Raw genomic sequence first — 57,671 nt, 5'->3', positions numbered from 1 at the left:
GCATGGGCGTGGTGGTAGCGCCCGGCGTGGAGATTGGAGAGGGCAGCTTCCTCTCGCAGAACGTCAGCGTGGAGCCGGAGCCCGGAGTGCCGGGAGCGCCCCGGATTGGCCGCAACGTCTACGTCGGCGTGGGCGCGCAGATAGTGGGCCCGGTGACAGTGGGTGACGGGGCGGTGATTGGGGCGGGCGCGGTGGTGACTGCGGACGTGGCGCCCGGAGCGGTGGTGGCGGGCATTCCCGCGCGGGAGCTGAAGCGGAAGGTGGTGTGACGGGCCTGAGGCGTCCGTTCAATCGACGGAACCGGTAAGCGTCAAGGGAGTTGTCGCGTGAGAGCGTTCAGCCGGTGCGCGTCATCTCCTGCACGGCCGGGGTGAGGTTCGGAGAGGGGCCGAGGCGCACGGGGCCCACCGGAGCCCAACCGCACTCGCGGGGTGAGGAGTCCAACACTCATCCCTCTATGAAGATCAGACCCCGCCGATCACGTCAACCGAGCCCCGGGTTAGGTTCCTTCGACTAGTGCGAGTAATTCCTCGGGCTCCAAGCCCTGCCACTCATACCGGAGGCGCTGTTCGTCCGCTTGCTGCACTGCGAGCTTCAGTCCAGACTCCTCCGGCAGGCACTCCGAGATCCTCCGGACTGCGGAGACCGCAGCCTGGGTTCCTCGCTGTTTCAGATTGCCTAGCAGCGCTTGACGTAGCCCTGTGATCTGGAAGGCCTGCACGTTCCTGTTATCTGCGGGAGGGAAGCGCCTCTTGAGCCAGACATAAAGCTCCGCGATGGAGTTCTCGTCGAGCTCTTCCGCCAGTTGCAGTTGCTGTTCCCGCTGCACCCTATAGACCTCGGAGCGCATGAGGAGTTGCACCCCGAACGCCGGATCTGCCTGCATCAAGGGCCAGAGGTGTGGCCAGGCGGCCCGCAGGGACGTGTTGAGCAGCGAACTGCCAGCTTCGAGTCTCTTCTCTCGCGCCGCTTCATCGACCGCAGCACTCGAGGCCCACTGCAGCGCCTGGCCGAACGCCTTCGGGCTTCGGGGCACAAGCTCGTTCAGCAGCACTCCCAGAGCCGATGGCTCCATTGGCACGCCAGCGCACAGCCAGTCCACCAGTGCATCCACAAGGCGCTGGTCCCACAGACGCGCCAACTTCTCGAGGAGAGTGTCGACGCTCAAATTCTTGCTGGCTTTGTCCAGCCACATCAGCACAGCCGAGATGAACGCCTCGGGGGCCCTGACATAGGCGTGCGCAACGAGGGTATCTTGGACTGCCTTTTCTTTCGCATCCTGCTCCCAGGGCCAATCGACGACGAGTGGCCCCCATCGAGTCCATTGCTCCGTCGGCCAGCTAGCGAGTACCTCTGACTTCTTTGCCAGCAACAGGCAAAGCGCCCGGTAACCGGCAGTGGCCCAACGGTGGGACTCCCCAGTACCGAACCACTCGACTGTGCGGGGCTCTCCGTCCTGCAGGTAGCGCTCTGCGGCGGAGATGCAGCGGGCTCGGAGGTTCTCATCGAGAGCTTCCCAGCCCGGCAGTACTGTGAGGTTCGCCTTCAATTCATCGTCAGTCTGCCACCCGCGTTCCCTGACCCGGCTCCGAGCCAACTCCAGGCTGATGCGGTACCAGGCAATCATGTCGCCAGCCTCGAACCTTTCGAGCAGGTGCCTTACGCGGTCCTGGCTCGGAGGCTGATGCGCTTGTTCATCGCCGCGCTTTTGATTCCAGCTCTCGCGCTGCTTCTGCCGGGCTCGCAGGCTGGCGGCTTGGGGAGACCCAAGCTCGACCGCGTCCAGGCACCACGAGAACTGTCGTGAGAGAGAGGGAACTCGCTGCCGTACCTCCAGGATGAGGTCGACATGTTCCAGGTTGTCCAATGAGAATGCGCTCTCGATCAGCTTCAACCAGCGTTCGTGAAGCTGAGGATCCGCGATCTGCTCCAGTTGCTCGGTCAGCCAGCGAAGGTCGTCATTGGGGATGAACGGCTCCTTGTCGATCAACCAAAGTCCCGGGCGTTCAAGCTGGCCTACCAACTCCTGCACCAGCATTCGCCGCTTGTCGGGCTCAGCCAGTAGTGGGGCAGGCGTTCGCCTGCCATACGGTGCGTCCCCGAACAAAGACCTATGCTGCTTTAACCGGCTCAGGACCGAAACACCGAACTCCGGCAACACGCCCGGCGCATCAAGATGTTCCCAGGCCTTGCGGAAAATAGCCTCGACCAGTGGATCGAAATAGCGACTACTTCCCCGGCTCCTCCCCCAGCGCAGTGCCACTGGCAGGTCCTCGGATTTGAGATGTTCCGTTACGTCTCTGTAAAGAAAACCAGCATAGGCTCCGAAATGATGCGTATTTTTCGGTGCCGAGAGGAGTTCGAAGAGCTCTTCGGCGGAGAGGTACCCGGGCCACATCACATGCAGGACCCTCGCCGCCAGGTCCTTCTCGGGATCACCTTCGGTACGCAGCAGAGGCCTGAGGCTCTCGAAAACCTCTTGATTGCCCATGGCACTCATCGCTTCGACACTTGCGCACCGGATCTCCAGGCTTTCTGATTCATCCAACGCCATCTGAAGCAGGTCTCCCAACAACGAAGATTCTCCGCATTCTCCAGCGATGTTGATCGCAATTACGCGAGCCAGAAAGCTCTTGCTCCGATTCTTGATGATGGAGGTCAGCTGTAAGCCGAGAGAAGGGTGCTTCAAGACGTCATATCTGTGCCGTAGCACAGCTTCGAAATCAGCGACCTCCTGCCTGTTGAGCTGCTCCAGCAACGACTCGACCAGCCTTGCCTTCAAGGCCGTGTCGATGGTGGTTACGGAACTACGGAGTAGGAACTCGGGGGCGATGGGGATGAGTTCCTGGAAGAACTCAGGGCTCATTCCTGCAAGCCAGCTCACCATTTCCTGAAGCGAGGGGATGATACGGAGCTTCCCGCTTGTGTCCGGCCGTAGGAGAAGCTCCTTGAGCTTGGCTGTGGTCACCCGCCGGGTGACCAGGAATCGAGCCGCGAGGAACTCAGGGAAGGTCCAATGGCTCCAGGTTACGAGCCGCTCGCCCGTTCCTCCGGTGAACAGCCCCGTCTGGAGGGTCTCCCGGATATGCTCAGGCATGACCGGGACTGGCTTCCCTCCAATCTTCTCATGGCCGTAGCTCAGTGCACCGAGAGTGGCGGACTCTTCCGGGGCACGACTCTCATCTTTTCCCAGGTACATGGACGGACGCTTGCAAAGCAGGGTCACCGCCGCGATCCGCTCCGCCAGCCGCAGGCGATGCGTTGACGGAAGCTTGCCATCGGCCTTCGATGCGGCTCGGTCCAGGCTGACCTCTTCGCAAAGACGCAAGCATCCCTTTTCATAGAGTGCGCGCAGGCTATCTGGCAGCCGCCGATCGTCTTTGAACGCAGAAATCAGTAGCTCGAGCGTGATTGGTTTGATGGCCAGCGGAACGGCGTCCCGCTGCGTGACTGCCTTCAAAAGCGCCTCGGGGTCGAGACCCTCGATCCGAGCGGCCTCGGCGACATCGACCCGCCGCAACGGTGCTATTTCGTAGGCCCCAAAGTGTTCTTTGCCCCAAAGCTCCGGCAGTTCATGACTCAGCAACTCGGGCCATTCCGCCGTACGGCACGCGAGCCGCAGCCGCAGCCGCTTCACGGGGCAACGTCCGAGTTCCGTCAGCAGGTTCCGGGCAATAGCTTGTATATGAATCAGGCATTCATCCAGGCTGTCCAGGAACAAATTCAGAGTGCCTTCGGAGTTCCGCCACGCCAGGAACTCCGCGGACTGGAAGAGGTGCTTGTCGAGCAGGGCTTCGGAAGTGCATTCCTTCAAGTCCACTAGCAGGTTCTGTGACGATTCGTCGTCACTCCCCTGGAACAACCCGGAATCAATCAACTTCAGGGCCGTGCTCTTTCCCGTGCCGGGCTCGCCCAGGAGCACAAGGCAGGGCAACTTGGAGATGGATTCGAACGGAACGATATTCGGGTTCCAGCCCGTCCAGTCGTCACTCTCCGGATCCGGGAGGAAGCCGTTGAACGAGAGTCGAATCGTTTCCCCCCGCGGGAGCCAGAAGCGCTTCCCCCTGTGGCGAATGTCTGACATCGGAGTGCGCCTACGAGAGGACAGCCCGAGCGCCCCCGCCACCGAGTCGAGCTGCGTAATCGGGTCATCGTCATGGGGCACTTCCTGGAACTGGGAGAGGAAGTCCGCGCCCGCGAAGGCTCCGGGTTCGCCCAGTCGGAGGGGGAGGATCCGGAGCGGACCTGACGCCGCATAGCGCTTCCGCGCCAGCTCGATCTCCTTCAGCACCCACTCCGATGTGACTGACGCAGCCGAGAGCAGCACCAAGAAGTGCGTGCTCTGCTCCATCAGTCCTTGAACAAGGTGCGGCTCCCATTCCGCCCCCACGGGGATGCTACGGGGAGCAATCCAGACCTTGGCACCGCGCTCACGAAGGCCCAGCTCGAGACTGCGGGCAAGGGCTGCGTCGCGCGGATCGCGTGTCGTATGCGAGATGAAGACCGACGGAGTCGAAGCCATGTTTACCGGAGCCTGGAGGAGCACTTCAGGCAAAAGATACCCCACGACGCAAGGAGTGGGAGCCCTGCTGGACAGGCTCGGGGCACTTCCGGTCAGATACCCTGGTCCCTCTGACCGAGGGGGAGATCAACGCGCGGGCTGCCGCGTGTTGCGCAGGTATGAGGGCGCACGCGTGAAGCCGATGCGGCGAGACGTCTCACCGAGAAGCAGGCCAGGAGGACCGGAGCGCTTCGGAGCCAGCCCAAGAGGAGCGGTCTATCTGTCTCACTCTTCGATGTGCCGCCAGTGGAGCCGACGACCTGAACGCCAATCATCGAACGTGACGTACTCATCGCCTTCTCGATTGACCCAGAGCCGACGCTCGGTTGCCCCCCTCAACCGAGCCTCATCCACCACGGGATAGAGCTGAAGGAACTCAAGTCGCATGAACCGACTGCTCGTCGCGTCCTCTCTCAGATAGGGGAGGATTCCGACCTTGCCGTGGTGCCCGTCTGCGTAGCCCAGCTCCCACGGAATCCAGAAGGACTCGTCCGTGTGCTCGGAGGTAGCCAGCAGGAGGCAATCGCGGTTCCGGATTCGCAGGCGAAGACGCTCCGCCGTCCTGCCGGAAACCGATAGCCGGCTCAGCTCCGCATCATCTTCGACCCAATCGACGTAGACCTTGTAGCCGAACGACTCGAGCCTGCGCTTGATGCGCAGGATGGCCTCCTGGTCGCTGTAGCTATGAGAGAGGAAGATGTCGAAAGCCTCGTCCTCCGGAGCTTGCGCTTCCTTGATGAGGAGGTCCGCGCAAACGTCTGACGCGAGCTTTATCCCGTGCTTCCGAAGAGCGTGCTCATTGCCAAGGGCGCGCGCCTCGGACAGCCGCAGCGGCAGCCGCGTCACGTTCAGGGGGCTGAAAGCGGGAAGGCGCATCGGTAGATCCCGGGATGGCGGCTCAGCGACGCGTCCCGGTGTTCCTGGGCCATTGTCCCTCGAGCCACGCGTAGGCCCTGTCGAGCTCCGCGCTGATGCTGCCGAAGTCCCAGTAGATGACCGGGATGCCGCGCATGCAGTCCGGAATGCGACCTGGCGAGTCCCGGCGGATCTGCATCCCGAAGATGGGGAGACTCAGCTTCCGGGCGCACTCCACCTCCCAGATGGCACCAGGCGCCAGGTACGTTTCCTCGCCGATGAGCAGGACCAGCAACTCGCTGTTCTGGATCAACCGGCGGACGTGCTTCTTCCAGGTCGCATCATCGAGATCCTGCCGGAGGGAGTTGTCCTCGAACGTCCACGGCGTCGCGGAAAAGAGGCTCTGACGGACGAGGAAGTCCCGGGCCCACATGTCCTCGGAGGCAAAGCTGACGAACGCACGCAACATTCGGCACCTCCATGCCGCCCGGCAGGTCTGGGCGGTTGTGTTGGATGCCGAGCCTTCTAGGGAAACCACCTCAGCGTGTCCAGCACGAGCCCCGCGGCCCCTGCTGCTCAGTCCTTCTTCGGCATGAGCTTTGGGGTGAGGGACTGGAGCTGCGAGCTGAGGCCGAGGAGCGCCTCGAAGGACGAGCGCGGTGCGTCATGGAGGGGCCTACCGCCTGGGGCCGCGGTGCCGCCCTCCGGATTTCTTCTCCGTCCCAGGCCGGGTCATGCGCCGGAACCTCTCCTCGATTTCAGCCCGAAGCCCGTGGAGCTCACCCGCCTCGTGCTCCGCCGCGTAGCCGCAGTGCGAGAGGATATGACAGGCGCGCCGTACGTCCGCGTACCAGGGCCTCCGCCCCAGTCCGGTCACGTACTGGCGAAAGGCGCTCTTCTCCTCGGGGCGGCTCGCGGTGGCATACCAGTGGCCCAGCGCGATGTTGGCCTCCCGGTCCAGCTCCTCTCCCAGCTCATGGCCGAGTTCCAGCTCGCCGGGGCGGAACCACTGCCGCTGCTCCAACAGGGTGTAGCCCGCCAGCTTCCCGCTCATCACGAGCCAGATGCAGAACCGGTTGAGGAGCCACTCGAGGAAGAAGTACCGCGTCCAGGTCCGCTTCACCCGCCGGGGCCTGTAGTGCATCACCGTGGACTCGCGTGACGACTGGAGGTACCCGAGCAGGATGCCCACGACCTGCCCGGAGTCGCGGCCGGAAAGCCTCACCAGGGTAGCCACCACCGCGTCCGCCAGGCTCTCCGTGAGCCCGGGGTGCCGGGCGTCCAGCACCTCGCAGCCGGACAGGTGGCGGAGCGCGGCGAGCACCTTGCGGACCTCCAGCTCCCGGCCCAGCAGGCACTCGACGATGTAGCGGTAGTAGGCCGTCAGCCCCGCTGCGCCGATAGAAGGCAGAAGGGGATTCAGTGCCTCCAGCCGCCGGGGCATGTCAAGCACGTCAGGGCCGGCCTCGCACATGAAGTACATGAAGGCGAACAGCTCCCGGACACTTCCACTGTGTCCGGGCACAATCCTGCTCTCCCGTGCCAGCCGGGCCTGCACGGCCGTGGCCGCCCTGGGCGCGGCGAACCAGGCTGCGGCGCGGAACTCGGGCGCGGCATCGAAGTGCCACAGCGACTCCATCAGCCCCCGCCGCGTTGCTTCCAATGGCTGCGCGTGGCGGGACAGCAGGAGCAGCAGGAAGCCGAACGTCCCTTCCCGCACGTCCTCCGCATGGAGCTGGTCGAACCAGCCGCGCACGAAGCGCAGTGCCTCCTCTTCCCCGCTCCCGGCGAGCTCCGGGCTGAGCCGGAGCTGCCGGGCCAGCTGCAGCTCCCAGAAGGTCTCCGTCCGCAGGCGGAGCCTGTTCACCGGGAGGCCCGGCGGGTCTCCGCTGGCCGCCGTGGACTCCTCGAGGAGGTTGGCCTGGATGAGTACCTCCAGGGTGTGCTTCACCAGGGCCGGGTCCGCCAGCGAGTGCATGTCCCTGGCCGCTTCGGCGATGCGCCTCTCCAGCAGCGGGCGCACGAGTTCCAGCCTGCCGGCCAGGGCCATGACGCTCGCGGTCAGGTGCACCGCGCCCTCCAGCAGCTCCCGCGCCGGCACGTCCGGGGCGATGCAGCGCTTCCGCTCCTCCAGCAGCCGCTCCAGGCTGGACTGGTAGCGGCTCCAGAATGCCTCGACGAACTCGATGAAGCTGACGTTGAGCAGGTCCTTGAGTTGCAGGTCCGGCAGGCTCAGCGCCGTCCAGGCGATGAAGGGCTCGTGCAGGAGTGGGGGGACCTGCTGGACGCGGCCCTCGCGAATCTCGTCCAGGAACCAGAGCTGCTCCCGCGTGGCGCCGCGTCTGTCCGACAGCAGGTGGCTGTGGAGTATCTGCAAGCCCACTCGCTCCCGCGTGTTGAGTTCGTCCAGGCTCAGCCAGCCGCCCACGTGGGGAAGCGCTTCCTGGAAGAATGAGGTCCGCACACTCCACGCGTCATGAGAGAGCCAGGCGTCCGCCCTGGACGTAGAGGCTGCCAGCCGCGACATGAAGCCGTACTGCCACCAGTCCTGGGCGAGCGGCCCTGTGATGAGCTTCTCCAGGTGGGAGCTCTGGATGGCGAGGAGCCAGTCCACGCGGCGCAGACGGGTGTGGTCCTTGATGAGGTTCAGCAGCGCGTCCAGGAGGCCCGGCTGCTCGCGCATCCAGGTGTGCAGGTCATCGATGGCGATGACCAGCCTGCGCATGGGGGGCGGGGGCGGAGAGCCCTCCGGCTCGTACTCGCCCGCCAGGAAGCGATCCACCTCGTCCAGGTCCCTCCAGGCCACCCCGGTGTGCGCCCGGAGGGCGTCCATGATGGAGGGTAGCAGCCGCTCGATGGAGCCTCCCGGGCCCACAGGCACTACGAGCGGCGCCTCCTCCCACGAGGCCAGCCTGGCCAGCGCGGCCTCGATGAAGTGCGTCTTGCCCGCGCCCTGCTTGCCAGCGACGAGGAAGCACCGGCCATAGGTGGGCGACTCCACCTGCCTCTGAAGCCCCTGCAGCTCCCTGCGCAGCTGCTTCGCTGCCTGGAGCTTCTCCTTCACGCCCTTGCTGGCCGCACGCGGACGGGCCGGGCCCAGGGCCCGCTCCTTCGACTCGATGAGCTGGTGGAGCTGCCCCAACTCCTGGCGGGAGACGAGCAGGGCCAGGCGTTCCCGTATCTCATTGCAGTTGCGGCGCAGGTCCACCGCCAGGCATCGCTCCGCCAGGGCCCTCAGGCCCAGGGTGGAAGCGGCCTGCTGGATGGAGCGGAGCTGGTGGCCCACCACCTCATGCCAGCCCTCGGCCTGGAGGAAGCCACTCCAGTGGAACATCAGCGGGTGCCAGGAATTGCCCACGCCCTCCTCCTCCCGTCGCTGCCAGTCGGCGAGGTGCTTCCAGATTTCCCGCAGCTGCGGGCTCTCCCTCCGCGTCGGTCCCGTCCAGTGGCGGACCCAGGCCTCCCGCACCTCGGCGTGGGTGACGCCCAGGGGCGCGCCGGACTCGAGCCTGCGGATGTCACGGAGAACCTGGCTCCTCAGTTCGGCCCATGCCTCGGGGCCGGAGCCGTGCTTCGAAAAGTCCATCCTCACCAGGTGCCGGTCAATCTTCTCTCGGAAGCGGCGCTGCGCCTGCTGCTTCTCCTCGGGCTCGGGGGGCGGGGCGCCAGCGTCTTCCCCAAGGAAGTAGCAGAGGCGGCGCTTGCGGCCCCGGGTGGCAGTGTCGAACTCGTATTCGGTGAAGGACTCGCTTCCGCCCGGGCGGAGGCTGCCGTAACGGGAGCCGTAGATGCCCACCAGGACGTCGCACCCCTCCACGGAGAAGTGGACGGCGGGCCCCGGAGCGGCGGCCAGGGCGCCATCCCTGTCCATCATCAGCGGCTGGTGGCCGAGGTCCCGGAGCTCGCGGGTCAACTCCTGCCGCAGGGCCGTTAGCGCAGCGGACTCCCACGTGGAGCTGATGAATATCTTGAAAGACTGAGGCATGGCCCCCCCTAATCAAGGTCAGCACGGGAAGGATACCACCGGTCACATGAGCCGCCTGGCGGAATGAGCATTCCTTCCATCCATCGGCGCCGGGGACTGGCGACGCGAGCGAATCAGGCGGCCCGAGACTGCGCCAGGAGCCGGTGGATAGCCTCTTCCAACTCGCGGCGTACCTGCCTCGTCAGGGCCCGGCGGAAGATGGGCAGTGTGTAGAGGAGCGGAACGAGCCAGAGCAGCCCTCCGCCGATGGCGGCAAGCCGGTGCTCCCATGAGGACCATCCAACCTGGGCCAGAGCGGGTGACGAGAGGCTCACCTCGGCGGCTGGATTCATCCACGCGCGCATTCCACCGCTCAGGAAGGCAGCTGCCTCCGGCAGGAACAGGGTGAAGGCCATCACGGTCAGCAGGAATGAGGCGCTGAGGACAACCTTGGGGAGTGCCGCACGCAGGCTGCGCTCGTAGGTGAGAATCCTGGCTCCGCCGAGGGCGTCCTGAAGCCCCGGCATGTCCCTGTCCAGGCCGGCGGATTCCGAGCCTGCCTCCTGGATGAAGAGGGTCTTCGAGAGGGCCTTCTGGCGGATGATGATTCCCAGCTCGTCATCGATGGCTGGCGAGACGTCGCTGACGTCGATGAGGACTACCCGCGCGCGCGACACAAGCTCCTCGACCTGGGCCTTCCACTGCGCATCTCCGCTCAGGAAGCAGGGAAGGCTGGCCAGGGGGCTTCGGAGCTTGAGGCCGCTGAGGCCCAGCAGGACCGGGTCCCAATCACTCGCCTGGCTCGCCGGTGGCGTCAGGGCCACCACCGGGATTCCGGGTGGCACGCTCCGCAGCACGGAGCCGAGCACCACCCGGTCCGCGAACGAGGAAAAGCGCCGCAGGAAGACCACAGACGGGCGCTCGCGAAGGAATGCGGGGCGTACATGCAGCCCGAGGAACAGCAGCATCGACAGGAGCCCCGTGCCCGCCATGCCGAGCAACGGGATGAAACCCACACCCAGGACATCGCCCTGGAGGACATAACCGGAAGCGAGGCCTCCATAGAAGAGCGCGAAGTACAGGAAGCCCAGCCCCGCAGCGGCAATGCACCCTCTTCGCGGACGCCCGTCGATACGGACAGGAAACGCTCTGAGCAGCATGCGCAGCGGAGGGAGGGCGGCGTAGAAGCATAAGAGGGGAATCACTCCCAACGCCAAGACGGCCCGGACCGGCCAGCGCTCCAGCAGCCCGTACGCGTGCAATGCCCTCGTGAAGAAAGAGCTGACAATTAGCGCCGCCCAGGCAGAGTAGACCCACACCAGCCCCACCGGGAACGGCGCTACGAAGGCCGCGGCTCTCATGAGGTGTCCCCCTCTCGTGCCGGCCTCATGGCCGCTGTGAAGCGATACCGGCTACGCGCCGCCGGTTGCCGCGGCAATTCTATCCGCCACCTCCTCCTGGAGGAAGTGGACCGCCTGCGCCTCCGTGACGCGGGCTTGTGGGCACCGTGAAGGCGTGGGGCTCAACACCGCGCCTGCTGGGGTGGCCCCGCGCAGCAGCCTGACCCCATCCAGTCGCGGCGTCCGCGCCTTCTTCCGTTCCGTCTTCACCGCTGCCTCATGCGGAAGGCTCGCCTCTTGCCGCTTCGGCTACGCCCCACTGCCCCCCCTGGGGAGCACACCACGTCCCAAGCCTCGAAGAGGAGCGCTTCTCACACCTCGTCCGTGCCCCCTCCCCTCTCACTCAGCCAGGGCCGACGACCTGTGATGCCGAAGAGCAAATGTTCTATTGGGTCCGGCTCTGACTTACGGAGGTCGACCCCATGTATGCCGTCCAAGAAGGGAGGCTGCTGCGCGACCCCGTCATAACCCTCAAGGATGACGGGAATGATGGGACACTTTCTTTCGACATGCTGCTGAAGGAATGATGCCTGCTCCATGTTCTGCCATGGGCCGAACCCGTGATTTCCGATGCACACAAGGACGGAGCGCGCTGATTTGAGCTGCTGAGCCAACTGGTTCTGCCAGGAGAAGCCAGGGCGAAGTTCCTGTTCGTCGAGCCAGACGGACAGCCCCTGGGAGCGAAGCATTGCCGCCAGGTTACGTACCGCCGGTTTGTCCCTGCTGTTGTGACAGAGGAACGTGTCGAAGGTAGGCAGCGGGGCGCTGGCCCCCAGTTCCCGGGAGAATGCCTGCGCAAGGGTCAACAGGGCAGAGACCTCCTGCTGGTGTTCCTCCACGTCCCGCAGGCGTGAGTCTCGCGCGGCGGCACCCGCATGGAACTCCGCAATCTCCCTCTGGATCGTCTGGATGAAGCTCTTCGAGTACAGCTCGAGCTGTTCTTGCGCCTTCCCTACAGTCCGCCCCGTGGCGACCCGGATGACTCGACGGGCCGTCGTCACCGACACCTCGGTCATGTCGTCGATACTCTTATCCCAGAGTTCCTGCATGGCTCGCGCGGAGATTGCATGGACCTCGCGGACTCTTTGGCGCACGACCTCGCGGTACGAGTATTCGTCCTTTCCGCACAAGCCCCCGCGTTTGGAGACGTATCGCTGTGAGGTCTTGTATTTCTGGATCTGGTATCCCTTACGGATGAATGAATCGACACGCTGCTCCAGTTCCTCCTGAAACTCATCGAGCGAGAGCATGGGCAGGTCGATGGGCACGGGAACGAGTGAGATGTCGAAGGCGTCTCCCACCTTTTGCTCGATGCGCCGGGCCAGAGGCTCGATCTTCCGCTGGAGCCTTTGCAGGAGCTCGCGCTGTTTCTCATGCGCCTCCAGCTTGAGTTCATCTTGGAAGAGGTTGAATTGAAGCCGTATGAAATGGAGGAGCCGTTCGGTAACCTCCAGGGCCTTTTGCCGTGCGGCCTCGGGATCGGTGGCCACCCCGAGGACCAGCGCTCGCACATCCTGGAGGAGTTGCTTGAACCGCTTGGGAAGGTTGAGCCCGGCGCCCCTGTCCGCCGCCTCGTCGAATGCGGTCTGGATTATCGGCCGGATCGTCTCTTTGAAGTTGTCGAACCGCGCCCGGACCCACCTCTCAAGGGTCTTCTCGAACTGCTTCGCTTCATTACGGGCGCCTTGAAGATCGGCCGAGATCTCGGCCAGGTCTCCTTTCAGGCCTTCGAGTCGGCGAGTCAGGTCGGTGTGACTCTTCTTGAGCGCGGCAGAAGCCGTTCGCAAGATGTTGCTGAAGGTCGTGAGGTGCTGCTGCTGCTCATCGAGGATTCTCTGCAACAGGAGCCGTCCGCGATGCTGGTAGATGAACGAAAGGATCTCGGTCTCCAGGCGCTGGAGCCCACTCTCCTCGAGTAGCTCCGGTGCGACCTCGCGGCACTGCTCAAGGGTCGTGTTCTGCCCACGCTTCCCGAACATGATCTTCCGGAAGTCTCCCAGTCCTTCGGGGGACGCTGCTCCCCGCGCGACAAGACGAGCGAGCAGGGCTTGCTCGGCGGAGACAGGGAGAATGCGTGAAGCCTCGACTCCCAGCTCTGGCCACTGCTGCCGCAACAGCTTCGCCACGTAGTCCTGGGTTTCCTCGGGCGTTAGCCCGTGTCGGTTCTGCAGGTCGACTTTGTTGATCACGAAGAACAGCCGCTCCGAGCACCGCTTGCGGAGATCGGGCCGCATGTCGCTCAGAAGTTTGAAGAGTTGCTGCTCGTCGGTCGACTTCAGCTTCGTGTAGTCCAGTACGTAGACGATGACATCCACGTCACCAAGGACACGCTCGACCATGGTGCGCATGGCATCCGTGCCTGCTTCGTTGGGCCCTGGCGTATCGAGAATCTCGAACCGCTGCTCGTCCATGGCGCGCGTGGACAAGGCATCCAGCGGAGCCTCCAAGACAAGTTCATCCCTGCGAGGCAGTCCATCCAACTCCCGGCTCTGCTGGTTGAGTTGCTTCAGGTATGCCCTGATGGAGGAGGAACCCTCCGCGGCAACCTGCTCCCCCTCGAAGAGCCGACCCGGGATTGCCTGCGCTGTGTGGCGGATACGCACGATTCGAGCGGTCTCGGGTGGGTTCGACGCCGGCAGGTACTCCTCGCCCAACCAGCAGTTGATCAAGGTCGACTTCCCGGACTTCACCAGAGCCAACACTCCAATCTGGAAGGTCTGCTCCTTCCACTTATGCTGCGCAAGTTGGAGCTTTCTGGTGAGGTCTTGAAGAAGCAGGTTCTCGGTATCGTGTTTCCGCTCGCGCTCGAGTACCTTTGCGAAGCGCTCGAGCAAGTCGCCGACCTGCGTCCGCATCTGCACGAACTCAAGCTGCAATGAACCCGCCCTGCCAGCTGACTGCTCGGCCATGGACCCTCCCTCCCACAGAGAAGAGCCGAGCATAACCATTGGACCGGCCGGCGTATCTGGAGAAGCGGGGGGGTGACAAAGGACTCCATCATCCAGCCCATGCGCCGCATGGCAGCCCCCTCCTGACGAGGACTGCTGTAACGTCTTCACCAGCGACAGCGGCCGGGATGAATGGGCCCACGGTACACGGGTATCCCAACTCCGCGCCCGTCTCACCGTCCTGACCAACCGTGACCATTCCGAAGGAGGACAGCCGGACCAGCTCATGGGTAGGGGGATGCCATGGAAGCCAGCGTGGCGGTCCGTGCAATGGCGCGCAGACATTGAAGAGTCGCTTCTCCTACGATTGTCATTTCCACTCGTTCGGTCCATCGTTCGAGGGCTGCTGGAATCAGCCGCTGCGCCGAAGCGCCGAAAGGAGCAGGAACCGATGCCAATGTCTCGATGGGGCCATCTGGAAGCAAGGTTCGGGGGTGCACCGCGTCCGAGGAAGATCCTCTCGCTCGACGGAGGTGGCATTCGCGGCGTGCTCACGCTGGAGGTGCTCATCCGGATGGAAGCGTTGCTAGCAAAGGCGACTGGAGCGGGCGCGGCATTCCGCCTGTGCGACTTCTTCGACTACATCGGAGGAACGAGCACCGGGGCTATCATCGCCGCGGGGCTGGCGAGGGGCATGAGCGCCCGGGAGCTGCTCGAGTTCTACAAGCAGACCGGCCCAGCCATGTTCGACAAGTCGTTCATCCTGTTCCGACTGCGCAACCTGTACGAGTCGAAGCCCCTGGCGAAAGAACTGCAGAAGCAATTCGGTGAGCACACGAATCTTCTCCCTGAGAACCTGCGCTGCCTGCTGCTCGTCGTCGCCCGCAACGTCACGACTGATTCGCCGTGGCCCATCAGCAGCAACCCCGATGGGAAGTACAACGACCCTGCCCGTCCTGACTGCAACCTCATGATCCCGCTCTGGCAGCTGGTCAGAGCCAGCACCGCCGCCCCCATCTATTTCGCGCCCGAGGTGCTGCAATGGGACAAGGACCACCCGGCGAAGACCTTCGTCTTCATGGACGGCGGACTGACTCCCTACAACAACCCGGCCTTCCTCCTGGTGCGCATGGCGACCCAGGAGCCCTACAACCTGAACTGGCGAAAGGGTGAGAAGAACCTGCTGGTGGTCTCCGTCGGCACGGGTGCGGCGCCTCAGCTCGATGCCGACGTCTACTCGCCGGGCAAGAATGCCCTGTCGAACCTCTCCACCCTTCCCTCCGCACTGATGTACGGAGCCTCGGTCGACCAGGACATCAACTGTCGGACCCAGGGGCGCTGCGTCTACGGAGAGCCCATCGATCGTGAGCTGGGAGATCTGATTCCGCGCGACGAAGCCGGGAATGCGATTCCCCTCACCCAGGACCTGGGGCGCGAGTTCCTCTACGCCCGCTACAACGTCGAGCTTTCCAGCAAGCCACTCAATGCCTGGGGGCTCGGTGACATCGACCCCAGCAAGGTCGGGAAGCTGGACTCGGTCGCAGCCATCGACGACCTCTGCCGTATCGGTCAACGGCTGGCGCAGGAGGTCAAGCTCGAACACTTCGGAACCTTCGTCGGACCTGGGGGCCCTTGATGCGTTCGTTCATCATCCGCCCCTTCGGTGAGAAGAATGGCATCGACTTCGACCTGATCGAGCGGGACCTGATTGCCCCCGCGCTGAAGGCGGCGGGCTTCACCGGCGGGACGACCATCGACATTCTACGGGCGGGCAACATCCGCACGGACATGTTCCAGCGCCTGCTGACCGCCGACCTGGTCGTCGCCGAGCTCTCCATCCACAACGCCAACGTCTTCTACGAGCTCGGCATCCGCCATGCACTACGCGACAAGCGGACGTTCATGTTGCGCGCCAACATGGACAAGTTCCCCTTCGACCTGCAGACGGACCGCTACTTCGCCTATGACCACACCCGGCTCGCGGACAGCCTGCCGTTGCTGACCGAGGCACTCCGTCAGACGAAGGCTTCGGAGGTCCAGGACAGTCCCGCCTTCAAGGCGCTGCCCAGGCTCGAAGCGCAGGACCGCTCCCACTTCCTGGCGGTGCCGCCTGACTTCCGCGAGGAAGTCGAGCGTGCCGTCGCGGACAAACAGGTGGGCGACCTCGAGCTGCTCGGGTCGGAGGTGCATGGGTTCGAATGGGAGAGCGAGGGCCTGCGCGTGGTCGGCCGCGCCCTGTTCGATTTGAAAGCCTTCGATGGCGCAAGTGTCATGTGGGAGGCCGTCAGGAATCTCGATCAGATGGACCTGCAGGCCAACCTCCTGCTCGGCACCATCTACCAGCGGCTGGGTGACCTGACGCGCTCCATGCAGGCGCTGAATCGTGCACTCAGCCGCGACGGAGTGGACCGGAGCAGCCGAGCCGAGGCGTACGCACTGATGGGGCGTAGTGCCAAGACCCTCTGGAAGAAGGAATGGCGGCAGGCACCGAGCGACAAGCGCCGCCAGCAGGCCTTGCGCTCCCCGCAGCTCGACGAGTCACTCAAGGCCTACGCGGGGGCCTTCGATGAAGACCTGAACCACTACTACTCAGGCCTCAATGCCTGCGCCATGCTGAACATCCAGCTTGAGCTGGCACAGGCCCATCCTGAGACGTGGGCCGAGCGCTTCGAGGATGAGCACGAGGCGGAACGCGAGCTGTCCTCGCGGAAGCTCCGCCTCGAGAAACTCCTGGCGGCGGTCGAACTCTCGCTGGGAGCCACGCTCAAGCAGCTCAAGCGGGAGCAGAAGACGGACGTCTGGGGGCGGATCAGCGAGGCCGACCTCTGCGCCCTGATCTCCAAGAAACCCTCCAGGGTCGCCAGTACCTATGCAAGCGCACTTGCAGCAGCACCGGAGTTCGCCGCGGACTCCGTGAGGGACCAGCTCGAACTCTATGCGGAACTGAAAATCCTGGAGGGAAACGCCAAGGCCGCCCTAGAGGCCCTGCCTGCCAGCAGGAAATCAGAAGGGCCCGCGAAGACAGGACGTGTGCTCCTCTTCACGGGGCATGTCATCGACGCGCCTGGACGCGAGCATCCGCGCTTCCCACCCGATAGGGAAGGAGCGGCGCGGCAACGGCTCCGTCAAGAAATCGAGGGCGAGCTGAGGTTGCCAGGTGGCATTGCCTACGGGATTGCTGGCGGCGCGAGTGGCGGCGACATCCTCTTCCACGAAGCCTGCGAGGAGTTGGGCATCCCCACCCGACTCTACCTCGCGCTCCCCAGGGAGCAATTCATCGAGGAGTCGGTTCAGCCCGCTGGCCCGCATTGGGTGGAGCGCTTCAACCAGCTATACCGAAAGCTTCCCAGGCGGGAGCTCGGCGAGTCGAAGGAGCTGCCGCGATGGTTGCGGGAAAAGCCCGACTACGGCATCTGGCAGCGCAACAACCTCTGGGAGCTGCACAACGCCCTGGCCGCGGGGAGCACGAATGTAACGCTCATCGCCTTGTGGAATCGCAAGAAGGGGGATGGGCCGGGCGGCACGGAGGACATGGTGGAGGTGGCAGAGGCACGCGGTGCGAAGACAATCATCATCGACACGAGCACGCTCTAATCCCCGCGCTCACTCCGCCACGATGATTGCCGTTTTCCGCCATCGACGCGCTCCTGGTCCTCGCACTGACGTTCGAGCAGGTTTAAGCGCGCCTGGGAGGCAGGCCCCCCTTGAGATTGAGGAAGCGCTCCCTTCCCCTTCCCTACGACGCGGCCTTCTGCTCCGCCGCGCCGGCCAGCGCCGTCGCGACCGCGAGGGTGCGCACGTCCCGCGCGAAAGCGGAGAGGATGGGAGGCAGCGCTCCTCGCGCGACGTCCGCCGGGTCGAACACTGTCGCCCAGAACTGCTTGCCATCCCCGATGGCCATGCGTGCCATGAAGGCCGCCTCCCCGAGCGTCTCTTCCTTCAGCGCCCGCTCGCCCTGGAAGGGGCTCAGCGCGAGGATGCGGTAGAGGTCGATGAGCCCATCGAGCCGGGCAGACAGCGTCTGGACCAGCTTCCGGCTGTCCGATTGCGCAATCATGTACGTCGTGCCCTGTCCGCCCCCTTCGGGAGGTACCGAAATCATGGCCACCTCCTTCGTATCCACGAGGACGTTGAAGCCAGAGGCGGGCTGGGTTGCCTTGTCCATGAGAGTGAAGTGCAGCAAGGGCGCGCGTTCTCCCTCCGCCTTGATGCCTTCCGGAACCAGCTGCATGCCCAGCGCACGCATGTCCAGCAGGAGCTCCAGGAGACCCGCCGGAAGCCCCTGCTGCATCAGCGCCTCCGCGTCGAACATGTCCGCCCAGCGTCTGCCGTCCTCGAACAGGGCGCGGATGTGGATGGAGGGCGTGTGCAGGGTGTGGGGCTGGAAGGCGTCCTGGGAGCGCCGGGTCGGGAGGTCAGGCAGGCCGGCCGCGATGGTGCGTTCCGCGAGGTGGTCGAAGAGCGGCCCCGTGTTGCTCCCGTCCTCGTCCAGCCCCTGCTCCACTCCCACGAGTCTGTCGGGCGCATAGGGGTGGAAGACGAAGACGAGCCGCCGGCCGAGCGTGGCGACGAAGTGGAACCGATGCACGTTGTCGATGATGTGCAGCGAGGTGAGCCTGGGCCTGTTGACGGAAGGAACGGCCGGGCTCCGGGTGTCCTGCAGGGCCGCGGTCCACGCGAGCGCCTCCGCCGGGTCCGCCTCGTCCGAGCCCGGCAGGGACCGGGGCGGTGGAGGGGAACGGTCGGCCATGGAGGACGCGCTCCCGCCGAGTGAGAGCGTGTCGCTGGTACCGCGCCTGTTGCCGGACATCACGAACACGGCCACGCCCGCGGCCACCGCTGCCAGGACAAGAATCAGCACCATCTTGCGTTCCCCCTCGAAAGGAGCCCAGCCTCACAACGGGCGAGGCGCGATGTCAAATCACCCGCGCCCTTTTCCGGACGAGAGCCTGCGGACCGCCTGGCGCACGCGTTCGAAGCACGCCTGGATGTTCTTGCTAATCTCCGTCCCTCCCAAGCTCGAGAGAGGGGGACCATCGCGATGACTCCTGAGCAGGCGACAGTTCTGGAACACCTCTGGGCGAATGTCCGCGAGCGTGACGACTGGCCCCAGCGAGGGCGGCTGGAACTCCGGCTCCAGCAGCAGGGAATACAGCTCGATACCCTCGCGGAGAGCACTTCGTGGCTGACAGTCACCGGCAGTAGCGTGAGCACGACCTTCGAATCGTTGCTCATGTTGCCCCAGGTACGGGCTGTCCTGGCGCCGCTTCCTGACCTGATGCGGTTGCTCGCCCAGCGCTTCATCGAGCACCCGGACCTCGGCGACGACTCGAAGAATCCCGAGGCACAGGTGACGAGCACGGAGTTCCTGGCGCTCTGGGGGAACGATGAGCACGCGAGATGGGCGGCGCGGCTTCTCACCCGCTTCGCCCGCTGGATTCTGTTACCGGTGGGAACCCTCCCCGAAAGCAACTCGTATCTTCAAGCCACCCTGGCGAGCGTCAAGTACGAGCACGTGCTGTCGCTCGACGACTACCTGCGGCTCTCCCAGCCCGTGCATCACGGCCGGGTGAAGCGGAACCCACGAGGGCCGCACCTTGCGCTCCTGCGGACGGTATACGCCTCGCTCCGCGAGATGGGCACGTGGCCCAGGCTGGTCCCCTTCACCCTCCAGCACCGAGGCACGCTGGGTTTCATTCCCAGCCTCGTGGATGAGCTGACCCCTGCCTTCATCCGCGAGTCCCGCGGTGGCTACAAGCAGCCCCGCCGAATCATCCTGGCGGCACATGCGCTGCCATTCGTGGAGGATGAAGAGGGCCTTGCCCTGGCGGTCCGCTTCGTCCGAACCGTGGCGGAGCTCTGGTTCGACGCCGCCCCTGGACCGGGGACGAGCTTCACCATCGAGCAGATCGCCGCCCGGATGCAGCGCCCCGTCGAAAAGGTGCTGCCCCTGGCCCGAATGCTCGAACACCAGCCCTGGGGTTCGGGAGACGCCGGGCTCCTCGAAGACAGCGGCTGGAGAGTCCACGTCGCGCAGGACGCCATCTGGCGTTTCAAGGAACTGCAAAGCTGGGAGCAGTACGTCACCGTTCGCGACAAGGAGTTCTCCAACTTCGCGATGCCGCCAGAGGACCCATTCCCCTCCGACGACATGACGCGGGCTCCGACGCCGTGGCACGCCTCGAAAGCCGCGGTCCAGCGAGCGGTAGACTCGGTGTTGCGCTCCGCGACGGCATCACCGCCCACCCGCCAGACTCCCAGGCGCACTCCGCGCGGCAAGAAAGCAGGGGGCTCCGCGGTGAAGCGCGGGCCACTCCACCTCCGGGTGTTCCTCTCTTCTCCCGGTGACGTGACAGATGAACGGCGCATGGCACGCGAAGTGGTGGACCGGCTCCAGAAGGAGCCCTTGCTGCGAGGCAGGGTCACGCTGGAGCTGGTCGCCTGGGATGACCCCAATGCACCCACGCCGATGGAAGCGGGAGAGACACCCCAGCGCACGGTCAACCGGTATTCGCCCAGGCCCTCGGAATGTGACCTCACGCTCGTCATCCTCTGGAGCCGCCTGGGCACCCCGCTGCCAGAGCAGGACGCGCGTCCCGATGGCACCCGGTACGCGTCTGGAACGGAGTGGGAGTTCGAGGATGCGCAGCGCGCGAAGAAGACGGTGTTCGTCTATCACCGCACCTACAAGCCGCAGCTCGACATCGACGACCCAGACTTCGACGTGAAGCGCGCGCAGTACGCGGCGGTAAAGAAGTTCCTGGGCCGCTTCACGGCCCCGGACGGCTCACTACGGGGTGGCTACAACGCCTATCCCGAGCCCGAGGCGTTCAGCGCCCTCCTCAAGAAGAACCTTGAGAGCTTCCTGCGCCAGCGCTTGGATGACGGCGGTCAGGAGGCCCCGCGGCCGCCCCCCGAGCCCTCATGGCGACAGGAGCTCACCGTGTACCAGCGAGAGGCCCTCAAGCGCTATCAACGGCTGGACCTGGAAGGGCTCACCCCGCCGGAACGGGAGGAATACCTCCAGATCCAGCTCCGCTCCGTCTTCGTGGAGGCTGGAGTCCGGGAGAACGCGCCCCCGCTCGACATCCCCAAGGAGGTGCTCCAGCGCTTGAGCAACGAGGGAGAACTGCACCCGGACGACCTGCCCCGCGAGGTCCCCCTGGAGGAGGTCCGGCGCGTCAGCGAGGTCTACTACGAGCAGCCTCCCATCCCGGTGTTCGACGCCCTGGCGCGGGCCGTCAACGAGCAGGTCATCCTCCTGGGGGACCCTGGCTCCGGCAAGTCCACCCTCGCCCGCTACATCCTCCTGTCGCTCGTGGACGAGCAGGGCGACGAGCGGGTGCGGAAGGCCTACGAGAGATTCATCCCCCTCCTCATCGAGCTGCGGAGCTACGTGGCGCTGCGCCAGCCCACGGGCCCCTGTGCCACGCTCTTCGACTACATTGAGCGGCTGAAGACCATGGAGGGCTACTACCCGTCCACCCAGGCACTGCGCTCCTACCTGAAGGAAGAGGGCCGAGTGCTGTTCATCTTCGACGGCCTGGATGAAGTGTTCCAGCCCGAGGAGCGCGATGAGGTGGCGCGGGAGATTGCTGGCCTCGGGGTCCAGTATCCCCAGGCCCGAGTCCTGGTGACGAGCCGGCACGTAGGCTACCGGCGGAAGATCCTCACCGATGCGGGCTTCCGCCACTACTCACTTCAAGACCTGTCCCCGCAGCAGACCCGGGAGTTCCTCGATGCGTGGTTCTCAAGAGCCATGTACGACCGGTCGCAGGAGGCCGCCGAGCGCACCCAGCGGCTCGCCGAGGCACTCGAAGCGTCTCCGTCCATCCGCGCCCTCTCCGGCAATCCCCTGCTGCTCACCATCCTGGCCATCATCGGCAAGAACCAGGAGCTGCCCCGAGAGCGCTGGAAGCTCTACGAGCATGCGGCGACGGTGCTCATCCAGCACTGGGACGTGAACCGGCTCCTGAGGAACCAGCAACTGCATGTGAGGTACATCGACGCGGACGACAAGAAGGAGATGCTGCGGAGGCTCGCGTACAAGATGCAGGCCAGTCGCGGGCTCGCCGGGAACTACATCCACAAGCAGGACCTGCTGAACGAGTTCGAGGACTACGTCCAGACGCGGTACGGCGCGGTGCCCACGGAGGCAACCCCGGTGGCACGGGCCATCATCCAGCAGCTCCACGAACGCAACTTCATCATCTCGCCCTTCGGAGCGGGGCTCTATGGCTTCGTCCACCGGGGCTTCCTGGAGTACTTCTGCGCGGCCTCGCTCACGCACAAGTTCGAGAAGACGCGGAAGCTCGACCCGGAGCAGCTCAAGCGCGAGGTGTATGGGCAGCACTGGAGCGACCAGTCCTGGCACGAGGTCCTGCGGCTCATCGCGGGCGTCATCGACCCGTCCTTCACCGCGAACATCATCGAGTACCTCTGCGCCGAGTGTGGCGACGCCTCGGCGGAGCGCACAAAGGGCCGGCCGCCGTGGCACCTCGCCCTGGCCCTGCAGTGCCTGCGGGAGGTCAAGCGGCCCGCGGAGATGGCTGTTCCAGCGGCACGCCTGCTCGAAGGCCTGTGCATGGAGTTCGACAAGGACATGGCCTCGGTCCCCATCTTCTACAACTTCATGCAACTGCACGTGGTGCCGCACCTCATGTCGATCGGCACCGCATGGCCCGAGCGTCACCACCTGGCGAGGCTGCTGAAGCAGCGAGCGCCACAGCGGTACTCGTATATCTACGACAAGCTCTTCGGAATCAGCATTGGCGCGCTCGGCAGAGGTGACTCTCAGGTGCATGCCGCGGTGCTGGACTATGCGTCGTCCCACTCGGACCCCCGCCAGCGGGTTCTCGCACCATTCGCCCTTGCGCAGGGTTGGCCAGAAGGAGGCACCTACTCCCGGCTGACACGGCTCGCGCGCTCGGACACGGACGCAAGCGTACGCTACGCGGCCCTCTACGCGTTGGCGGACCACTATCCCCGGCACGAAGGGACAGCAGAATTGCTCCGGGAGATGACCGCACGAGGCCCCCATGCCCTGGACCGGGCATCCGCGGCGAGCGGACTGGCCCGCCAGTTCCGGGCAGACCCGGAGACCTTCCGACTCCTGGCCGAGCGCCTGAGGGAGGAGGAGCACAAGTACCCACGCACCATCGTCGCGCTGGCGCTCGCCGAGTACTTCGCGGACCGGGAAGAGACCCGGGTACTGCTGACCGATGCGGCGGTGAGGGACGAGTCACCGGGCCCGGAGGATGAGCCTCGCGACGCCCCATACCACGTCCGTGAGGCGGCACTGCATGGCCTGGTCCTGCACTGGCCTCACCACTCCGAGACACTCACCCTCCTCGAACAGCGGGCGGCGGTGGACCCCACGCCCTGGCTCAGGGAGTGGGCGGCCCAGGCACTCACCCGGCTGCGCCGTACGTCGCGCGCCCCGGCACGCTGAAGCCGCGCCGGGCTTCCCCGCGGGCCGGAGCTCCGTTCGGTCAGCACGAGGATGCCGTTCTTCCCCGCTCCACCTGCTTCGGCGGCACCTCCGCCGCTCCTGGAGTCATCGCGATGGGCCTCCGCACCCTGACGCTGTTCCTCTCCTCGCCTGGCGACTGCGTGCACGAGCGACGGGCGACTGAACGCGTAGTCCAGAAGCTCCTGCGCGACCCGTACCTGCAAGACCGCTTCATTCTTCGGGTCGAGGCTTCGGATGCCCAGGGACGCACGGTGCCCATGGTGGCCACTCGCCCGCCCCAGGAATCCGTCGACCTGGAAGTGAAGCGCCCACAGGACTGCGATGTCTGCGTGGGCATCTTCCGCGGCCGCATGGGCACGCCCCTGCCGCGAAAGAAGTTCCAGAAGGAAGATGGCTCTGCCTTCGAATCTGGAAGCGAGTACGAGTTCCACCAGGCGTGGAAGCAAGCCCAGCGGACGCAGGGCGCTCAGCCGTACATACTGCTCTACCGGGGGCCGGCGAACGCGAAGGCAGACTCCCGCCAGAGGAAGAAGGTAGACGCCTTCTTCGAGTCTTCATGGGTGCAGGCACTGGACGGCTCACAGCACGGCGGTTTTCACACCTTCAAGACGACACGGGACTTCGCGGAGCAGTTGGAGCATCACCTCCGCACCTATCTCCACAGGCAGGCTCCCTGGCTGCGGCAGCCATTCGACCAATGGCTCCAGGACAGCGCCAGGAGGCTCGCGAAGGACGCGGGCCCCCGCTTCACCCCGGAAGTTCACGTTGAAACGCCACTGGCGAAGGCGTTCCATGCAGTGCTGAGGCTGCCACAGGCCCTCAAGGAACTGGATGACGCACTGGGCGAAGTCTTTGCCCTGGTCCGCTACACGGAGGAGCTGGAGTCGAGCAGGCAGGCCCTGCGGGGTGTAGCCACCGCACTCGGGCAGCTCGAGCCGTGGGAGGCGCCTCCAGACTTCGAGCGGATTCAGGCCGTCTTGAGGGCTTTGGAGAAGCGATGCATCGAGGGACTGGACACGGTGAGCAGGAAGAAGGGAGCGAAGGGCCGCGCGGCGAGAGGGAGCAGCCCCCCCGGCGATACGGCGAGTTCCTCTGTCGACCGTACGTATCTCCTTCAGGCAGCGGCAATACAATGCAGCTCGGTGCTCGACCTGGTCGAGCAGTACGCCCCTTTGATGGAGTCACCGGTCCTGTTGCTCCATGGCTCGGCAGGACAGGGGAAGACCCATGCCCTGGTCGATCAGGTCCTCCGCCATGTTCAGCAGGGAGGTGTCGCGGTCGGCGTGCTCGGACAGCAGCTCACGGGTACAGGCGACCTGTGGCAGGAAATCTTTGCCCGGCTGGGCATCGCTGGCGACACAACGCCGGACCAGTTCCTCGCGACGCTCTCGGCGGAAGCCCGGCGCCGTCAGTGCATGGCGCTCATCGCTTTCGATGCACTCAACGAGACGCAGCCACGGAGCCGCTGGCGGGTACAGCTCGCGGGCATGCTCGAACAAGCCCGCAAGTACTCGAATATCGCAGTGGTCTTCTCGGTACGCAGCGACTACCTGAAGAGTACCCTACCGCCTCAAGACGAGGCAGGGCGCACCGCCTGGAACGAATGCGAGGTCAGGGGATTCGCCGGGGTCGAGGCCGAAGCGCTGCTCAGGTTCTTCGCGCACTATGGACTTGAAGCCCCCGTCTCTCCTCCCATCATTCCCGAGCTCAGCAATCCCCTCTACCTGAAGCTGCTCTGCCTGAGCATGCGGGGCCACGGGCGCATCCGCGGACTGCTTCCTTCCTGGCTCGATGTCCGGGATGGACTCATCGACCACCTGGAGGGTGCAGCGCTCGAAGATGCGGCGCTGGGAATTGACGAGACCGCGAAAAGCCCCATCCGTAGAGCGCTCAATCAACTCGCCGACACCCTGCTCGAGAGCGGCTCGCTCTCGATTGACCGCGCCCGTGCGGAGGAGATCGCCAACCGGTACGCACACGGCCGACCTCTCATCGCGTTCTTCATCTCCAACGACATCCTGATGAAGGTTCCCGGTCCGAATCCGGATGATGACTTTCTCCAGTTTGCCTTTGAGCGGCTCTCGGACACCTTCCTGGCGGACCGGTTGCTCGGCCGCATGGCGGACGCGGAGGGCCGTATCGGACAGAAGAGGCTCATCCATTCATTCTCGCAAGGGGGCGAACTCCATGCGCTCGTCTCGGACTCGCCTGGGAGCCCACCCTACAACGCGCCTGGGCTCCTCAAGGCGCTTGCCCTGGAAATCCCTCGAAGGACAGGCCAGGAGCTCGTCGAAATCATTCCTCCGGCTGGGGTCTCGAAGCGCCGGGTGGCCATGGCGTTCTTTGACAGTCTCCTCTGGCGCAACCAGGACCGGGAATTTGGAGTGTCTCCGCTGGAGCTCCGGAAGCTTCTGGAGCAATGGGAGGCATGTCTCCCGTGGACCTTCTCAAAACGTGTTGATTTCTACATCCGGCTCTCTCTCATCCCTGGACATCCGCTACAGGTGGCGAAGTTCCTCCATCCAGGGCTATCTGCTCAGAAGTCCCTCGGGGACCGAGACGCGCTCTGGTCGGTTCATCTCGCCAACTCCTGGAAGGATGAGGGCGCGACGCTTTCCATCCTGACGCAATGGACGGATGCGTACGGGTTCAAGGAGCTAGAGCCCGACGTCGCCGCCCCCCTTGCGCTTGTCCTCATGTGGGCCTGCGCCAGTTCACACACCGGACAGCGTGAGGCGGCAACCCGGGGGCTCTGCCGTGTCCTCAATGCCTGTCCGGGTATTGTCGAGAACTTCCTGCCCGCGCTGACTCCGGTAGACGACGCCTATGTGGTCGAATCCTCCCTTCGGGCTGTTCTAGGCGTAGTCGAGGTTCAGAAGAACCAGGCGTGGGTCAGCCGCATCGGCCGGCTCGTGTATCAGCAACACTTCCCGCAGGGAGGGCCGCGGTGGTGCCACCTCTTCATCCGGCACTATGCCCGGTCCATTGTCGAGCGTGCGGCCGCGGTCACGAAGCCCGGGGAGATTGACCTCGCCCGAGTTGTCCCACCCCATGCAAGTCATCTGGAGCTGGGGAGTGTTCCCTCCATAGAGCAGCTCCGAGCCATGGACGAATCCCGGGGCTATCGGGCCATCGTCCGTTCCTGCACGAGCGGAGACTTCTTCCTGTATGAACTGGGAGGAAACTCTGGAGGTGCGCGGTTCTTCGCTCGCCCGCTGCCGTCTTCAACGGAACCCGAACGACCCTATCGGAGGTCCGAGGCACTGTTGGGCGGCGCGGCCAAGGCAGAGTCCTTCGACATTGCGTTGATGGGCCGGTTCATCGCGCATAACTGCTTGAAGCTCGGCTGGACGTCCCAACGGTTCAATTCCTTCGATGAAGAAGCAATGCACTCGGACGTGAGAATCCATGCAGGGGGGCGAATCGAACGAATCGGCAAGAAATACCAGTGGATTGGATGGAGAACCCTGCAGGCCTTCCTGACGGACCACTACTATGTGAGCGCAGACCGGCGCGATGGCTCCAAGGTCTATGAAACCCCCAGGGACTTGCGAAAAGACCTGCCTGCACCATCCCTATGGCTCGTCCCTCCCAAGCGGGCCGAGAGGCCTTTCAAATCCACTGCCCCGGATGGTGGCGAGCCTTCACAGCCCTGGCCCGAGCCGACAAAGCCATCCATCCAAGCCTGGATCCAGAATCCGCACGTCGAGCCTGCGTTCCCTACGCTCCTGCACCGGGTTCCACCTGAAGCAGGCGATTCACCAGCCACTCCCTGGATCCGCGCGAACATCTTCCAGGTCTGGGAGCGCCCATGGGTGCCTGGCGAATGGGCGGAGCCGGATTTCGTGGCGGATATCCGGTGGATGGGCAGGGCGCAGGTGATCCAGAAATCGAGCCTGCGCCGGCTTCTCGAGGATTTGAAGAAGCCCCAGGTGCAGGAGCGGTTGCGAAGCATCGGGCGGCCGGAGATCCCCAGAGCGGACGCGCTCCCCCTGGATCGTTGGAGCGCGCTGAAGGGGGAACTCGCTGTGGGGTTCATCCACGCGAACCAGCCAGGCATCGATTGGGATGAGTATTTCCCCGTGCCCTACGCCCACCTGTTCGCTGAGATGGATACACACGAAAGGATAATCACCCTTCCCACCCCCTGGCTCATTCAGCAGTGGCAATTGCAGTTAGACCGGGAGTCCAGCGGGTACCGGCTTCCGGATGGGCGATTGCTCTTCAGGAACTTCGCTCTGGCAGGTGGGCCCGATGCCGTCTTCGCTTCGCTGCCCGCTCTCGCAGAGCGGCTCGAAGCTTCGGGGTGGGTGCTGGCATGGATGATTCACGGGGAGAGGCACGCCCTCGTTGAGAACTCTGAGCTGGCGGGATGGGTCAACACGCAGGGTGTCGCGTGGTTCGACGGAGAGCGAGCACAGGTTCCGTGGATGCACCGGGAGAGGAAGGTGCGCTCCATGGGCAGGTAGGATTCAGAATTGCTGCGCAGGGCCCCACGCCCCCGCCGGGTCCTCCTGGTGCTGGATGTCGTGGACCCGCCCCTGGAAGGTGCGCATCCGCCAGGAACTGGCACGGGCTGGACCATACGGATACCCATGAAGTCGAGCGCGCGCAGGACAGGATTCAGGGGGACTCCCCGAGCAGACGCTGGCACGCGCCAGGCACAGGCGGGTCGCCGAAGTGGCGTCTCCGCTCGTCGGGGGTGAAGTCTCGATTCGCGATGCGGCAGGCCCGGGCCTGCCAGGACTCCACCCGCGCATCCCACAGGAGCACCGTGCCCTTCTCGTCTCCGGATGCCAGGAAGGCACCGTCCGCCGTGAACGCGAGGGCCGTGACGAAGTCACGGTGCCCCTTCAGGGGAATCCCGATGGGCTCCCGGGACTGCACGTCCCAGAGCACCAGCGTCCCATCCTCGTACCCTGAGGCCGCCGTGCGGCCATCCCCGCTGAAGGCCACGCTGAACACCCGCTTCGCCTGGGTGGGCACCGGGTCCCCGAGCGCCTTGCCCGTGCTCGCGTCCAAGAACAGGACGCGGCCATCGTCTCCCCCGGAGGCCAGCAGCCGACCGTCGGGGCTGAACGCGACGGCCGAGACCGAAGAACGAGGGATCGGGCCAGCTCTGGAATAGCGGCCACCCGCCTTGGCCTCCACGAAGAGGACGCTTCCATCACCAGCGCCCAGCGCCACCCGCTGGCGGTCCGGACTGAAATCCACGTCCACCACCCCGACACCTGCATCCGGAGCAAGCCGCGCATCAGGCTTCCCCGTGACATCCCAGAGGTAGACCGCCCCCACGTCGCTCACCGCCACCAGGGTATTGCCGTCCTCGCCGTAGGCGATGCCCATCAGCGTCTCGGGACCCGCATCGACGTGGAACGGAGTCCCGATAGACGCACAGCTCCGCGCATCCAGGCGCACCGCGGTGTCTCCCGCGGCGACCGCGAACTCACCGCCACCCGGGTGGAAACCCACGCCCCGGACCTCCTCGAAACGTGAGCAGGGACGTGCCGCAAGGGGCTGCACCGAGGGGGAGCCCAGGGCCCACGGCACCACGTCACCGTCCAGCCCGCCCGAGACGAGGGTTCCGGCATCGGGAGAGAACGCTAGGTGCATCACCTGCCCACGCTTCCCGGTGAGACGGCGCCCCAGGGGTCGGTGCTCCCCGGGGTCCTCGTACATCTCCAGGTCCCAGCGCGCCAATGCGCCATCCGCGCTCCCGGAGATGAGGTAGCGGCCATCCCGGCTGAACGCGAGGCTGGTGACCCATGACTGGCGGCCCGGGTTGAAACCAGGAAGCTCCCTGCCGAGCTGCGGGTCCCAAAGGCGCACGCGCCCATCGGCGCCGCCCGAAGCGAGCCTCCGCCCATCCGGGCTGAAGGCGACACTGAAGACCCGCTCGCCACCGTTCAGGAGCGGGATGACCGGCGCCTCCGGCGTGGTGATGCTCCAGAGCCGGAGGCTGCCATCGAAGCCGCCCACGGCCACCCACTGGCCGTCCGGGCTGAAGGCGAGGTCGAGGACTCTCTTCGCCGCGCCCAGCGGACTGAAGTGGGGTTCCCGCAGCTGCTCCGCCTGGACCTGCCACATCAGCACGGAGCCATCTCCATGTCCCGAGGCCAGGCGCTGGCCGTCCGGACTGAAGGCCAGCTGGACCACGGGGCCCTCGGCACCATGCACGGCGGTTTCGAGCGGTTCGCATCGTCCCGGCTCCACCTGCCAGAGGTGAAGCTTCCCAAGGAGGTCCCCCGCCACCAGCAGTCCGCCCTTCGGGCTGAACGCCACGCTCTGCATGGGCCCGCCGTCCTTCTTCAATGGCGCACAGACAGGCGTCCCGCTCACGCTGTCCCAGACCCGGACCGCACCGTCATCCGCCGCAGCGGCGAGGAACCGTCCGTCGCCACTGAAGGCCACCCCCTGCACGAAGTCGCTCTCGCTGGCCAGCTCGGGAATCGCGTGGGATTCCCACGTTCGCACATCCCAGCGCCGGGCAGTGCCATCGTGGCTTCCGGAGGCGAGCCACCTGCCATCAGGGCTGAAGGCCACCTGGCTGATGCGGCGCTCGTGCCCGTGCAGGTACGACTGGAGGTACGAGGCGTCACGCAGCGCCGAGAGCAGGGCGCTGCGTGCCTCCACGGTAGGCGAGGCCTCGAAGGACTCGGCGGCCAGGAGGAGCGCCAGCTCGAGCTTCCGGGGCCGCTGCTCGTTCGACTGCGCCGCAAGCTGCAGCGAGACGGCGATGCGGCGCTGCTCCTCTTTTTGAGAGTACTGGTAGAGAGCCGTCAGCATCAGGGCTATCGCGATGACGAGGCCCATCGAGACGGCGGCCAACTGGAGCCGGAGACGCCGCGTCGCCTCCTGGCGGCTGCGCAGGATGTACTCGGTATGCAGCGGCACCGGCTGCGGCCCGGTGCCGGGAACCGCCGTCCCCAGCCAGGCTTCCGCGGCTTCGAGGTCCTTGCCCTGAAGCAGCAGGCTGTCATCCTGCTGCTGCTTCTCCCAATCGAGCGCACGTACCAACAGGCGCGTGTGCGCGCGCACAAAGGACAGGTCGGTTCCGAGCGCGGCCAGCAGCGCCACGAAGTCGTCGTCGAAGCTCTTCTCCCGAAGGGGGACTCGCTCGATGACCGAGAGTGGGCGGGGGACCTGCGCGTCCGGGACGTCCCGGTACAGCACCGGGACCAGCCGCTTGTGCAGGCGCAGCGCATGGTCCAGCTCCCTCCGGCACTCCGTGGAGGCGACGGAGTCCGGGCTCAGGACGAAGAGGAAGTGCTCGGCGGCCTCGATGCCAGCCTCGATTTCCGTCGGCCATTCGGCCAACAGGGGGATGTTCCTCAGGTCCAGCCAGGTCCGTTTCTCCGCCCGCTCGAAGGCCGCGTACAGGTGGTCCACGAAGGGCTTGTCCTTCCGCGAGTAGCAGATGAAGACATCCACTGTGAGCGCACTGTCCAGCGCGAGGAGCAGGGCCCGCATCGCCGCCTTGGCGTCATCCTGCTCCCGGAAGTCAATGGGACGCAGCAAGGTGACGGCCCGGGGGCGGGCCTCCGCCTGCACGTCCCTGCGCAGCACGGGCACGATGCGCTTCTTTTGTTTCACCGCGTGCGCGACCTGCGCTCGGCAGCGTGGGGAGGCCGCGGAGTCCGGGCTGAGGATGAGGACGAAGTTACGCGCCGCCTTCAGTGCGGCTTCGGCGCCTGGCTCCCAGCTTCCGGTGGCGCCTTCTCCGTCCGCGACGAAGGGCTTCCGCCGGGCGAGGCGGAGAGTGTCCTCCAGCGAGCGTACGAACTCCCGTTCCTCCGGGACGCAGCAGAGATAGACGTCCGTCAGCTCTACCATCGGCTCACCTCAAGGCAGGTATACACCTCTGCCGAAGCAGGAGCGCCGCTGAACGCGGCCGTAGCCCACGGCCCGGCGCCGACTCAAGTTGCTGCTGCTTCGCCGCATCGCCCTCGCGGAGTTCGTGTGCCTCGCCAAGGGCCTCTGGTAGCGTCTCCCCGCGATGGCCTCGAAAGAAAAACGTCGGCTTCCTCCGGCAGTGCGGCGAGCAGCCCTTCAGGAGCTCAGCCGGGATCGGCTCTCCGACATCACGACCGTCTTCGACCTGCACGTTGAAGATCGCCGCGTCTACGAGCAGCACATCTCCGCAATTGTCCGCTCCAGGTCGGTGGAGTTCGCCGACGTTCTCGAGCTGCTCACACGTGACGAGCTGAAGGCCATCTGCCTGGCGCTCGACGTGGACGAAAGCGGTCGCGAAAAGGCGCCGCTCATCGAGCGCATCCTGGAGCTGGGCGCAATCGAGGACGTGAGCGAGCCCGCCGAGCCGCAACAACCCCATCCTCCGGTGTCGCCACCGAAGGTGGATGCCGCAGTGCCGACGGTGGCGCCCCCCGCGAAAGACGGGAAGAAGGTTTTCATCATCCACGGCCGGGACAGAGCCACCCTGCAGGAGCTGAAGCGCTTCCTGAAGGGCGTGGGACTCCAGGCCTGGACCTTCGTGGACGAGTTTCACGAATCCGTTTCCAACACGCCCATCGTGGAGATCGTCGCACGCGGGGTGTCGAAGACCCGGGCCGTCATCGCGCTTCTGACTCCGGACGAATTCGCATGCCTCGTCCCTGAACGGCGTGAGCCCACCGAGTCAGAGCGGAACATCCGCCGCTGGCAGCCGCGACCCAATGTCATCTACGAGGCGGGGATGGCCATGGGGCTGAACCGCGACGGCACCATCCTGGTCACCGTGGGGCATGTCGAGCTGCCCTCCGACCTTGACGGCATCCTCCACATCCGCCTCACCAATGGCATCGACTCGAGGCGCACGCTTCGCAGGAAGCTCATGCAGGCCGGGTGCGAGGTGGAGCCAAACCTCGAGGATTGGATGGAGCCCTCCCTGGGAGGAGACTTCAGCGTCACCGTGGCGACCCGCCCGTTCCCCGAGGACCCCTTCTCGCCCAAGTAGTGTGCCGCCGAGCCCCAGGGGGCTCAGGACGTCTTCGGCATGAGCTTCTGGAGGATGCCTTCGAGCTGTCTCACCGTCTCGGGCTCGCCGGACCGGGCGTCGCGCTGCTTCTTCAGATTCGCGGACGTCGTTTCGTACATCCAGGACTGCATCCATGGCTCGGCCCCGAGCCCCAGCAGCGCCTCGACATGCTGCTCCACGGACGGCCAGTCCCTCTCGGCGCAGGCCAGCTCCAGCCGGGTCGCCTCCTGCCAGTACGCCTCGGCCTTGCTCTGCGAGTTGGGCGCTGGGGCGCGGTCCACCGAGAAGCGGACCACGGGCAGCAGGCGCTTCAGCGCGACCTCGTCCTCGGCACGGCCTCGGACGATTCGCAACGTCACCGCGTTGACGCCCGGGTAGTAGTCGCGCGGGTCCTTCCGGAATCCATCTTCGTAGGCCTGGATGGCCTTCTTCACCGCGGCCTGAGCCTCGGCCGTGTTCCCCGCCTGTTGCTCGGCGTCCGCGAGGCCCTTGTAGATGCGGCCCAGGATGCCGAAGGTCTCACTGCTCTGCTGCTCCGGAGAAATGGTGCGCACCACCTCGAGCGCCTGCGCCCGCAACTGCTGGCCGCCCGCGAAGTCCTTGGCCTTGGCGGCAGCCTCCGCCAGGCGGTTGAGCGCGAGCGCGAGCTGCTCGCGCGCCACGGGAGTCCGCTGCAGCTCCGCGGGCAGATGCGGGTACAGGTCCACCAGCCGCTGGAACTCGCCCTTCTCGCGATAGGCGATGAAGAGGTGCAGCAGCACCGTGTGGAGCTGGGCCACCTCCTGAGGCGCTTTCAGGATCTCCGCGCGCACGGACTCCAGCTGGGCGAGCGCCTTCTCCTTGTCCTTCAGGGTCAGGGCCGCGCCAATCCGCTCCGTCATCGCATTCACGTAGGGCGTGCGCAGCAGGAAGACGTCCGTCTTGTCATGCGCGATGCTCCCCGGGCCGATGCGGGTCACCTGGATGAGCGGATTGTCCGGGGGCAGCTCGCCGCGTCGGGCCTGCTGGATGCGCTCCGTCAGCGTCTTTTCGAGCTGTTGCATCGCCTCGGTCGTGACGTGTCCGTCGCTCCCCGCGTCGTAGGGCACTACGCGAAGCGCCCGGAAGTCGAAGGGAAGCTGCGCGAGAGAACGCTGCTCGCAGATGAGCACGGTGGCACCGCGGCTCGCGCCATGGCGCACGCCGACCTCGTAGGCCACATTGGCGTTGCTGAAGGTGAGGTCGGCAATGACGTACTCGGACACGACCAGCCGCTCGTACATGGGGCGGTGGATGAAGCCACCCATCAGCTCCTCATCGGCACGGATGGCCTCGAGTCCCTGCCGTTCGAGAACGGCCTTGAGCCCCTGCCACACCTCGTCGAAGTGCACGGCGGGCCCAGCCAGCCCCGGAGGGGTTTTGGTGCCGAACGGCATGGCCACGAAGCACATCGGACGGGGCGGGACGGGCACGGACACGAAACCTCCAGGGCGCTGACGAACGTGCGGGAACATACGCGCTTCCAACGTATCAGCCATCACCGCGTTGGAAGGATGTGGCGGGCTCCAGCCTCCGGCACGCTCCCGGCGGCTCTCGGGCAATCTCTTCCTCAACCGTCCGCCGCTGCGCTATCAACCGTCCAACTCTCCAGCGAGCCGCCGGTAGAACCGGCCCGCGAGCGTCTCGTCCGGGTGCTTCTGGCTGTGCACTTGAGAGCGCTCCCGGAACTCCAGGTCGCGCGAAGACTGCTCACCCGGAGCCCCCTGCCTCACACCACCGCGCGCGACACGGGCCAGCACCTGCTGGGCTTCCTCCAGAAGCTCCGGGCCGCACTTCATCGCGGCTTCCAGGAGCGCAATGACCTCGTCCTCCTGCTCGAAGAGGCTCATGGGCGGCTCTTCCTCGAAGCTGTCGAGGGCCCGCATCACGGCGCCTGCCGTACCTGCCTGGATCCAGTGGAGCCGGATGGCACGCCTGACCTCGCGGTTCATGGACGCGAGCTCCGCGAACCACCGCCGGGCATATTCACCCACCAAGACATTCTCGTGTTCGAGCAGGCGGCTCAGCGCCAGCATCGCTCGCTGCCGCTCCTCCGGAACCAGTCCCTCCGAAGCGGGTGTCTCGTGGCTGGCCAGTACAGGGACGGCCTCGAAGCCGATGCCCTCCCGGTCCACCGCCTCGATTCGCGCCAGCATCATATCGACCACTGCGGCGGGTACGTCCTCGACAAGCTTCACCATGAGCTCCCCGCACCAATGACCGAGCGAGCGAGGTGTTCTGAGGGCCTGCGCGAGCACCTCTTTTTCTTCCTGGCCATACACAACGTAGAGTTCCTCCTGGACGACCGCCTCGGCCCACGACTCCGCCAGCTCTTCGTTCACGTGGTGGCTGAGCAGCAAGCCCGCTCGTACTGCCGCCCCGAGCCCACCGGAATAAGCGAGGAGTTTGAAAGCATGCGCGCGAACGGACAGCGCTGGGTGCGTCAGCATTCGCTTCAGCAAGGCGACCACTTTGGCCTCCCCCAGGAGCTCCACGTCTGAATCGGCGAAGCGGAGGCTCCTCAGGAAGTCCGGGCTTCCGTCGTCGAGAAGGACGTCCACGAGGAGTTTCCCTGCTTCGGGATCCGAGCCTAGCAGCCCCCGTACCAAGCCGTTCACCATCGGCCTGAGCGGGTGGCCAGGCTCGCGCACCAGCAGTAAGCCCCAGGTGGTCGCCACGCGGGAGGAAGTCTGGGCAACGTCACTGAAGAGTTCCTCGACCCGTGGAGGCCGATTGGCCTCATTCAGGGCAACGGCCGACCGCGTCAGCCGCGCCAGCGAGTCTTCGGGCGACACGCCGGGGGCCGCCAGCACTCGCGCCGCTGCTTGGAGCGCCTCCTGCCGTTCGCGCTCCGTACCTGCGGGGTCGCGTCGGTCGCCCGAGTGCACCCCTGCCAGGGCCTGTTCAAGTGTGCCCGCCAGGTCCCGCTGGAGCTCGTCCACCAGTGCTCGGGCCGTGTCGCGGAGTTCCGGCACTCGCTCACGCGCTGCCAGCCTCGACAGTTGCATCGGCATGCAGAGGTCCAGGATGGGACTGCGCCGCTCCTGGCGAAGCTTGCGCAAGCACGCAAGGGCATACTCCTGCTCTGGAATCCACTGGCTCCGCTCCCCCTCGCTCACGAGCCGCTGGAAGGAGCCGGGCTGATGCCAGAGCGCCGCGCCGAGCGCTACCAAGGCCCCCCGCGCGTCCTTCCAGTCCCCATCAATCGCAATGCGGATGAGCAGGTCGATGACCCTTCGCCGCAGTGGTTTCCAGTAGGAGTAGAGCAGCCCTTTTGCTTCCAGGGTGATCTGCTGTCCATCGAACCACTCGTGCATCAGCTCCTTGTGGAGCAGGGGCGAAAGGTACTTCGCCAGTCGGTGCCCTGGGAGTCTGTTCGCTCCATGGCTGCGAACCTCCGCCCAGGAGACGAATGCCTCATACGCCGCCAGAGATTGGGTGGGCCGGTACTCACCTGCGTCCTGCAAGACGCGTTCAGCACTGTCCGACTGCGGGTTGATTGGGTTCGGCTCCTGCATGGCCAGGCTCCAGAGCAGATCACAAGCCCGTGCGACACACACCGGCGCACCGAGGACGTTCTTCAGGAGCCTCGTGAAGTCCCGCCGCACGTAATAGAGGAACGACAGCGAGGAAGGCGCGGTGCGCTCTGCATCCTCTAGCTCCGGTCCGAGGAACCTGTCGGCGAAGCGCAACGCGGGTTCCGGATGGAGTGGGGCAATCTCCGCGATGACCTCGCGAATCTTGTTTTGGCGTACAGCAGGCATATGCTCGTAAAGGTCTGGGACAAGCTGCCAGACCTCCCCGGTCACACTCGCCACACGTCCGTTCTGATTCGGGTCCCAATCGGCCATCGCCAGGTTGCGGAGGATGTTTCCCAGGAAAGGCTCTGCAAGCGTTTTCAGGGCCTCCTCGACATAGCCGGTCGACTCGCCATGTGGGGAAACGGAGGCATCCACCACTTGGTATTCGGAGACGGCATCAACCGGGATGCGGACCAGTCCACCATGGCGCACCAGCAGCCCTGCGGCTTCCAGGGCACTAAAATCCTCGTGCAGTTCATAGCGCCGCACCCCGATGAAGCAGGCGAGTGCCTCTAGCCCGTCGGTGTCCTTGGGCCAGACAGGACCTGCCACGGCAACCAACCTCAAGACCTTCTTGTAGCGCTCACGCCGTGCGGGCTCTCCCTCCACGTTGTCAAGAACGGCGTCCAGGAAGCTCTCGACGACCACCCTCTCGAAATGTTCGCCCTCAATCTCCCGGATGTTCGCTCTTCCCTGCAGGGCGGCCCGTGCAGCCACCACACCCGCCAGCGCATTTCCGCGGGTGCGCATCGCCAAGGTGTAGGCCCACTCGTCGTTCTTTCCCAGGATGGACGCGATGAGTTGGCGCTGCGCCAGGTCGCTCAGTGCCTCGACTTCTCGTACGTCTACCTGCCCTGGCTCCATGTGATGTCCCCGCAGCACCCCGGTGAATGAGGCAAGGCGGTTCGTACGCGTGGTGACCACCAGCTTGAGGTTGGAAGCCCGGGTCCGGAGAAAGTGCAGCAGGGCCTGCTTCTCGTCATCCGGACGCTTGTGCACGTCCTCCACGATGAAGACATACGGGTCATCCACGGCGCTCTTGAGCGCGTCATGGGGGAGCGTTACGTCCTCCCGCAGAAACCGGAGCTCTGCGCGCGTCCTGCCGCACCATTCGAGCAGGAGCCTCGTCTTGCCGCGTCCCCACGGCCCATGCAGCACGAGGATCCGTTGGCCTGAAGTGGCGAAGCGCTCGAGGATGTCGAGCAACGCGTGCGAACCAACATAGGGGTGCTGGTGGCTCAGCATACCGTCAGGCGCGGATGGCTCGTTGAGTTCCACGAATCGCTTCACCGGCAGGAGCACGCCTCCCAGGGTCCGGCGCTCCCACGCCCCGATGGCGCGGACGACCTCCCGGGAAAACTCCTGGGGAGTGATGATGCCGGGGCGGATGACCAACTCCCCGCTCTGAAGGCGGCTCCGAAAGGACGCCACGTGCTGGCGTTCCTCTGCGCCCTGGCGCTCGATGAGTGCCGGGTCGCCTGCCTCGGTGAGAAACATGAGCCGGGGGACGCCCGCCATCCCGGCGCGCTCGAACTCCCGCTCGCTCAGCGAAGGCCCGCCAGCCCGGGGCGTCCCATAGTAGTGGCCCACCAGTCCTACCAGCAGATCCGGCACTGCCGCCTCACGGCGGCTCCAGCGCTCCACCGGGATATCCTCCGGTGTCAGGTCCTCCATCGTGCTCACGCGGTAACCTGCCAGCTCCTTCTCGATGGCAGCGCTCGCCGCCTCGAAGAAGCTACCCAGGTCACGTCGAGTTCCACTAAGGAAGACCGTTCGAAGCTTACCCGCCATGGCTCGGGATTTTACGCCAGAACGCGCACAATTCCTCTCGAAGCGCCTCACGTCTGGGGGAAGCGTGCACCTTCCTGGCGCCGCTACTCGGGTTCAGGCCGTTCCTGGCCAGCCGCTTCGTGGAACAGCCTGACCTCGGATGAGGCCGCAAACGCTAGTTCCTGCGGCTTCGAGTCCGAGATGAGCACAAGGCTGACGTCCACCTCGGCTTCCTGGTCCTCGGCTGTTGCTTCAGACTGCCGCGCGGACGCTGTTAGGGTGAGCCACCCCCAAGGAGGTACGCCATGGAAGGGTCGGAGCATCAGGAGCCAGAGGACGCGATGCCCGAGCGCCCGCATGTGTTGCTCTTGCGCTCATATGCTCGGGACAAGACCGCTATCGAGAACGCCATGATGGTGGATGACGGGGCGATAGGCGCGGCGACGCTCTCTCTTGGTGCACCTGGCTTCGCGCTGCGAGAACTCTTCAAGCCGAACTCATTCATGCAATTCCTGTCGCCCCAGCTGGAGGAATGGGTTGGGCCCTTGAAGGGTCTGGAGCCATCGCAGGCGGGAGTGACTATGGCTGAGGATGACTGGAAGCAGCGCATCCGGGCTCTCGTGAGCCAGGTGCAGCTCGTCCTCATTCTTCCAGGAACGACGCCAGGTCTGGCCTGGGAATTGGCGTATCTGCGGTCCGTCTTCCCCCCAGAGCAGATCCTCCTCTTGAACGAACCTTCCGGAGTGGACCCTGAGGCATCCCCTCATTTAGCAAGCTGACGAGGAAGCGGCGGGTCGGCTGGTTCGTGCGAGGAGTAGGGCCGCCTCGACACTACGTACAGGGTGAGAGCCTCTCCCATCAACGAAAAGAAGGTGCACGCCTTCCTCGACGGACTCTTCGGGGACGAGCTGCATGCCAAGAGAGTCTTGTCGCTGTCGCTGGCGACGCTGGGCGTGGTCCATGCGGCCAGCCTGTCGGTGTACGCCATTGGCCGGGCGCTGGCGCTGGCTCGTGGCACCAAGGGCAAGCACGGGGTGAAGCAGGGCGACCGGCTGCTGTCCAACACGGGCATCGACGTCTGGCACCTCTTCGCCCTGTGGGTGCCCTATGTGCTGGGGCAGCGCACCGAGGCCGTGGTGTCGCTAGACTGGACGGACTTCGACGCCGACGACCAGACGACGTTGGTGGCCGCGCTCAAGACGCGACATGGCCGCTCGACGCCCCTGGTGTGGCTGACGGTGCAGAAGTCCGCACTCAAGGGGCTGCGCAATGAAGTGGAAGACTCCGTCCTCTTGCGCCTTCGCGAGCTCATCGCCCCCGAGGTGAAGGTGACGGTACTGGCCGACCGAGGCTTTGCTGACCAGAATCTCTACGCCCTGCTGGAGCAGTTGGGCTTCGAGTACGTCATCCGTTTCCGCCAGTGCATCACCGTCACCCGTCGGGACGGCGAGCGGCGCCCGGCCGCCGAGTGGGTGCCCGCCTCGGGCCGTGCCTGCCGACTGCCAGCCGCTCGCGTCACCGCCGACGAGGCCCCGGTGGGCGCGGTGGTGCTGGTGAAGAAGAAGGACATGAAGGAGCCCTGGTGTCTGGCCACCAGCCTGAGCGCGGCGAGCGCCGCTCAGGTGGTGGCGCTCTACAGTCGCCGCTTCCGCACGGAGGAGAGTTTCCGCGACATCAAGGACTTGCGTTTCGGTATGGGCCTGTCCGCCATGAGCATTGCCGAGCCGGAGCGGCGCGACCGGCTGCTGCTGGTGTGTGCGCTGGCGCTCTCGCTGCTGACGTTGCTGGGAGCGGCCGGGGAGCGGCTGGGCATGGAGCGCTACCTCAAAGCCAACACGGTCAAGAAACGCTCCTACTCCCTCTTCCGCCAAGGCTGCTTCTACTTCTACTATCAGGCCCTGCCCATGATGCCCGAGGCCCAGTTGCGACCGCTGATGGAACTCTTCGGCCAACTCGTTCGAGAGCAACCGGTTTTCCGCGAAGTCTTCGGTGTCATATGAGGGGATGCCTCAGGAGTGGACCGGCTCCCGTGGGCAGCGGTGGTCCGGCAGTTCTCTGCGCAGGGCTGGACACTTCCGCGGCAGGATCCGGGGGCGGGAACCGTGTTGAGCCTCGACGACAACTGGTGCGCCTCTGTGTTCGCTGACGGCTGCACAAGTCCTACGGATTACGCGATGGCGGTGTGCTCCGCATGGAATGAGCTCGTAGACGAAAAGGAGGAAGCTCTGCCACGAGCCAAGGAGGGTGAGCCGTCCATGAGTGCACAGCAGTTCAAGTTGGAGAGGTGGGTTGCTGACGCGCGGAGTGAGCCGTCCATGAGCGCGCACCAGATCGAGGTTGAGAGGTGGGCTGCTGACACTCTAAGCTTTCTCCACGGGGGCACTGGAGGTGGGTTACTGGTGTTCGTCGCGGGAGGAACGGCCGTGATGCTCGTTCTGGAAACCGGTCCCCACCAGAGCGGCGGCATCGGCCGCATTGGTGCGACAGGCCTCTTCTTCGGAGTGCTCCTGGCGGTCTATGTGACAACCCGGATCCTCATCTTCCTCATCGCACAGATGAAGTCGAAGTGGGGGTGAAGCTCTCGCCTCACTCCCGCACGCGCACGTAGGTACACGTGGACGCGGCGGGAGCCTGGCAGCAGTCGCGGAGCCCACGGGCGAAGGCACTCCGTCGGCCCTCCCCCTCCCGCCACCGTCCCCCACCCGACACCGCCCGCCCGGGCACCGGCCGGCCGTCCCTCCCCGGAACCGCCCCCTCCCCCGGCATGCCACCGGCCAGGTCAGCCCCTGGGAGCGTGGGCCGTCCTCCCACCCATGCACCCTCCAAGAACTCCTGCGCCGCCTCGCGTTGTGGCATATACCCACACCATGCCTTCCGCCCTCACCGCCTCCCAGATTCGCGAGGCGTTCCTCAAGTTCTTCGAGGAGCGTGGTCACAGCCGCGTCGCCTCCTCGTCGCTGGTCCCCGCCAATGACCCGACGTTGATGTTCACCAACGCCGGCATGGTCCAGTTCAAGGACGTCTTCACCGGGCGCGAGAAGCGCGACTACAAGCGCGCCACCACCTCGCAGAAGTGCGTCCGCGCCGGTGGCAAGCACAACGACCTCGACAACGTGGGCTTCACCGCCCGGCACCACACGTTCTTCGAGATGCTCGGCAACTTCTCCTTCGGCGACTACTTCAAGCCCGAGGCCATCGCCTACGGCTGGGAGTTCGTCACCAAGACGCTCGGCCTGGACACCTCGCGCCTCGCCGTCACCGTGTTCAACGGCGAGGGCGGCACCCCCTGGGACGAAGAGGCCTTCGAGCTGTGGGCGAAGCAGGGTGTGCCCCGCGAGCGCATCTACAAGCTCGGCCTCAAGGACAACTTCTGGGCCATGGGCGACACCGGCCCGTGCGGCCCCTGCTCCGAAATCCACTACTTCCAGGGCAACGACATCGCCTGTGCGGAAGAGGCGGAGGGCAAGAAGTGTCAGGGCGTCGCATGTGACTGCGACCGCTGGCTCGAAATCTGGAACCTCGTGTTCATGCAGTTCGAGCGCAAGGAGAAGGACGCGCCGCTGATTCCGCTGCCCAAGCCGTCCATCGACACCGGCGCGGGCCTGGAGCGCATCGCGTCCGTCGTCCAGGGCAAGCGCTCCAACTACGAGACCGACCTCTTCCAGAACATCATCGCCAAGGTCAGCGAGCTGTCCGGAAAGCCCTACTCGCAGGAGGGCGGTGCGTCCCTTCGCGTGGTGGCGGACCACAGTCGCGCGGCGGCCTTCCTCATCGCCGACGGTGTGCAGCCCTCCAACGAGGGCCGCGGCTACGTCCTGCGCCGCATCATGCGCCGGGCCATCCGCCACGGCACCCAGCTGGACCTGGAGGACGTGTTCTTCTTCAAGGTCGTCGACCGCGTCATCGAGCTGATGGGCGACGCCTACCCCGAGCTGCGCGAGAGCCGCACCTTCATCCTCGAGGTCTGCCGTCACGAGGAGACCAGCTTCCGCCAGACGCTCAGCCGCGGCCTCAAGCTCATCGAGGAGGAGCTGGCGAAGCTGCAGAAGGCCGGGGGCAAGCAGCTCTCCGGTGAGGTGGTCTACCTGCTGCACGGCACCTACGGCTTCCCGTGGGACCTGACGCAGATCATCGCCCGCGAGCGCGGCCTCGACGTGGACCTGAAGCGCTTCGAGGAGCTCCTCAAGGAGGAGGCGGACAGGAACAAGTTCACCGGCTCCGGCGACAAGGGCATCGGTGACATCTACCTGAAGCTGCTGGAGCGGCTCGGGCCCACCGAGTTCCTCGGCTACGAGGGCGAGGGCCACGAGGGCGAGGGCAGCATCCGCGCCATCCTCAAGGACGGCGCCGAGCTGACCCAGGCCACCCAGGGCGAGACGGTGGAGCTGGTGCTGGACCGCACGCCCTTCTACGGCGAGTCCGGCGGCCAGGTGGGAGACACCGGCCGCATCGTCGGCCACGGTGGCAAGGCGGTGGCGCAGGTGAAGGACGCGCAGCGTCCGGTGGCGGGCCTCGTCGTCCACTCGGTGGAAGTCACCGAGGGCACCTTCAAGGTCGGCGACATGGTGCAGGCGGGCGTCAACGTGGAGCGGCGCAAGTCCATCCGCGCCAACCACTCCGCGACGCACCTCTTGCACAAGGCGCTCAAGCTGGTGCTCGGCGAGCACGTGAAGCAGGCGGGCTCCGTCGTCGCGCCGGACTACCTGCGCTTCGACTTCTCGCACTTCTCGCCGGCCACGCCGGAGCAGCTCGAGAAGGTGGAGGACCTGGTCAACGGGTGGATTCGCGACAACCCGTCGGCGGAGACGCGCGTCATGAAGCTGGAGGACGCGAAGAAGTCCGGCGCCGTCGCCATGTTCGGCGAGAAGTACGGCGAGACGGTGCGCGTCGTCACCGTGCACCCGGAGTCCACCGAGCTGTGCGGCGGCACCCACGTGCGCCGCAGCGGTGACATCGGCCTGTTCAGGATTACCAGTGAGGGCGGCGTGGCGTCCGGCGTGCGCCGCATCGTCGCGCTCACCGGCGTTGGCGCGCTCCAGTACGTGCGCGAACAGGAGCACGAGCTGCGCCACGCGGCCGAGCTGCTGAAGACTTCCCCGAAGGACCTGTCCAAGCGCGTCGAGGCCACCCAGAAGCGCGTGAAGGAGCTGGAGCGCAAGCTGGAAGAGGTCGCCGTGAAGGCCCAGACGGCGGGCAGCAAGGACCTCCTGGAGCAGGCGCGCGAGGTCAACGGCATGAAGGTGCTGGCCACGCAGGTGGACTCGGCGGACGACAGCGTGCTGCGCGGCATGGCGGACCAGCTCCGAGACCGCATCCGCTCGGGTGTGGTGGCCATCGGCGGCGAGAAGGACGGCCGGGCCATCATCCTGGTGGCGGCCACCAAGGACGTGGTGGCCAGGGGCATCAACGCGGGCGCGCTGGTGCGGGAGATGGCCAAGGAAGTCGGCGGCAAGGGCGGCGGCAAGGCCGACATGGCGCAGGCCGGTGGCCCGGATGCCGCGAAGCTGCCCGCGGCGCTCGAGAAGCTGTACGAGCTGGTGAAGGGAGCGGGCGCGGCGTGAGTCCCCGATCCTCCCCTTCCCTGGCGTCAATGGCGCTCCTCACGGCGGCGGCCCTCCTCACGGGGGGCTGCACGAAGGAGGAGTCCGCGCCTGGCGCCCAGGGAGGTGGAGATGACCGGACGCTGCAGAAGCTCCGCGCGGAGGTGGACCGGGTGAACCAGGGGGGCCATCCCACCCAGGGGCCCGAGTCCACGCGCGGAGACCCGAACGCGAACCTGGCGGGACTGGCCGCGGGGCTGGACGAGTCCGCGGAGCGGAAGCTGCCGTTGCCCGACGCCAACAACACCGTGCACGTGGAGGCGCTGGCGGTGAAGCTCACCGGGCTGGAGTCGTCCCACTCGGTGAAGGGCTCGGGGAAGGTGAGCCTCACGACGGAGGAGTTGTTCCTCCGCGTGCAGCTCGTCACGCAGAACGTGGGCGCCACCCCGCTGACGCTGGACCTGGGCGGCGCGAAGGTGGCGGGCGCCGGGGGCCAGGAGGTGCCGCTGGCCCGTGATGCGCAGGCCGTGGTGGGCACGCGCCCGCTGCGGCGCACCTGGGCACCGGAGGAGCGCACCGACGTGGTCCTCCTGTTCGAAGTCCCCCCGTCCGTCCTTCGGGAAGACGGCCTGCACCTGGTCCTGCAGGGGTCCGGAGGGGACGTACGGATTCCGCTTCGATGAGCGGCCTCGCGTCCAAGCTCCTTCCCCTGCGCATCCGCCTCCCGTACACGACGGAGGAGGAGTTCATCGAGAAGTACGGCTCGAACGTGGCCCGCGGCGGCGTGTTCGTGGCCACGCGCGCGCTGAAGCCCGAGGGCACCGGGCTCGCGTTCGAGTTCGTCCTGGCGGACGGCACCCGGCTGCTGCGCGGTGAAGGCGTGGTGGTGAAGGCGCAGGTCGACGCGGGCGGCGGGCGCTCCGGGATGACGGTGCGCTTCGTGAAGCTGGACGCCGCGAGCAAGGCGCTCATCGACCGCCTGGTGGCCCGGCGCAGTAGCCCCATGGAGGCTCCGCCCGTCTCCGCGCGACGGGTGACGGAGCCCACGGCCCCAGCGACGCCGCCCGCCCAGGAAGAACAGGCGCCCACCCGCGAACCTGTTTCGACCGAGGCTCCCAGTGCTCCGTCTCCGACGTCCGGGCAGGCCGAAGACGAGGACCTCGGCTTCGACATCACCGCGAGCCTGACGGAAACCGACCAGGGCACGCCCGAAGAGGCGACCTCCAAACCCACCGCTCCAACTGAGCCGCAGGGCCCTTCCGTCTCGACCACCGCCGAACTCGCCGAGCCCCAGGCCCCACCCGCGTCGGACGCCATCGCCGCCCCGTCCGAGCCCCAGGCCCCACTCGTCTCGGCCACCGCCGAACTCACCGAGCCCCTGGCCCCACCCGCTTCGGACGCCATCGCCGCCCCGTCCGAGCCCGCGTCCCCGCCAGTCTCGGCCCATGCGCCCACCGCTGAGCGCGCCGAGCCGCTGGGCCCGCCCGCGTCGAAGCCCAGTGCCACGTCCGGCCTCTCAGGCCTGCCCGCGTCGGAGGCCAGCACCCCGTCCGGCCTCGCGGCCACGCCCGCGTCGGAGGCCACCGCCGCCCCGTCCGGCCTCGCGGCCCCGCCCCCCACCGACCGCGTCGAGCCGCCCACCGAGTCCGAGCCTCCGACCTCCGCCGCGCAGGACGCCGAAGCCGTGCGCAACCACCGTCGCCGCGCGCTGCTCGACGTGCCCGTCACCGCGCCGACGCCTTCGCCCTCGGTGCCCGAGGTCGTCCTCGGCATCGACCTCGGCACCTCGCACGCGCGCGTCGCCGTCTTCCACGAGGGCACCGCCAAGCTCGTCCCCCTGCCGGGCACGGACGGCACGGAGCTGCCCGCCCTCGTCGCCGTGGACGGCAGCGGCGAGCTGCTCGTCGGCCCCGCCGCGCAGGTGGAAGCGGACCGGGCCCCGCGCCGCGCCGCCTCGGGCCTCAAGCGGCTGCTCGGCCTGCGCGCTCGCTCACCCCGGCTGCGTGAGCTGTCCACGCAGCTCCCCTTCCCCGTCGCGTCCGACCCGAGCGGCGACGCCGCGGTGGAGCTGGGTGGCCGGCTCATCGCCCCCACCCTCTTCATGGCCCTGGTGCTGCGCGAGCTGAAGCACGCCGCGGCAACGCTCGTCGGCCGCAAGGCCACGCGCGCCGTCATCTGCGCCCCCTCGCACTTCACCGACCGCCAGCGCGCCGCCCTGCGCGAGGCCGCCACGCTCGCGGGGCTCGACGCGCAGCGCATCCTCACCGCCTCCGCGGCGGCGGCGCTCGCCTATGGCCAGGGGCGCGGGCTGGCCCGCAAGCGGGTGCTCGTCGTGGACCTGGGCGGCGGCGGCCTCGAGGTCTGCGTGGTGCAGGTGACGGGCGACGACCTGGAGGTCATCACCACCGGCGGAGACCCGACGGTGGGAGGCATGGACTTCGACGCCCGCATCGCCGAGGCGCTCGCCGCCGACCTGGCCGAGCAGGGCGTGCCCCGGCCGCAGCACCTCCTCGACTGGGCCTCCCTGCGCACCGCCGCCGAGGCCACCAAGGTGGCCCTCTCCGAGCGCGAGCAGGTGGACGTCTCGCTGTCCTCCGGCACCGTGCCCCCCTTCACCCGCGAGCGCGTGGAAGCCCTCACCGCGGACCTCGCCCAGCGCGTGACGACCGTCGTCCGCGAGGTGCTGGAGTCCAACTCCCTCTCGCCGCAGGGCCTGGACGCGGTGTTGCTCGTGGGCGGCCAGAGCCGCGCGCCGCTGGTCCGCCGCCGGCTGGAGGAGAGCCTCGGCGTGCCCGTGCGCGACGACGTGGACCCGCGAGGCACCGTGGCGCTGGGCGCGGCGCTGCTCGGCCAGGGCCTGCTGCTGGCCGAGGCCGGCAAGCCCGCCGCCACCGTCTCCGAGGTGCTCTCCGCCCCCATCGGCGTCGCCGAGCGCGGCGGCACGCTGCGCCGCGTGCTGGAGCGCAACACCCGCCTGCCCACCAGCAAGACGCTGGTGCTGCCCGTCACCGCGCCCGGCCCGCTGGAGCTCGTCCTCTTCCAGGGCCCGTCCCCGCTCGCGGCGGAGAACGAGTACCTCGGCAAGCTCGCCCTCTTCGTGGAGCGCCCAGGCGAGGTGGAGCTGCACTTCGCCCTCTCCGCCGATGGTGCCCTCTCGCTGGAGGCCACACTGCCAGGCGCGAAGCGAAAGCCCGTCTCCCTGGCCGCCGAGGACCTGGACGACACCACCCGGGACTCGCTCATCGGCCGCTCGCCCCTGGTGGGAGAGCCCGAGACACGTCCGGGAGGCCTGCTGTCCGGCTTGAAGAAGCTCTTCGGCCGTCGCTGAGCGCCCGTCCTCCCGGCGCCTTCGCGACGGGCCCCTCCACCGCTGGAAGGCACGCGCCCAGTTGAGGGAGGCCGGTAGATGCCCACCTTTCCGGTGAGCGTTGATCGGGAGGAATGCGATGCGACATTCGTTTGTGGGAGGAGTCGCCGCGGCGGCCGTGTGCCTGGCAGGGCCGGCTTTCGCGATTGAAGCCCAGCAGGTGGGCGAGCGGCTGAATATCGGCGAGCAGCAGCCCGTGCCAGGGCTGAACGTGAGCCTGGGCGTGGGTGGCTTCACGGGCGACCTGGCGGAAACCACGCAAGCAGGCCCGCTGCTGGGCATCGACGCCACTGCCGAGATTCTGCCGCTCGTCGGAATCGAGGCGGGCTACGAGGGCCAGCGGCTGGGCATCGACGACGACCGCGTGGGCAGCGACGAGGGCATCTGGCGCCACAACGTCGGCTTGCTGGCCAAGGTGGGGCCGACCCTCAACGAGAAGTGGAAACCCTTCGTGGGCGTGGGCGCGGGCCTGAGCTACCTCAACCCGTCGGACGGCGCGGATGGCGTCTACGACAACGACTTCCAGACGGAGCTGCCGCTGGCGGCGGGCCTGGACTACCGCTTCGGCAACATCTTCGCCGGCGCTCGCGCCACCTTCAGCGCACTGGGTGGCGAGGAGATCGTCGAGTCCTCCGGCGGCAATGATGAGAAGGGCAGCCTCTTCAACGCCAACATCACCGTCGGCGGCCGCTTCTAGCCAGCGGCCACCACGACTGCGCGCCTCACAGGGCGAAGCGCGCCAGCACCGACTCGGGGCGGGGGTCCTTCTCCCACGCCTCGAGCACCGCCTTCGCGGGTGAGCGCCCCGAGGCGGCCACCTCCGCCAGCGGGTCCAGCAGCGGCGCGTCCGCCGCGTCCAGCCGCTGCAGGCCGCGCCGGGAGATGGCCACCATCTCCGCCGCCAGCCGGTGCAGCTCCTGGGTGCCCAGGCGCCCTTCCAGTCCCTCGCGGCGCGCGGTGTCGTGGAAGGCCAGGTGCTCGGCGTACGTCAGCTTCGGCAGCAGGCGCTCCGCCTCGTCCAGCGCGGTGGCGTCATAGAGGATGCCGCGCCACAGCGCGCCCAGCGCGCCCGTCATCGCCGGATTCGAGCAGTCCGCGCCACGCACCTCCAACACCTTCTTCAGCCGCACCTCCGGGAAGAGCGTGGACAGGTGGTCCGTCCAGTCGTCCAGGTCCGGGGGCTTGCCCTCGAAGCCCTCCTTCAGCAGCTGCCGGAAGGACAGCTTGGGGTGCAGGTACTCGCCGTTGCGGCGCAGGAAGAGCAGCGGCGCGTCCAGCGCCCACTCCACGTAGGCGCGGTAGGAGAACGAGCCATCGAAGAACGCCGGCAGGTAGCCACAGCGCGTGGGGTCCACCTCGTCCCAGACGCGGTTGCGGAAGGACAGGTAGCCGGACGGCTTGCCCTCCACGAGCGGGCTGTTGGCGTACATCGCGTTCATCAGCGGGGACAGCCGCGCCACCACCACCGTCTTGCGGACACAGTCCGCCTCGTCCGCCCAGTCGAGCGACACCTGTCCGGTGGCGGTCATCAGCATCATGTTCAGCGCCAGCCGGCCGCGCTCCGGCAGGGTGCGCCGCATGACGAGGTAGCGCGTCTTGGGCATCCACGGCATGTCCGCCGGGGTGACGGTGGGCCGGTAGCCCAGGAAGACGATGCGCAGGCCCAGCGCGTCCGCGGCCGTCTTCACCTCCTGGAGGTGGGCCAGGTTCTCCGCGTGCGCCTCGCGCGCCGTGTGGAAGGGGCTGCCGGACAGCTCGAACTGTCCACCCGGCTCCAGGGAGATGGTGGCCATGCCGCGCTGCAGGGCGATGACGGGCGACTCGGGCGTCTCCCGGAAGGGCGTGTAGCCCGCGGGGGCCAGCCGGCCCAGCAGCGCCCCTACTCCGGACGGCCCCTCATAAGGAAGGGGTTTCGAGGAGCCCGCCGGGTAGATGAACTTCTCGTGCTCCAGGCCGAGCCGGTGCTCGCCCCGGGGCTTCTCGGCGGCCCGGAAGCCGGCCACCAGCATGTCGACGGAGGTGAGGGGCTCGGAGGCCGCGCGCTTGAGATCGAGAGACATGAGCGCGCCCTATATAACGTAGGGCGTTGGACCCGCCCTGATTTGCGCACGACGCCTCCATGACCCCACACTCCGCCGTCCCCATCATCGCCCCCAAGGCCAGGCTGTCCGATTTCTTCCAGGGTCTGGGACTGCTCGGGCGCGCCATCTCCCTGGTCTTCCGCTCCCGGCGCCTGTTCCTCCTGTCAGCCCTCTGCGCCATCGTCACCGCCGTGGCGCTGGTCGGCCTGGGCTGGCTGCTGTGGAACCAGGCCCCCGGCCTGCTGGGCAGCTACTGGCCCCTGCCCGAGTCCTGGTACGGCCGGGCCGGCTGGTACACGGTGCTCGTCCTGTCCTCCCTCGTCGTCTGGGTGGTGGGCGCCAACGTGGTGCCTCCGCTGCTGCTCGCCCCGCTCCAGGACCCCCTCTCCGAGACGACCGAGGCCGTGGTGGGTGGTGACGAGGGAGCGCCCTTCACCCTGGCCGGACTGGTGCGTGGCATCGTCACCGGGGTGGCGCACACGCTGGCCCGGCTCTTCTTCCTCATCCTGGGCCTGGTCGTCCTGCTGCCGCTCCACCTGCTGCCCGGCATCGGCAGCATCCTGTGGACGGTGCTCGGCAGCCTGTGGACCATGATGTGGATGGCGGGCGAGTTCCTGGCCGGCCCCATGACCCGCCACCTCTACCCCTTCGCCGAGGTGCGCCGCATGCTCCGCGAGCGACGGGCCCTCTGCCTGGGCCTGGGGGCGGGCGTCTACGTCCTGCTCTGGGTCCCCATTCTCAACACCTTCTTCCTGCCCCTGGCCATCATCGCCGGGACGCTCCTCTACCGCGGCCTGCGCGAGGCCCGGGTCCTCCCACCCCCTCCGGATGCGATCCCGGTTGCCCTGAAATAAACGTCCCGGCTGCGTGTCCTCCCGAGGTGGCGGGAACGCAATGCCCGTCAGGGACGTTCTGCATCCTCAGCAGCAAGGCGATGCCTTGAAGCACCCGGCAGGCGTGATTAGGCTTGCCCGGCCGCTCCCAGCGCTCGTTTCTCGCGTTACAAACGTTCGGAATCTCAGGGCATTTCTCGTATTACCCCAGGGGTACCACCCGGTACCCCAGCTTGGATGAATCACATGCCGCGTTTCCTCCGCCGCATCACAGCTGTTGCCGTGCTCCTCGGCGCCTGGGCCCTGGTGGGCAGTGACAGGGCTCCCTTGCCGCTCACCATGGGCGCAGCCGAGGCCGGGCAAGGCTCCTGGGACGGCAGCCTGCCCGCCGCCAAGGGCGAGAAGCCCCAGCACGACCTCAACAGCCTCCGCGTCCTGACGAAGGTCATCCTCTACGTGAAGGAGAACTACGTCGACCCCAAGCGCGTGAAGCCCAAGGAGATGATGATCTCCGCGCTGGAGTACGTGGAGAAGAGCGTCCCCGACGTCCTCGTCGAGGGCAGCGCCGAGACGGGCAAGCTCAACGTCAACGTGAATGGCAAGCAGCGCGAGTTCGACATCGCCCACGTGGACTCGCTTTGGAAGATGTCCTTCGCCCTCAAGGACGTCTTCGACTTCCTGTCGAAGAACATGCGCCCCATCGAGGAGACGCGCGACATCGAGTACGCGGCCGTCAACGGCATGCTGTCCACGTTGGATCCGCACTCGGTGCTGCTGCGCCCGGAGCTCTACCGGGAGATGAAGCTCTCCACCAAGGGTGAGTTCGGCGGCCTCGGCTTCGTCATCCAGATGCGCGAGGGCAACCTCACCGTCGTCAAGGTGCTGCCCAAGACGCCCGCGCACCGCGCCGGCATCCAGAAGGACGACCGCATCAAGAAGATTGGCGAGGAGTCCACCGTCAACATGGACCTCAACGAGGCCGTGTCCAAGCTGCGCGGCCCGGTGGACAGCCGCATCACCATCACCGTCGAGCGTGACGGCTGGGAGAAGCCCCGCCCCATGACGCTGGCCCGCGCGATGATTTCCATCGAAAGCGTCCAGCACAAGATGCTCGCCGGCAACGTCGGCTATGTCCGCCTGAAGAACTTCCAGGGCAACACCACCCGAGACCTCGAGTCCGCGCTGACCGAGCTGCGCAAGCAGGCGGCGGCCAAGGGCGGCTTCAAGGGCCTGGTGCTGGACATGCGCGGCAACCCGGGCGGCCTCCTCGAGCAGGCCATCCAGGTGTCCGACACCTTCCTCTCCAGCGGCACCATCGTCGCGACGGTGGGCCTGTCCGACAAGCTCCGCGAGGAGAAGCGCGCGCGTCCCACCGAGGGCGAGGACGCGTACCCCATCGCCGTGCTGGTGAACGCGGGCAGCGCTTCGGCTTCCGAAATCGTGGCCGGCGCGCTGAAGAACCTGGACCGCGCGGTCATCATCGGCCGCCAGACGTTCGGCAAGGGCAGCGTGCAGGTGCTGTACGACTTCCCGGACGACAGCGCCCTGAAGCTGACCATCGCCAAGTACCTCACGCCGGGCGACGTCTCCATCCAGGAGGTGGGCATCGTCCCCGACATCCAGCTCGTCCCCACGCGCGTCACCGACGAGCGCCTGGACGTGTTCGCCCCGCGCCGCTCCATGGGCGAGGCGGACCTGGATCAGCACTTCGGCAACCCGGACTCCACCACCGTCGCCAAGAAGCGCGAGGAGGTGCTGGACCGTGAGAAGCCCCTGGAGACGCTCAAGTACCTGAAGGTGGACGAGAAGGTGCAGCAGGCGTCCGCCGCGAAGGAAGAGAGCAAGAATCCGAAGGTCGCCGCCAACGAGAAGGCCGCCGGTGAGAAGAAGCACGGCGAGAAGGACCCGCTGCTGGACGTGGACGTCGCCGGCCAGGGCGAGGACCTGGACGACCAGCTCGACGCCGAGTCCCAGGACGAAATCAAGGAGGACTTCGAGGTCCAGTTCGCGCGCGACTACGTGCTGAAGGCGCCGGCCACCACCCGCAAGGCGCAGCTGCAGCAGGGCAAGGGCTTCGTGGACCAGAAGCGCAAGGACGAGGAGGGCCGCATCAACGCCGCCATCGCCGGCCTGGGCATCGACTGGAGCGCCGGCCCCACCCCGAAGAACGTGCAGCTGGCCACCACGCTGTCCCCGAGCGGGGACGCGAAGATTGCCGCGGGCGAGGTGCTGGAGATGGTCGTCACCGCCGAGAACAAGGGCACCGAGCCCCTCAAGCGCGTGCGCGCCTGGACGGAGAGCGACAACGCCTTCCTGGACCGCCGCGAGTTCCTCTTCGGCGCGCTGAACCCGGGTGAGAAGAAGTCCTGGAAGGTGAAGGTGCGCCTGCCCAAGGACCTCACCAGCCGCCGCGACGACGTGACGGTGCGCTTCTTCGACGACCAGGGCGCGCTGCCCGAGACGCGCGTGGCCGAGCTCAACTTCGTCGAGCTGCCCCGCCCCGCCTTCGCCTTCAACTGGCAGGTCATCGACGACTGCACCACCTGCAACGGTGACGGCACCGTGCAGCGCGGCGAGACGGTCGCCGTGGTGCTGGACGTGACGAACGCGGGCACGGGCCCGGCGCTGGACTCCTTCACGCAGATCAAGAATGGCGGGGACCCCAACATCTTCATCGAGAAGGGCCGCTTCAAGCTGGGCGAGCTGAAGCCCGGCGAGACGAAGTCGGCGCGCTTCAACCTCGAGGTGAAGAAGGGCTTCAAGGGTGAGACGTTCGCCCTGAAGCTGGCCATCATCGACGAGCCCCTGGAGGAGTTCGTCATGGAGAAGCTGGAGCTGCCGGTGCGTGACGCCGCGGTGGCCGCGCTGGAGCCCAAGAAGAGCTTCGTCCGCATCAACGACAAGGCCGAGCTGTTCGGCGCCCCGACGGCGGATGCCCGCACGGTGGCGAAGGTCGGCGGGGCCACCGTGCTGCCCGTCGAGGCCGTCAGCAAGGGCTTCTACCGGGTGGAGATGGAGAAGGACCGCTTCGCCTTCGTCCGCATCCAGGACGCCCGGGAGCAGAAGACGGCCGGCCGCGCCACGGCGCCCAAGCTGGCGTGGACCACGCAGCACCGTCCGCCGGACATCCGCCTCGAGGTGGACCCGGCCGCCGGGGGCCTGGTGGCCAACGGGGACAAGTTCACGCTGTCCGGCGTGGTGACGGACCCCAACGGGCTGCTGGACGTCTACGTGCTGGTGAACGACCAGAAGGTCTACTTCAAGGGCGTGGACCCCAAGGGCGGTGAGCCGAACTCGCTGAAGTTCTCCACCGAGTTCGCCCTGAAGGAGGGCAACAACAACGTGCTGGTGGTGGCCCGCGAGGACACCGACTTCGCCAGCCGCCGCACGCTGGTCATCCGCCGCCGTCCGGCCGCGGTGGCCCAGAAGGTCGCCACGCCGGGCGCCGCCACGGGCAAGCCGCAGCAGCAGTAGTCGGCTTCAAAAACGGCGGACCGCATCCTCCGGGCGGCCCTTCCAGCGGGAAGGGCCGCCCGTTTTGTTGACGCTCCTCGCGGGCAGGCGTTAGCGTCGGACGCGTTGGGCGCCCCCCGGCCGGTTGTGCGCCCCCGGAGGCGGTGACTCGAATGCGGACGTTCAGTCGGTGGCTGGCCCTTGCGGCCTGGGCGGCAGGGGCGACGGCGTACGCGGACGACAACGACCTGCAGGTCTGGCAGTTCGGCAACCCGGACCCCAACGGCGTGAATGCGCAGGTAACGGCCAACGCGGACTTCCAGGCCTTCGCCCGCGTCATGGGCGCCGCCATCACCTCGGTGAACCTGATGCCGCCGGAGACGACGGGCCACTCGGCCTGGGCCGTCAACGCGGAGCTGTCCGTGGTGTCGATGCCGGACAGCATCCTCATCCCCACGGAGAGCGCGCAGCCCTCCTCGGTGCTCATCCCCTCCTTCCACGTGCGCAAGGGCCTGCCCTTCTCGCTGGAGCTGGGCGGGCGCATCGGCTGGGTGGAGAAGAGCAGCCAGGTGGTGGGCACGGGCGAGCTGAAGTGGGCCGCCAACGAGGGCTTCACCTATTTGCCGGACATCGGCGTGCGCGGCCACGTGACGAAGCTGTTCGGCGCGCGCGACTTGAGCCTGACGGTGCTGGGCCTGGACTTCGGCGTGGGCAAGCAGTTCCCGCTGGGCGGCATGGTGACGCTGACGCCCTACGGGGGCCTGGACCTGGGCTTCGTCGGGGCCACCACCAGCCGCCTCGACTTCGACACGAGCCGCACCTTCGAGGACACGACGGAGAACAACTCCCGCGCGGCGCTGGAGAACACGGCCGCGTACCAGAAGGTGTCCTTCGGCGATAACATGAACCAGCGCCTCTACGGCGGCGTGCGGTTCATCGGCGGCGTGCTGCAACTGGGCGCGGAGCTGTCGCTGACGCGCACCGGCAGCGTCGCGCCGGACCCGGACTCCGAGGAGACGGTGGGCGTGCCGGCGGTGTTCGCCTTCAGCACCACGCTCGGCCTGGACTTCTAGGCCCTACGCGGCGGCGCGCAGGGCCTCGCGCACGGCGCCGGGCCGGTTGGTGATGAGGTAGCTGACGCCCATCCGCTCCAGGGCGTCGGCGCGCGCGGCGTCATCCACCGTCCACGCGGCCACCCTCAGGCCGGCGGCGCGCCACGCGGCCACGCGCTCGTGGGTGCACGCCTCGTGGAAGGGGTGGACCGAGTGTGAGGACACCAGCGGGCTCACCCCGTAGGCCTGCACGGCCCAGGGCTTGTCCGGGTCGATGAGGAAGCCCCGGCGCAGCTCCGGCGCGACGGCGACGAGGCGGAAGAGGCACAGCGGGTTGAAGCTGGAGAGGACCACGCGCTCGGCCAGCCCACGCCGGCGGACCAGGTCCGCCACCTTCTGCGCGAGGCCGCCGTCCTCGAAGCGGTCGCACTTCAGCTCGATGTTGATGAGGAAGTGCGCGGGCAGCGCCTCCAGCACCTCCTCCAGCCGGGGGATTCGGGCCGGAGCGAAGCCGAGCGCCGAGCCCACGTCGGCGCGCTGGAGCTTCCACCACGGCGTGAGGCGCACCTCCCAGGGCAGGCGCGCGAGCCTGTCGAGCTGCTCGTCGTGGCACACGACGACCTCGCCGGAGCCGCACACCATGGCGTCCAGCTCCACGCCGTCCGCGCCCTGACGGGCGGCCTCGGCGAAGGCTTCCAGGGTGTTCTCGGGGGCATCGGCGCTGGCACCGCGGTGGGCAAGCAGGAGCATGGGCCCCCAGTCTGCGACGGCCGGGCCCGCCGTGCAGCAACGGTGCGAGCGGCCGCGTCCACAGGTGGACGCGCGGCTTGCCTCCCCCGGCGCTTTGCTGCACTGTGCCCGCACCATGCTGGGCCTCGGCCTCGGAGAAATCATCGTCCTCGGCTTCATCCTGTTGGTGGTCTTCTCGGCCGCCCGCATGGGTCAGCTCGGCAACGCCGTGGGCAAGTTCGTGTACTCGTTCAAGAAGGCCTCGAAGGGCGAGGACCTGGTAGACGTGGACTCGAAGTCGCTCACCACCACGCGCCGGGGCAGCACGGACGCCGAGTTCAGCGACTCCGAGCGCCCGCGCCGCCGCTAGCCCGCTTCCCTTCCCTGCTCAGTCCAGCCCGTGCGGCCCGTCGGGACGCCGCGCTGGAACCGCGTGGGTCACCGCCTGTCGTACGGCATCGACTCCCTCGGCGAGCAGCCGGGTGGCCTGCTCTCGCAGGGCGGAGTGCAGGCTCGTGCTGGCCACCAGCTCTCGCAGGTCCGCGGTGTTGAGCAGCGGGACGATCTTCGCGCCAATCTCCGGCGGCAGGTACGGATTGAAGGCGAGCGCCCGGCGCACGGCATGGCGCACGGACCAGCGCGGTGACTTCCAGATTTCGATGAGCGGCTCGGGGCGGGCCGGGCGCCGGGCGGCGATGCGCACCACCAGGTCCTCGGTGAGCCGGGGGTTGATGAGCACGTTGCGAAGGACCGTCGGGTTGCTGACGGTGGCCAGGCGGGACAGGGTGTCCGGATCCCGGGTGAGGCGCGCCTGCTGCTTGAGGTGCCCGAGCGACTGGGAGAAGGCGTTGGCGTCCGCGCGGGCGGCGGCATCCGCGTCCATCTCCTTCTTCGCCGGGCCCTGGGCGAACAGGTCCGCCACCGTGTCGAGCGACTGCACGTGCGCCAGCCGGCGCAGCACGTCCACGTGGGGGATGTGCTCGGCCTCCTGCTCCAGGGCGGCCATGAAGTCGGTCAGCACACAGGTGGCGGGCCCCCAGCCCTGGCGGGACAGGGAGATGAGCACGCCGACCAGCTCGTTGGTGTCGAGCGGATCTCTCCGGGACAGCTCGCGCGCGGCGGCCTTGCGGCGCACCTCGGCGCCTCCGCTCAGGGCGTGGATGAAGCGGGCGACGTTGCGGGCCTCCTCCAGGGTGGACATGGCGGCTTACTCCGTGCGCTTGCCGGCCTCCGCCGTCGCGGGGGCCACCGGCTCCAGCGTCACCTCCAGCCGGAAGCCGCCGAGGTCCGCCGGGTACTCGTGGAACATGACGAGGAAGGGCGCCTTCGCGCCGGGCGCCACGGAGACAGCCGCCGCGTCCAGGCGCTGGCTCAGGGCCGCAGCCGACTCCGAGTTGCCCACGGCGTACAGGTCCTCGGGCGTGGGCACCGCGCCCACGAGCGCCTCGGCGGAGCGCACCCGCTGGTCGCCGTCATACAGCGCGGCGCGCACGCGGATGCGGGTGGCGGAGCCGGTGCGGTTCTCCGCCTCGCCCCGGACGAAGAACAGCGGCCGGCCCGACTTCGTCTCGTAGAGGGCATTGCTCACGTCCACGGCCACCAGCGGCCGGGGCGCGGGGATGACGAGCGCGCGCAGTTGCTCGGGTGAGAGCACCGACAGGTCCACCCGGCCCTCGCGCAGGTAGACGCGGCCCACGGCGGCGAAGCCCACCACGAGCACGGCGGCCACGACGAGGTTGGCGATGAACGCCGTCGCCTTGCGAGCGCGGCTCGGCGGGCGGCTCTGGGGAATGCCCACGTCCTCGGGACGGGCGGTGGGCCGGGCCACGGAGGGCGAGGCCGGCAGGCCCCCCACGTCCAGCACCTCGACCGCGCCCGTGGCGGGTGCCCCCACCCGGCCCAGGGTGACGCTGAACTCCTGGGCCTCGTTCATGGGGGGCAGGTCCCCCAGCAGCGAGACTCCGTCCGCCTCGAGCGAGGCGGCGAAGCCCTCCAGGCCGTCATCGGCCGGAGGCGACGTCCCGAGCAGCGCGGCGCGGCCGGTGTCGGTCGGCTGCATGCCCGCGTGCTCGCCGAACGGGTCCGCATCGGCCCCGGAGTCGAAGAGGTTGTTGGCGCTGGGCGCCAGGGGCTGGGGCGCGGCGACGGGCGCCCTCCCCGGCGGAGCGCTCGCGGGAGCGGGGCCCCGGGCAGACGACGCGGCCGGGACCGAAGCCACGGGAGCGGGGCCCCGGGCGGTCGGCGCCGAAGCCACGGGAGCAGGCGGCACCGCGCCGGGGCCGCCGAGGTCGATGGACGCGAACGGGTCCTCCCCTGCCGGTGCGCCCGGGACAGTCGGACCGGAAGTCACTGTGACGTCATCGATGTCGATGGAGCCGAACGGGTCCTCGCCAGCGGGAGCCGCCACGGCAGCGGGTGCCGGCCGAGGCGCGGCGGGAACCGTCACGTCATCGATGTCGATGGAGCCGAACGGGTCCTCTCCCGGGAAGGGAGCCGGAGCCGAGGGTGCGGCGGCTCTCGGCGGTGCGGGGCGCACCGGGCCCAGGGCCACCGCCCCCGTGGACGCGGGGGCAGGAGCCGCCGCGGCCCGGCGGAGCGCGTCGGCCGGAGGCGCCTTGGGCGAGGGCAGCAGGTCGAACGCGCCCATGGGAGCAGACGGGGCGGCCTGGGGCGGAGGAAGCAGGTCGAACGCCCCCGCCGGCGCGGCCGGGCCCTGGCCTCCAAGGAGGTCCGCGAACGGGTCGTCTCCGCCCAGGGCGAAGGGAGGCGGCGCCCCGGCTCCCGGAGCGGCCCCGAACCCAGGAGTCCCTGGAGCCGGAGGAGGCACGCTTCCGGCCGGAGGGGCAGCCCCACGCGCGGCCACGGGCGCCGGAGCCCCGCCCTTCGGGGCGCCGAACATGGTGACTGGCGCAGGGACAGCCGCCCCTGGAGTCCCCACCGCGGCCGGCCCGCGCCCGGGGCCCATGGGGCCGGAAGCCAGAGCCCCCGTCCCAGGAGAAGCGAACGCAGCCGGAGGCGGAGGAGCGGCGCGTCCACCTGCGGCGCCAGGCAATGGCACAACCCCCGCGACACCCGGAAGCGGCACGGCCCCACCCCGGACTCCGCCCGGAAGCGGAACGGCCCCGCCCAGGGC

The 57,671-nt window shown here is 67.1% G+C and carries 31 protein-coding genes (2 of these 31 running past the window's edge); 17 read left to right on the top strand and 14 right to left on the bottom strand.

Features of this window, described 5'->3' with window-relative positions; translation table 11 throughout:
* Window positions 1–269: the 3' portion of a serine O-acetyltransferase gene (locus G4D85_RS08630; RefSeq protein ID WP_164009914.1), read on the top strand. It extends 163 nt beyond the left edge of the window; the window shows 269 of its 432 coding nt (coding positions 164–432); its start codon lies beyond the left edge, outside the window; the stop codon is at window positions 267–269.
* Window positions 270–499: 230 nt separating this feature from the next.
* Here the strand turns inward: G4D85_RS08630 and G4D85_RS08625 are convergent, their stop codons facing one another.
* From G4D85_RS08625 to G4D85_RS08600, 6 genes are all read right to left on the bottom strand, one after another.
* A complete protein-coding gene (locus tag G4D85_RS08625) occupies window positions 500–4,522 on the bottom strand; it encodes a TIR domain-containing protein (RefSeq protein ID WP_164009912.1) in 4,023 nt (1,340 codons plus the stop codon).
* Between the two features lie 264 nt (window positions 4,523–4,786).
* Complete coding sequence (locus tag G4D85_RS08620) at window positions 4,787–5,437, bottom strand: toll/interleukin-1 receptor domain-containing protein (protein ID WP_164009910.1); 651 nt, start codon at window positions 5,435–5,437, stop codon at window positions 4,787–4,789.
* A 22-nt stretch (window positions 5,438–5,459) separates the two neighbouring features.
* On the bottom strand, window positions 5,460–5,885 hold the full coding sequence (locus tag G4D85_RS08615; protein ID WP_164009907.1) for a TIR domain-containing protein: 426 nt from the start codon (window positions 5,883–5,885) through the stop codon (window positions 5,460–5,462).
* Between the two features lie 207 nt (window positions 5,886–6,092).
* A complete protein-coding gene (locus G4D85_RS08610; RefSeq protein ID WP_164009906.1) occupies window positions 6,093–9,401 on the bottom strand; it encodes a DUF4062 domain-containing protein in 3,309 nt (1,102 codons plus the stop codon).
* A 113-nt stretch (window positions 9,402–9,514) separates the two neighbouring features.
* A complete protein-coding gene (locus G4D85_RS08605; RefSeq protein WP_164009904.1) occupies window positions 9,515–10,741 on the bottom strand; it encodes a hypothetical protein in 1,227 nt (408 codons plus the stop codon).
* Between the two features lie 350 nt (window positions 10,742–11,091).
* The gene (locus G4D85_RS08600; RefSeq protein WP_164009902.1) at window positions 11,092–13,689 is read right to left on the bottom strand and encodes a TIR domain-containing protein; all 2,598 of its coding nucleotides are present in this window, start codon (window positions 13,687–13,689) and stop codon (window positions 11,092–11,094) included.
* A gap of 265 nt (window positions 13,690–13,954) precedes the next feature.
* Between G4D85_RS08600 and G4D85_RS08595 the strand changes: the two genes are divergently transcribed.
* Entirely contained in the window at window positions 13,955–15,304 is a 1,350-nt protein-coding gene (locus tag G4D85_RS08595; RefSeq protein WP_338052883.1) for a patatin-like phospholipase family protein, read from the top strand.
* Window positions 15,304–17,262, top strand: a complete 1,959-nt coding sequence (locus tag G4D85_RS08590; protein WP_164009900.1) for a tetratricopeptide repeat-containing protein — start codon at window positions 15,304–15,306, stop codon at window positions 17,260–17,262. The genes G4D85_RS08595 and G4D85_RS08590 overlap by 1 nt, the downstream gene beginning before the upstream one ends.
* 142 nt (window positions 17,263–17,404) lie before the next feature.
* On the opposite strand, the gene G4D85_RS08585 is transcribed toward G4D85_RS08590, so the two are convergent.
* Window positions 17,405–18,532: a hypothetical protein gene (locus G4D85_RS08585; RefSeq protein WP_164009898.1), complete on the bottom strand. Its 1,128-nt coding sequence runs from the start codon at window positions 18,530–18,532 to the stop codon at window positions 17,405–17,407.
* 369 nt (window positions 18,533–18,901) lie between these two features.
* Here G4D85_RS08585 and G4D85_RS08580 point away from each other — a divergent pair, with 369 nt between their 5' ends.
* Complete coding sequence (locus G4D85_RS08580; protein ID WP_205525471.1) at window positions 18,902–23,119, top strand: NACHT domain-containing protein; 4,218 nt, start codon at window positions 18,902–18,904, stop codon at window positions 23,117–23,119.
* A gap of 113 nt (window positions 23,120–23,232) precedes the next feature.
* On the top strand, window positions 23,233–27,609 hold the full coding sequence (locus G4D85_RS08575) for an NACHT domain-containing protein (protein ID WP_164009894.1): 4,377 nt from the start codon (window positions 23,233–23,235) through the stop codon (window positions 27,607–27,609).
* A gap of 154 nt (window positions 27,610–27,763) precedes the next feature.
* Here the strand turns inward: G4D85_RS08575 and G4D85_RS08570 are convergent, their stop codons facing one another.
* Window positions 27,764–30,973: a WD40 domain-containing protein gene (locus G4D85_RS08570; RefSeq protein WP_164009892.1), complete on the bottom strand. Its 3,210-nt coding sequence runs from the start codon at window positions 30,971–30,973 to the stop codon at window positions 27,764–27,766.
* A 199-nt stretch (window positions 30,974–31,172) separates the two neighbouring features.
* Here G4D85_RS08570 and G4D85_RS08565 point away from each other — a divergent pair, with 199 nt between their 5' ends.
* Window positions 31,173–32,093, top strand: coding sequence for a TIR domain-containing protein (locus tag G4D85_RS08565; RefSeq protein ID WP_164009890.1), 921 nt, complete (start codon window positions 31,173–31,175; stop codon window positions 32,091–32,093).
* 23 nt (window positions 32,094–32,116) lie between these two features.
* Here G4D85_RS08565 and G4D85_RS08560 read toward each other — a convergent pair whose 3' ends face one another.
* Window positions 32,117–33,571, bottom strand: coding sequence for a tetratricopeptide repeat protein (locus G4D85_RS08560; RefSeq protein WP_164009888.1), 1,455 nt, complete (start codon window positions 33,569–33,571; stop codon window positions 32,117–32,119).
* 153 nt (window positions 33,572–33,724) lie between these two features.
* Window positions 33,725–37,504 (bottom strand): DUF4062 domain-containing protein, encoded by a 3,780-nt coding sequence (locus G4D85_RS08555; RefSeq protein WP_164009886.1) that lies wholly within the window; start codon window positions 37,502–37,504, stop codon window positions 33,725–33,727.
* Window positions 37,505–37,788: 284 nt separating this feature from the next.
* Here G4D85_RS08555 and G4D85_RS08550 point away from each other — a divergent pair, with 284 nt between their 5' ends.
* The 7 genes from G4D85_RS08550 to G4D85_RS08520 all read left to right on the top strand — a co-directional run bounded on the left by G4D85_RS08550 (window position 37,789) and on the right by G4D85_RS08520 (window position 47,087).
* Complete coding sequence (locus tag G4D85_RS08550; RefSeq protein WP_164009884.1) at window positions 37,789–38,262, top strand: hypothetical protein; 474 nt, start codon at window positions 37,789–37,791, stop codon at window positions 38,260–38,262.
* A 63-nt stretch (window positions 38,263–38,325) separates the two neighbouring features.
* A complete protein-coding gene (locus tag G4D85_RS08545; protein WP_164009882.1) occupies window positions 38,326–39,483 on the top strand; it encodes an IS4 family transposase in 1,158 nt (385 codons plus the stop codon).
* Window positions 39,484–39,588: 105 nt separating this feature from the next.
* Window positions 39,589–40,059, top strand: coding sequence for a hypothetical protein (locus tag G4D85_RS08540; protein ID WP_164009881.1), 471 nt, complete (start codon window positions 39,589–39,591; stop codon window positions 40,057–40,059).
* Window positions 40,060–40,350: 291 nt separating this feature from the next.
* The gene (gene alaS / locus G4D85_RS08535) at window positions 40,351–43,044 is read left to right on the top strand and encodes an alanine--tRNA ligase (RefSeq protein WP_164009879.1); all 2,694 of its coding nucleotides are present in this window, start codon (window positions 40,351–40,353) and stop codon (window positions 43,042–43,044) included.
* A gap of 29 nt (window positions 43,045–43,073) precedes the next feature.
* Complete coding sequence (locus G4D85_RS08530; RefSeq protein WP_164009877.1) at window positions 43,074–43,706, top strand: hypothetical protein; 633 nt, start codon at window positions 43,074–43,076, stop codon at window positions 43,704–43,706.
* Window positions 43,703–46,351: an Hsp70 family protein gene (locus tag G4D85_RS08525; protein WP_164009875.1), complete on the top strand. Its 2,649-nt coding sequence runs from the start codon at window positions 43,703–43,705 to the stop codon at window positions 46,349–46,351. The genes G4D85_RS08530 and G4D85_RS08525 overlap by 4 nt, the downstream gene beginning before the upstream one ends.
* A 118-nt stretch (window positions 46,352–46,469) precedes the next feature.
* Window positions 46,470–47,087 carry an outer membrane beta-barrel protein gene (locus tag G4D85_RS08520; protein WP_164009873.1) on the top strand — a complete coding sequence of 206 codons (618 nt, stop codon included), beginning with the start codon at window positions 46,470–46,472 and terminating at the stop codon, window positions 47,085–47,087.
* A gap of 25 nt (window positions 47,088–47,112) precedes the next feature.
* On the opposite strand, the gene G4D85_RS08515 is transcribed toward G4D85_RS08520, so the two are convergent.
* Window positions 47,113–48,450 carry a glutamate--cysteine ligase gene (locus G4D85_RS08515; protein ID WP_164009871.1) on the bottom strand — a complete coding sequence of 446 codons (1,338 nt, stop codon included), beginning with the start codon at window positions 48,448–48,450 and terminating at the stop codon, window positions 47,113–47,115.
* A gap of 59 nt (window positions 48,451–48,509) precedes the next feature.
* On the opposite strand from G4D85_RS08515, the gene G4D85_RS08510 reads away from it, so the two are divergent.
* The 3 genes from G4D85_RS08510 (at window position 48,510) to G4D85_RS08500 (ending at window position 53,830) form a co-directional block, all read left to right on the top strand.
* Window positions 48,510–49,325, top strand: a complete 816-nt coding sequence (locus tag G4D85_RS08510; protein WP_164009869.1) for an EI24 domain-containing protein — start codon at window positions 48,510–48,512, stop codon at window positions 49,323–49,325.
* Between the two features lie 216 nt (window positions 49,326–49,541).
* Window positions 49,542–52,778 (top strand): MXAN_5808 family serine peptidase, encoded by a 3,237-nt coding sequence (locus tag G4D85_RS08505; RefSeq protein WP_164009867.1) that lies wholly within the window; start codon window positions 49,542–49,544, stop codon window positions 52,776–52,778.
* A 152-nt stretch (window positions 52,779–52,930) separates the two neighbouring features.
* Window positions 52,931–53,830, top strand: a complete 900-nt coding sequence (locus G4D85_RS08500; protein ID WP_205525470.1) for a hypothetical protein — start codon at window positions 52,931–52,933, stop codon at window positions 53,828–53,830.
* A gap of 3 nt (window positions 53,831–53,833) precedes the next feature.
* Here G4D85_RS08500 and G4D85_RS08495 read toward each other — a convergent pair whose 3' ends face one another.
* On the bottom strand, window positions 53,834–54,559 hold the full coding sequence (locus G4D85_RS08495; protein ID WP_164009863.1) for a glycerophosphodiester phosphodiesterase: 726 nt from the start codon (window positions 54,557–54,559) through the stop codon (window positions 53,834–53,836).
* On the opposite strand from G4D85_RS08495, the gene G4D85_RS08490 reads away from it, so the two are divergent.
* Window positions 54,558–54,908 carry a twin-arginine translocase TatA/TatE family subunit gene (locus tag G4D85_RS08490; RefSeq protein ID WP_240359150.1) on the top strand — a complete coding sequence of 117 codons (351 nt, stop codon included), beginning with the start codon at window positions 54,558–54,560 and terminating at the stop codon, window positions 54,906–54,908. The genes G4D85_RS08495 and G4D85_RS08490 overlap by 2 nt on opposite strands.
* Window positions 54,909–54,926: 18 nt before the next feature.
* Here G4D85_RS08490 and G4D85_RS08485 read toward each other — a convergent pair whose 3' ends face one another.
* A complete protein-coding gene (locus G4D85_RS08485) occupies window positions 54,927–55,739 on the bottom strand; it encodes a hypothetical protein (protein WP_164009859.1) in 813 nt (270 codons plus the stop codon).
* Window positions 55,740–55,745: 6 nt separating this feature from the next.
* Window positions 55,746–57,671 carry the 3' portion of a zinc-ribbon domain-containing protein gene (locus G4D85_RS08480; protein WP_164009857.1) on the bottom strand. 564 nt of this gene lie beyond the right edge of the window, so 1,926 of the gene's 2,490 nt are visible here — the last part of the coding sequence; its start codon lies beyond the right edge, outside the window — the gene reads right to left on this strand; the stop codon is at window positions 55,746–55,748.

This window comes from Pyxidicoccus trucidator (assembly GCF_010894435.1).
GTDB classification, from domain to species: domain Bacteria; phylum Myxococcota; class Myxococcia; order Myxococcales; family Myxococcaceae; genus Myxococcus; species Myxococcus trucidator.
This window is presented reverse-complemented; position numbering and strand designations above follow the sequence as displayed.

Bases quoted from the DNA above. Each gene is read 5' to 3' on its own strand.
- G4D85_RS08525 (WP_164009875.1), top strand. From the start codon at position 43,703: ATGAGCGGCCTCGCGTCCAAGCTCCTTCCCCTGCGCATCCGCCTCCCG.
- G4D85_RS08490 (WP_240359150.1), top strand. From the start codon at position 54,558: ATGGGCCCCCAGTCTGCGACGGCCGGGCCCGCCGTGCAGCAACGGTGC.
- G4D85_RS08605 (WP_164009904.1), bottom strand. From the start codon at position 10,741: ATGAGAGCCGCGGCCTTCGTAGCGCCGTTCCCGGTGGGGCTGGTGTGG.
- G4D85_RS08500 (WP_205525470.1), top strand. From the start codon at position 52,931: ATGCGGACGTTCAGTCGGTGGCTGGCCCTTGCGGCCTGGGCGGCAGGG.
- G4D85_RS08570 (WP_164009892.1), bottom strand. From the start codon at position 30,973: ATGGTAGAGCTGACGGACGTCTATCTCTGCTGCGTCCCGGAGGAACGG.
- G4D85_RS08585 (WP_164009898.1), bottom strand. From the start codon at position 18,532: ATGGTGCTGATTCTTGTCCTGGCAGCGGTGGCCGCGGGCGTGGCCGTG.
- G4D85_RS08510 (WP_164009869.1), top strand. From the start codon at position 48,510: ATGACCCCACACTCCGCCGTCCCCATCATCGCCCCCAAGGCCAGGCTG.
- G4D85_RS08595 (WP_338052883.1), top strand. From the start codon at position 13,955: ATGGGTAGGGGGATGCCATGGAAGCCAGCGTGGCGGTCCGTGCAATGG.
- G4D85_RS08590 (WP_164009900.1), top strand. From the start codon at position 15,304: ATGCGTTCGTTCATCATCCGCCCCTTCGGTGAGAAGAATGGCATCGAC.
- G4D85_RS08580 (WP_205525471.1), top strand. From the start codon at position 18,902: ATGTTGCCCCAGGTACGGGCTGTCCTGGCGCCGCTTCCTGACCTGATG.
- G4D85_RS08550 (WP_164009884.1), top strand. From the start codon at position 37,789: ATGGAAGGGTCGGAGCATCAGGAGCCAGAGGACGCGATGCCCGAGCGC.
- G4D85_RS08575 (WP_164009894.1), top strand. From the start codon at position 23,233: ATGGGCCTCCGCACCCTGACGCTGTTCCTCTCCTCGCCTGGCGACTGC.
- G4D85_RS08620 (WP_164009910.1), bottom strand. From the start codon at position 5,437: ATGCGCCTTCCCGCTTTCAGCCCCCTGAACGTGACGCGGCTGCCGCTG.
- G4D85_RS08600 (WP_164009902.1), bottom strand. From the start codon at position 13,689: ATGGCCGAGCAGTCAGCTGGCAGGGCGGGTTCATTGCAGCTTGAGTTC.
- G4D85_RS08615 (WP_164009907.1), bottom strand. From the start codon at position 5,885: ATGTTGCGTGCGTTCGTCAGCTTTGCCTCCGAGGACATGTGGGCCCGG.
- G4D85_RS08515 (WP_164009871.1), bottom strand. From the start codon at position 48,450: ATGTCTCTCGATCTCAAGCGCGCGGCCTCCGAGCCCCTCACCTCCGTC.
- G4D85_RS08505 (WP_164009867.1), top strand. From the start codon at position 49,542: ATGAATCACATGCCGCGTTTCCTCCGCCGCATCACAGCTGTTGCCGTG.
- G4D85_RS08625 (WP_164009912.1), bottom strand. From the start codon at position 4,522: ATGGCTTCGACTCCGTCGGTCTTCATCTCGCATACGACACGCGATCCG.
- G4D85_RS08555 (WP_164009886.1), bottom strand. From the start codon at position 37,504: ATGGCGGGTAAGCTTCGAACGGTCTTCCTTAGTGGAACTCGACGTGAC.
- G4D85_RS08495 (WP_164009863.1), bottom strand. From the start codon at position 54,559: ATGCTCCTGCTTGCCCACCGCGGTGCCAGCGCCGATGCCCCCGAGAAC.
- G4D85_RS08485 (WP_164009859.1), bottom strand. From the start codon at position 55,739: ATGTCCACCCTGGAGGAGGCCCGCAACGTCGCCCGCTTCATCCACGCC.
- G4D85_RS08520 (WP_164009873.1), top strand. From the start codon at position 46,470: ATGCGACATTCGTTTGTGGGAGGAGTCGCCGCGGCGGCCGTGTGCCTG.
- alaS (WP_164009879.1), top strand. From the start codon at position 40,351: ATGCCTTCCGCCCTCACCGCCTCCCAGATTCGCGAGGCGTTCCTCAAG.
- G4D85_RS08610 (WP_164009906.1), bottom strand. From the start codon at position 9,401: ATGCCTCAGTCTTTCAAGATATTCATCAGCTCCACGTGGGAGTCCGCT.
- G4D85_RS08530 (WP_164009877.1), top strand. From the start codon at position 43,074: ATGGCGCTCCTCACGGCGGCGGCCCTCCTCACGGGGGGCTGCACGAAG.